The 57,671-nt window shown below is 43.3% G+C and carries 49 protein-coding genes (2 of these 49 cut by a window edge); 18 read left to right on the plus strand and 31 right to left on the minus strand.

Going from position 1 to position 57,671, the window contains the following annotated elements; translation table 11 throughout:
• From BUA59_RS08895 to BUA59_RS08920, 6 genes are all read right to left on the minus strand, one after another.
• A protein-coding gene (locus tag BUA59_RS08895; RefSeq protein ID WP_072839361.1) for a hypothetical protein crosses the window boundary here: on the minus strand, positions 1 to 1,215 show its 5' portion. The gene continues 153 nt to the left of window position 1, outside the view; 1,215 of the gene's 1,368 nt are visible here — the first part of the coding sequence; the start codon lies at positions 1,213 to 1,215; its stop codon lies beyond the left edge, outside the window.
• A gap of 62 nt (positions 1,216 to 1,277) precedes the next feature.
• The gene (locus BUA59_RS08900; protein ID WP_425435119.1) at positions 1,278 to 2,432 is read right to left on the minus strand and encodes an iron-containing alcohol dehydrogenase; all 1,155 of its coding nucleotides are present in this window, start codon (positions 2,430 to 2,432) and stop codon (positions 1,278 to 1,280) included.
• A gap of 52 nt (positions 2,433 to 2,484) precedes the next feature.
• Positions 2,485 to 3,924 (minus strand): NAD-dependent succinate-semialdehyde dehydrogenase, encoded by a 1,440-nt coding sequence (locus tag BUA59_RS08905; RefSeq protein WP_217653729.1) that lies wholly within the window; start codon positions 3,922 to 3,924, stop codon positions 2,485 to 2,487.
• A gap of 366 nt (positions 3,925 to 4,290) precedes the next feature.
• Positions 4,291 to 5,526 (minus strand): ABC transporter substrate-binding protein, encoded by a 1,236-nt coding sequence (locus BUA59_RS08910; RefSeq protein ID WP_072839363.1) that lies wholly within the window; start codon positions 5,524 to 5,526, stop codon positions 4,291 to 4,293.
• Positions 5,527 to 5,557: 31 nt separating this feature from the next.
• Positions 5,558 to 6,904 (minus strand): sigma-54-dependent transcriptional regulator, encoded by a 1,347-nt coding sequence (locus BUA59_RS08915; RefSeq protein ID WP_072839364.1) that lies wholly within the window; start codon positions 6,902 to 6,904, stop codon positions 5,558 to 5,560.
• Entirely contained in the window at positions 6,897 to 8,591 is a 1,695-nt protein-coding gene (locus BUA59_RS08920; protein ID WP_072839365.1) for a sensor histidine kinase, read from the minus strand. Before BUA59_RS08920 ends, BUA59_RS08915 begins: the two co-directional genes overlap by 8 nt.
• A gap of 244 nt (positions 8,592 to 8,835) precedes the next feature.
• Between BUA59_RS08920 and BUA59_RS08925 the strand changes: the two genes are divergently transcribed.
• The 6 genes from BUA59_RS08925 to BUA59_RS08950 all read left to right on the plus strand — a co-directional run bounded on the left by BUA59_RS08925 (position 8,836) and on the right by BUA59_RS08950 (position 16,133).
• Positions 8,836 to 9,804: a PstS family phosphate ABC transporter substrate-binding protein gene (locus BUA59_RS08925; RefSeq protein ID WP_072839366.1), complete on the plus strand. Its 969-nt coding sequence runs from the start codon at positions 8,836 to 8,838 to the stop codon at positions 9,802 to 9,804.
• A gap of 132 nt (positions 9,805 to 9,936) precedes the next feature.
• Complete coding sequence (locus tag BUA59_RS08930; RefSeq protein WP_072839367.1) at positions 9,937 to 12,198, plus strand: ABC transporter permease subunit; 2,262 nt, start codon at positions 9,937 to 9,939, stop codon at positions 12,196 to 12,198.
• An 11-nt stretch (positions 12,199 to 12,209) separates the two neighbouring features.
• Complete coding sequence (gene pstA / locus BUA59_RS08935; RefSeq protein WP_072839368.1) at positions 12,210 to 13,910, plus strand: phosphate ABC transporter permease PstA; 1,701 nt, start codon at positions 12,210 to 12,212, stop codon at positions 13,908 to 13,910.
• Positions 13,911 to 13,930: 20 nt separating this feature from the next.
• Positions 13,931 to 14,761, plus strand: coding sequence for a phosphate ABC transporter ATP-binding protein PstB (gene pstB / locus BUA59_RS08940; protein ID WP_072839369.1), 831 nt, complete (start codon positions 13,931 to 13,933; stop codon positions 14,759 to 14,761).
• 14 nt (positions 14,762 to 14,775) lie between these two features.
• Positions 14,776 to 15,489, plus strand: a complete 714-nt coding sequence (phoU, locus tag BUA59_RS08945) for a phosphate signaling complex protein PhoU (RefSeq protein ID WP_072839370.1) — start codon at positions 14,776 to 14,778, stop codon at positions 15,487 to 15,489.
• Between the two features lie 143 nt (positions 15,490 to 15,632).
• Positions 15,633 to 16,133, plus strand: coding sequence for a GAF domain-containing protein (locus tag BUA59_RS08950; protein WP_072839371.1), 501 nt, complete (start codon positions 15,633 to 15,635; stop codon positions 16,131 to 16,133).
• Between the two features lie 16 nt (positions 16,134 to 16,149).
• Here the strand turns inward: BUA59_RS08950 and BUA59_RS08955 are convergent, their stop codons facing one another.
• The 8 genes from BUA59_RS08955 to BUA59_RS08990 all read right to left on the minus strand — a co-directional run bounded on the left by BUA59_RS08955 (position 16,150) and on the right by BUA59_RS08990 (position 24,667).
• A complete protein-coding gene (locus BUA59_RS08955) occupies positions 16,150 to 16,482 on the minus strand; it encodes an Hpt domain-containing protein (RefSeq protein ID WP_072839372.1) in 333 nt (110 codons plus the stop codon).
• Complete coding sequence (locus BUA59_RS08960; RefSeq protein ID WP_072839373.1) at positions 16,475 to 18,316, minus strand: sensor histidine kinase; 1,842 nt, start codon at positions 18,314 to 18,316, stop codon at positions 16,475 to 16,477. The genes BUA59_RS08955 and BUA59_RS08960 overlap by 8 nt, the downstream gene beginning before the upstream one ends.
• A gap of 2 nt (positions 18,317 to 18,318) precedes the next feature.
• Positions 18,319 to 18,846 (minus strand): putative pterin-binding protein, encoded by a 528-nt coding sequence (locus BUA59_RS08965; RefSeq protein ID WP_072839374.1) that lies wholly within the window; start codon positions 18,844 to 18,846, stop codon positions 18,319 to 18,321.
• Positions 18,847 to 19,049: 203 nt separating this feature from the next.
• The gene (oppF, locus tag BUA59_RS08970; RefSeq protein WP_072839375.1) at positions 19,050 to 20,051 is read right to left on the minus strand and encodes a murein tripeptide/oligopeptide ABC transporter ATP binding protein OppF; all 1,002 of its coding nucleotides are present in this window, start codon (positions 20,049 to 20,051) and stop codon (positions 19,050 to 19,052) included.
• Complete coding sequence (gene oppD, locus BUA59_RS08975; protein WP_072839376.1) at positions 20,051 to 21,040, minus strand: ABC transporter ATP-binding protein; 990 nt, start codon at positions 21,038 to 21,040, stop codon at positions 20,051 to 20,053. The genes oppF and oppD overlap by 1 nt, the downstream gene beginning before the upstream one ends.
• A 9-nt stretch (positions 21,041 to 21,049) precedes the next feature.
• Positions 21,050 to 21,976 (minus strand): oligopeptide ABC transporter permease OppC, encoded by a 927-nt coding sequence (gene oppC, locus BUA59_RS08980; protein ID WP_072839377.1) that lies wholly within the window; start codon positions 21,974 to 21,976, stop codon positions 21,050 to 21,052.
• Positions 21,977 to 21,987: 11 nt separating this feature from the next.
• The gene (oppB, locus tag BUA59_RS08985) at positions 21,988 to 22,908 is read right to left on the minus strand and encodes an oligopeptide ABC transporter permease OppB (protein WP_072839378.1); all 921 of its coding nucleotides are present in this window, start codon (positions 22,906 to 22,908) and stop codon (positions 21,988 to 21,990) included.
• A gap of 148 nt (positions 22,909 to 23,056) precedes the next feature.
• The gene (locus tag BUA59_RS08990) at positions 23,057 to 24,667 is read right to left on the minus strand and encodes a peptide ABC transporter substrate-binding protein (RefSeq protein ID WP_072839379.1); all 1,611 of its coding nucleotides are present in this window, start codon (positions 24,665 to 24,667) and stop codon (positions 23,057 to 23,059) included.
• Between the two features lie 342 nt (positions 24,668 to 25,009).
• On the opposite strand from BUA59_RS08990, the gene cysZ reads away from it, so the two are divergent.
• Together cysZ and BUA59_RS09000 are read left to right on the plus strand one after the other, a co-directional pair.
• Positions 25,010 to 25,789: a sulfate transporter CysZ gene (cysZ, locus tag BUA59_RS08995; protein WP_012072063.1), complete on the plus strand. Its 780-nt coding sequence runs from the start codon at positions 25,010 to 25,012 to the stop codon at positions 25,787 to 25,789.
• Complete coding sequence (locus BUA59_RS09000; RefSeq protein ID WP_012072062.1) at positions 25,789 to 26,631, plus strand: response regulator; 843 nt, start codon at positions 25,789 to 25,791, stop codon at positions 26,629 to 26,631. The genes cysZ and BUA59_RS09000 overlap by 1 nt, the downstream gene beginning before the upstream one ends.
• Before the next feature lie 65 nt (positions 26,632 to 26,696).
• Here the strand turns inward: BUA59_RS09000 and phoR are convergent, their stop codons facing one another.
• The 9 genes from phoR to BUA59_RS09045 form a co-directional block, all read right to left on the minus strand.
• On the minus strand, positions 26,697 to 28,040 hold the full coding sequence (gene phoR, locus BUA59_RS09005) for a phosphate regulon sensor histidine kinase PhoR (protein ID WP_072839380.1): 1,344 nt from the start codon (positions 28,038 to 28,040) through the stop codon (positions 26,697 to 26,699).
• A complete protein-coding gene (gene phoB / locus BUA59_RS09010) occupies positions 28,037 to 28,732 on the minus strand; it encodes a phosphate regulon transcriptional regulator PhoB (RefSeq protein ID WP_048814168.1) in 696 nt (231 codons plus the stop codon). The genes phoR and phoB overlap by 4 nt, the downstream gene beginning before the upstream one ends.
• An 84-nt stretch (positions 28,733 to 28,816) precedes the next feature.
• Positions 28,817 to 29,671 (minus strand): 4-hydroxybenzoate octaprenyltransferase, encoded by an 855-nt coding sequence (ubiA, locus tag BUA59_RS09015; protein ID WP_072839381.1) that lies wholly within the window; start codon positions 29,669 to 29,671, stop codon positions 28,817 to 28,819.
• Positions 29,668 to 30,228 (minus strand): chorismate--pyruvate lyase family protein, encoded by a 561-nt coding sequence (locus tag BUA59_RS09020; protein WP_072839382.1) that lies wholly within the window; start codon positions 30,226 to 30,228, stop codon positions 29,668 to 29,670. Before BUA59_RS09020 ends, ubiA begins: the two co-directional genes overlap by 4 nt.
• Positions 30,229 to 30,234: 6 nt before the next feature.
• Positions 30,235 to 31,503 (minus strand): HDOD domain-containing protein, encoded by a 1,269-nt coding sequence (locus BUA59_RS09025; protein WP_072839383.1) that lies wholly within the window; start codon positions 31,501 to 31,503, stop codon positions 30,235 to 30,237.
• Between the two features lie 95 nt (positions 31,504 to 31,598).
• Entirely contained in the window at positions 31,599 to 32,378 is a 780-nt protein-coding gene (locus BUA59_RS09030) for an amino acid ABC transporter ATP-binding protein (RefSeq protein ID WP_012072056.1), read from the minus strand.
• A 22-nt stretch (positions 32,379 to 32,400) separates the two neighbouring features.
• Positions 32,401 to 33,501: an amino acid ABC transporter permease gene (locus BUA59_RS09035; RefSeq protein WP_072839384.1), complete on the minus strand. Its 1,101-nt coding sequence runs from the start codon at positions 33,499 to 33,501 to the stop codon at positions 32,401 to 32,403.
• A gap of 10 nt (positions 33,502 to 33,511) precedes the next feature.
• On the minus strand, positions 33,512 to 34,687 hold the full coding sequence (locus tag BUA59_RS09040; RefSeq protein ID WP_072839385.1) for an amino acid ABC transporter permease: 1,176 nt from the start codon (positions 34,685 to 34,687) through the stop codon (positions 33,512 to 33,514).
• 108 nt (positions 34,688 to 34,795) lie between these two features.
• Positions 34,796 to 35,821 (minus strand): amino acid ABC transporter substrate-binding protein, encoded by a 1,026-nt coding sequence (locus tag BUA59_RS09045; protein WP_072839386.1) that lies wholly within the window; start codon positions 35,819 to 35,821, stop codon positions 34,796 to 34,798.
• A 553-nt stretch (positions 35,822 to 36,374) separates the two neighbouring features.
• Here BUA59_RS09045 and lrp point away from each other — a divergent pair.
• Positions 36,375 to 36,851, plus strand: coding sequence for a leucine-responsive transcriptional regulator Lrp (gene lrp, locus BUA59_RS09050; RefSeq protein ID WP_012072052.1), 477 nt, complete (start codon positions 36,375 to 36,377; stop codon positions 36,849 to 36,851).
• A 45-nt stretch (positions 36,852 to 36,896) separates the two neighbouring features.
• Here the strand turns inward: lrp and BUA59_RS09055 are convergent, their stop codons facing one another.
• The 3 genes from BUA59_RS09055 to BUA59_RS09065 all read right to left on the minus strand — a co-directional run bounded on the left by BUA59_RS09055 (position 36,897) and on the right by BUA59_RS09065 (position 40,692).
• The gene (locus BUA59_RS09055; RefSeq protein ID WP_072839387.1) at positions 36,897 to 37,586 is read right to left on the minus strand and encodes a ComEA family DNA-binding protein; all 690 of its coding nucleotides are present in this window, start codon (positions 37,584 to 37,586) and stop codon (positions 36,897 to 36,899) included.
• Between the two features lie 110 nt (positions 37,587 to 37,696).
• Positions 37,697 to 39,778: an ATP-dependent DNA helicase RecG gene (gene recG / locus BUA59_RS09060; RefSeq protein WP_072839388.1), complete on the minus strand. Its 2,082-nt coding sequence runs from the start codon at positions 39,776 to 39,778 to the stop codon at positions 37,697 to 37,699.
• An 8-nt stretch (positions 39,779 to 39,786) separates the two neighbouring features.
• On the minus strand, positions 39,787 to 40,692 hold the full coding sequence (locus tag BUA59_RS09065) for a hydrogen peroxide-inducible genes activator (RefSeq protein WP_072839389.1): 906 nt from the start codon (positions 40,690 to 40,692) through the stop codon (positions 39,787 to 39,789).
• 115 nt (positions 40,693 to 40,807) lie between these two features.
• Here BUA59_RS09065 and BUA59_RS09070 point away from each other — a divergent pair, with 115 nt between their 5' ends.
• Positions 40,808 to 41,650: an NAD-dependent epimerase/dehydratase family protein gene (locus BUA59_RS09070; RefSeq protein WP_072839390.1), complete on the plus strand. Its 843-nt coding sequence runs from the start codon at positions 40,808 to 40,810 to the stop codon at positions 41,648 to 41,650.
• A 92-nt stretch (positions 41,651 to 41,742) separates the two neighbouring features.
• Here the strand turns inward: BUA59_RS09070 and BUA59_RS09075 are convergent, their stop codons facing one another.
• The 4 genes from BUA59_RS09075 to gmk form a co-directional block, all read right to left on the minus strand.
• Complete coding sequence (locus BUA59_RS09075; protein WP_072839391.1) at positions 41,743 to 42,129, minus strand: RidA family protein; 387 nt, start codon at positions 42,127 to 42,129, stop codon at positions 41,743 to 41,745.
• A gap of 54 nt (positions 42,130 to 42,183) precedes the next feature.
• Positions 42,184 to 44,301: a RelA/SpoT family protein gene (locus tag BUA59_RS09080; RefSeq protein WP_072839392.1), complete on the minus strand. Its 2,118-nt coding sequence runs from the start codon at positions 44,299 to 44,301 to the stop codon at positions 42,184 to 42,186.
• A gap of 62 nt (positions 44,302 to 44,363) precedes the next feature.
• A complete protein-coding gene (rpoZ, locus tag BUA59_RS09085) occupies positions 44,364 to 44,588 on the minus strand; it encodes a DNA-directed RNA polymerase subunit omega (RefSeq protein ID WP_012072045.1) in 225 nt (74 codons plus the stop codon).
• A 57-nt stretch (positions 44,589 to 44,645) separates the two neighbouring features.
• Positions 44,646 to 45,269 (minus strand): guanylate kinase, encoded by a 624-nt coding sequence (gene gmk, locus BUA59_RS09090; protein ID WP_072839393.1) that lies wholly within the window; start codon positions 45,267 to 45,269, stop codon positions 44,646 to 44,648.
• 292 nt (positions 45,270 to 45,561) lie between these two features.
• Between gmk and BUA59_RS09095 the strand changes: the two genes are divergently transcribed.
• The 4 genes from BUA59_RS09095 (at position 45,562) to BUA59_RS09110 (ending at position 51,178) form a co-directional block, all read left to right on the plus strand.
• Complete coding sequence (locus BUA59_RS09095; RefSeq protein WP_072839394.1) at positions 45,562 to 47,763, plus strand: bifunctional diguanylate cyclase/phosphodiesterase; 2,202 nt, start codon at positions 45,562 to 45,564, stop codon at positions 47,761 to 47,763.
• 4 nt (positions 47,764 to 47,767) lie between these two features.
• The gene (locus BUA59_RS09100) at positions 47,768 to 49,702 is read left to right on the plus strand and encodes a sensor histidine kinase (RefSeq protein ID WP_072839395.1); all 1,935 of its coding nucleotides are present in this window, start codon (positions 47,768 to 47,770) and stop codon (positions 49,700 to 49,702) included.
• A gap of 118 nt (positions 49,703 to 49,820) precedes the next feature.
• Positions 49,821 to 50,651, plus strand: a complete 831-nt coding sequence (locus tag BUA59_RS09105; RefSeq protein ID WP_072839396.1) for an AraC family transcriptional regulator — start codon at positions 49,821 to 49,823, stop codon at positions 50,649 to 50,651.
• 20 nt (positions 50,652 to 50,671) lie between these two features.
• On the plus strand, positions 50,672 to 51,178 hold the full coding sequence (locus tag BUA59_RS09110; RefSeq protein WP_072839397.1) for a DUF6622 family protein: 507 nt from the start codon (positions 50,672 to 50,674) through the stop codon (positions 51,176 to 51,178).
• A gap of 4 nt (positions 51,179 to 51,182) precedes the next feature.
• Here BUA59_RS09110 and BUA59_RS09115 read toward each other — a convergent pair whose 3' ends face one another.
• A complete protein-coding gene (locus BUA59_RS09115) occupies positions 51,183 to 52,385 on the minus strand; it encodes an MFS transporter (protein ID WP_072839398.1) in 1,203 nt (400 codons plus the stop codon).
• A 97-nt stretch (positions 52,386 to 52,482) separates the two neighbouring features.
• Between BUA59_RS09115 and BUA59_RS09120 the strand changes: the two genes are divergently transcribed.
• From BUA59_RS09120 to BUA59_RS09135, 4 genes are all read left to right on the plus strand, one after another.
• Positions 52,483 to 53,292 carry an AraC family transcriptional regulator gene (locus BUA59_RS09120; protein WP_232728843.1) on the plus strand — a complete coding sequence of 270 codons (810 nt, stop codon included), beginning with the start codon at positions 52,483 to 52,485 and terminating at the stop codon, positions 53,290 to 53,292.
• A 93-nt stretch (positions 53,293 to 53,385) separates the two neighbouring features.
• Entirely contained in the window at positions 53,386 to 53,682 is a 297-nt protein-coding gene (locus BUA59_RS09125) for a helix-turn-helix domain-containing protein (protein WP_072839399.1), read from the plus strand.
• Positions 53,672 to 54,961 (plus strand): type II toxin-antitoxin system HipA family toxin, encoded by a 1,290-nt coding sequence (locus BUA59_RS09130; protein WP_072839400.1) that lies wholly within the window; start codon positions 53,672 to 53,674, stop codon positions 54,959 to 54,961. Before BUA59_RS09125 ends, BUA59_RS09130 begins: the two co-directional genes overlap by 11 nt.
• A gap of 312 nt (positions 54,962 to 55,273) precedes the next feature.
• Positions 55,274 to 57,671 carry the 5' portion of a DEAD/DEAH box helicase gene (locus BUA59_RS09135; protein WP_072839401.1) on the plus strand. It continues 746 nt past the right edge of the window, so only the first 2,398 of its 3,144 coding nucleotides appear in the window; it begins with the start codon at positions 55,274 to 55,276; the stop codon falls past the right edge of the window.

A 57,671-nucleotide genomic window follows, 5' to 3' on the forward strand; every position in this document is an offset into this window, starting at 1 on the left:
GTCACGTTGAGATCTAGCTTCCATGATACCTATTTTCACTGATACATAGCCTTGAATCAGCAAAGTAAGTGCTAAAGCTACACCCAGAATAGGTTGAACCAGTGTGACGATAGGCATGAATAGCAAACCAGTATTGGTTCCCCAGCGGAAAGAGCCCGCGCCCCCAAAGATGGAGTTCATGGCTTTTTTACCTTGGCTGAAACGCTCTGTTATTACTACGTGCATAGCAGCCCACAATGGTCCACACATTGTTACATCTGGGCCAAGAATCGACATTGCTGAGTTTCTTGCGCCAAAAATCAAGTGTGCACGGTCTGGACTATAATCAATTTTTTCGTCGGTACGAATTAGATCGGCTTCATCTAAAATCGCTTTACTTTGTAATACGTCGCCAAACAACACAATGTAGGCTGCAAGGACGGTTGGGATTGCGGTAATAAACATCATAATTGGCGGCATACCGAGACCGAATACTGTGTACTCTTTCCAAAGAGTAACAAAGTCTGGAGATGAGAATCCCCACTGAATTGTTGGCCAAGAGGTTTCACCAACCGTTGGTGCAATGAGAATTGCTAAAACTATGATAGGGAAGATGCCCAGCTTACCAATAAGATTAAACAAGGCATTGTTTTGCTTTAGTTCTGCAAAATGACGCGAAAATATCACATAGAACGCCACGCCAACCGCAAGCGTAATGGTCACAGGATAAGTATCAAAACGTCCGTCTACTTTAAATACCGCCATGACAGCAGCAATACCGGCACCTATGATAATGCCAGATTTTATTGCCTGTGGTATGAGAGAAACGACCCTCTGAGCTAATCCCGAGGCACCAATGAAAATCGCAAATACCCCTAAGAGTAACTGGAATGATACGAGAGCATGTATTCGTTCAGGCCCTTCAGGGAAGGTTGAGCAATATGCCATAAGTAGTGGAATCGCTGGCGTGATCCAACCAGGTACGACAGGGTCGCCTAACAAATGGTGTAACAAATAGAACAAGCCATTAAGCATGACTACTGCCAATGCGACTTCAAATGGCATCCCTAGTAGTTCTGTCATTAACGGAATGGCGGCTAAGTCGACCGCACACATTAGTAGGCCCTGAAAGTAATCCGGCCATTCGAAACGATAATGGACAAAAGGTAGCCTGACTTTAAAAGGCCCCATTTTCCAATAGGGTGTTTCTTGGCCATCAATGCGTTCTTCTCTCATGGTTATTTCCTTTTATTTTTTTAGTTATTAGCCCCACCTTCATGGGGCAAGGTTGCTTAGAATCAGAAAGCAGCTTGATACAAAGCCAATGCATCTTCTTCAGTTACTGGAACAGGGTTGTTGCCTAACAGGCGAGTTTGTAGCATGGCGTCTTTGGCAAGTGTTGGTAGGCTTTCTTCGGTGACACCAACATCTTGTAGGCGCTGCGGTGCGCCAGATTCGTTCATCAGTTTTTGCATGAAATCGACGAATTTCGCTGAGCGTATTTCCATATCTTCATCTGAATAACCCAGAACGACATCGGCAAGTTCCGCATACAATGGCGCAGCAACTGCCATGTTGTAGCGTAAGACTGGACCAAGCATGAGAGCGTTCGTTAAGCCATGAGGTAGGTGATAATGACCACCTAACGGATAAGCAAGGGCGTGTACCGCTGCCACTGGGCTATTAGAGAAGGCTTGGCCCGCTAAATTTGCACCTAACAACATAGCTTCACGGGCCGCGCGGTTTTGTCCATCTTGGCACGCAGTAACTAGGTTTTGGCTCAAGAGACGCAAGGCTTCTTTTGCCAATGCATCTGACAACGGATTCTTAAGATGAACCGAAGTGTAGGCTTCAATAGCATGAACCATGGCATCAATGCCTGTTGCTGCAGTTGGTAACGCTGGAAGACCAACAGTTAACTCTGCATCCAACAAGACGCGATCTGCGTACAACTGCTGCGATACCACGCCCATTTTGGTGGTTTCGCCAGTGGTAAGAATTGTGATGTTGGTCACTTCCGAACCTGTGCCTGCCGTGGTAGGAACTTGTACCAATGGCGTTCTGGTGCCAGTGATTTTACCAATGCCGTATAGCTCAGATAGTGGTTGTTCAGATGTAAGCATGACAGCAACTAATTTGGCTATGTCCATAGAAGACCCACCACCCAATCCTAGAACGATATCCGCATGGCTTTTTTTGCCTTGCTCGACACATTCCATTAGCACGTGTTCTGGTGGATCAGCGACAACATCGTCAAATACAGTTACCGTGAAACCGTGTTTTTTTAGCGAGTCTTTGGTTTGTTCCAATAGACCGCTTTCATTCAAAAATTTGTCTGTGACTATTAATAAGTTACGTTCTTTGAACCACTCACTAAGCAGTTCACCAAGACGCTTTGCGCCGCCCCATTCAAGGTGCATAGAGCCGGGCGTATTAAAAGAAAAAGGTTTGATGCCGTCAGTCATAATGATCTCCAATTTATTGTTGTTGGCTACTGTTGTTGGCTTATAGGGCGCTGCATACGTATTTCATTTCGAGATATTCTTCGATGCCATACTTAGAGCCTTCGCGTCCAAGACCAGACTGTTTGACGCCACCGAAAGGCGCGACTTCGTTTGAAATCAATCCAGTGTTGTGACCGACCATTCCGTATTCAAGCGCTTCTGATACGCGGATCATGCGGCCGTGATCGCGAGTATAGAAATACGCGGCGAGTCCAAAAATCGTATCGTTTGCCATGGCGATGGCTTCCTCTTCGGTATCAAACGCAAACAATGGCGCCATCGGACCAAAGGTTTCTTCTTGTGCTACTTTCATGTCAGCAGTGACACCAGTCAAAATCGCTGGCTGTAAGAAAAGTCCACCCAAACGTTCGCCACCAAAGACCAGTTTGGCGCCTTTGCTGACGGCGTCTTGGATATGATCTTCTACTTTAGAGATGGCTTTCTCTTCGATCATTGGGCCAATGTCGGTACCAGTTTCAACACCGCTACCTACTTTTAAAGCTTTGACTTTTTCGGTCAGTTTCGCAGTAAATTCTTCGTAAACACCGCGCTGAACCAAAATACGGTTTGCGCAAACACAGGTTTGTCCCGCGTTACGGTATTTAGAAGCCATAGCGCCTTCGACCGCTTTATCAAGATCTGCATCATCAAAGACGATAAAAGGCGCGTTGCCGCCAAGTTCCAAAGAGACTTTTTTGATGGTTTGTGCGCATTGCGCCATTAATAAACGACCAACTTCCGTTGATCCTGTGAAAGACAGCTTGCTAACGACTTGGCTGTCGGTAAGAACCTTGCCTAGCTTGCTAGCAGACCCTGTGATGACTTGAAAAACGCCAGCAGGAATACCGGCACGTTGTGCTAATTCGCCAATGGCTAACGCAGTAAGCGGCGTTAAGTCCGCAGGACGAACGATCATTGAGCATCCTGCTGCCAGTGCTGGCGCGGCTTTGCGTGTAATCATTGCGGCTGGAAAATTCCATGGCGTAATCGCTGCCGTAACACCGATCGGTTGACGGATAACGGTCAGTCTTTGGTCTGCGCGAGGTGCTGGAATCGTGTCGCCATAAATGCGTTTTGCTTCTTCAGCAAACCATTCAATGAAAGATGCAGCGTAGCCAATTTCGCCTTTTGCTTCGGCTAACGGTTTGCCTTGTTCTGTAGTCATCAATAGGGCTAGGTCGTCGGTATTCTCGATCATCAGCTCAAACCAGCGTCTTAAAATCACTGAACGTTCTTTGGCGGTGAGTGCTGCCCATTTTTTTTGTGCAATACGAGACGCTTCTATAACGGCCGGGATTTCCTCAGGTGAAAGGTGAGGAATTTCTGCGATGACTTCACCAGTCGCAGGATTCGTGACAGGGTGTGTGGTTTTTGCTTTGGCTTCGACCCACTCGCCATTGACTAAGCAGTGAGTTTTTAGAAGTGACATGTCTTTTAACATGAGTATCACCTTTATATTGGTTATTTTAAGACGCTCTGTTTTTGTCGTTGCTAGGATCACAAAGGACCCATAAACAGATGACGAACACGTCATTGCTCAAAAGAAATAATAAATAAGAAGCCACTCAAGTCGCTGGGAGGTCTTATGAGATAGGATGGCATTTGTATTAATGCGCGCTCTTATTATTTTTTTACTAAGAACAATGTTGCTTTTTAGATAAGAGCAAGCAGGATGCCAGTTTTTTAATAACATCTATCTATTTGATTAATATAAAAAAGTGTTTTTTTTAGGTATGTCTATATGAATGTTTTGAGCGGTTACCGATCATGATGATCGCCATTTTATGATCGGTATCCGCTCAAAAGATTAGTGCGATTGACGACGATCAGGGTAGTAAACCGACCAGTTATGCAGCAAACGTGCTGCTGGGGGAAGGGAGGTGTCTTTAGTCGAGGTTCCGATGGAAATAACTTGCTGAAGTTGGTGAGTGTTTGCGTCCATGTAGGACGAAAAACCTGTGGGATCTTCTGGTAGTTTAATCACTAAGTTTTCGAGTACAGTTTGCAACTCTTCGTTAGTTGCATCGACACCCGCAAGGTGAACGGCTTCAGCAATGGCCATTATTCCTGAGTACGCACCTTCGGCAGCATAAGAAGGATAGCGTCCGCTTAACTCATGGAAGCGTGATACAAACCATTGATTGAATGCTGTGTCTGGCCAGTTATTGTGATGACGAGATGCCAAAATGAGTCCTTCGGGCATGTCTTCGCCTAATGCTGCAAGGACTTCAAAGTTGGCGCCAGTGTCGAAATTAGCAAAACGTGCATGTTGGAAAAGCTTAGCGCTATTGGCTTGTTGAATAAAGGTGACAAGATCGCCACCCCACATGGCATTTACGATCAAATCTGTTGGCTTCTCTAGCAGTGCCTGAATAAAGGTAAAGTAGTTTGGTTCATAAAGTTTGGGCCATAAAGTAGTGATGACTTCATAGTTAACTTGTTGCTGTTTAAGAGCATGTTCTAAATCATCCCACATGGTGTAGCCGTACTCGTAGTCTGGGCCAATATAGGAAATTTTAATGGGTGTGCTGGCGGAAGACGGAAAATGCTCACGAATGTATTTGGCCCCTGCCAGCATACTTTGTTGGGTGTTATTACTGACTCGAAAATATAAAGGGCGCTTGCCTGTATCTGTCATGCGAGATGAAGCGTGATCAGTGCCAATAAAAAAGGCGTTTTCTTGCTCTGCAACTTGGGCAACTTGCCACGCAATAGATGAATTCACCACGCCACAAATGAAGCGTGTTTGATGATCTCTTACCAATTCTTTTACTAAACGTGTGGCTCGTGAGGCTTTCGATCTAGAATCCTCAATAATGATTTTTAAACTAGGATAGTGATCAGTTTTGTTTGCCAACTGTTCCAGTGCTAGCTGAATGCCAATTTTACTGTCTTCGCCATATAAACCGCCACGTCCAGTAAGCGGAAAAAGGCAGCCAACATTTATGTCAGCTTTGTCTTGATTGCCTAGCACTATTTCGGCTTGGCTGTTTGTTGCTGTGAAACATCCTAATAGGGTGAGTAACCAAGTTAATTTTTTCATAAGGGCATTCTTATTGTTATTTTTTCTGAGTTTAAAGATCTATATGAAGTCTTTGTATTCTGCGTTTTAAAGCGTGCCTAGATATGCCGAGTTGTTCGGCAGCAAGGCCTTTTCTGCCGCCACATTTGCTTAAAGCACTTAGGATTAGCTCTCGTTCTTTGTTTTCTACTGACGAAGAGTAATTTGAGTCCTCTATTTTAGGCTGCAGTGGGCCTTGTCGATATTCGCTTGGTAAATGTTTTGGCATGGCTGCTTGGCCTGGATACAAAATAGTAATGCGTTCGACTAAGTTTTTGAGTTCCCGAATGTTACCCGGCCACGAGTAGACTTTAAGTTGGAAAATAACGTCATCGCTCCAAATTGGTGGGTTACAGCCTTCTTGTTTTGCAAATTGCTCACTGAAGAAACTTACTAATAAAGCAATGTCTTCCGTTCTCTCACTTAGCGCTGGGGCATTAATTGGTACCACATTGAGTCGGTAGTACAAATCGGCGCGGAAAGTACCGGCATCAACGGCCTCTTTAAGGTCTTTGTTGGTGGCAGCAATGACCACGACATTGGCTTTGCGTTCTTTTCCTCCACCAATGGAGCGATAAACGCGATTCTCTAGAAACGTCAGTAATTTTGCTTGAATGGCTAATGGCATTTCGCCAATTTCATCTAAAAATAATGTGCCATTATCTGCCAATGAAATAAGACCATCTCGCTTTTGTACCGCGCCAGTATAGGCACCGCGTTCTGCACCAAATAGCTCTGCCTCGATAAGCTGTTCAGGTAGGGCTGCACAATTTATTTCGATAAAAGGGGCATCATCAAAACGAACATCGTGCAAGCTGCGTGCAATTAAGGCTTTCCCTGTTCCAGATTGGCCTGAGATCAAAATGGTTTTAGCAGCACTACTACCTACTTGTTCTATCATGTCACGGAGTTGTTGGGTGCTATGGCTATTGCCAATAATACGATGCGTATGGATTTGCTTAGAGCGCAAAAAGCGCAGTTCTTTTGATAGCCTCTGCTGTTCACCACAGCGACGAATTAAAAGTTCTAACTCATCGATATCAAACGGTTTGGTGATGTAGTCGAGCGCGCCTTCTTTTACTGCTTTTACTGCGGTTCTAGTATCACCATGTGCAGAAATCATGATGACTGGCGTGTCAGCAGATAGGCTTTTTAACTGAGTTAATACGTCTAAGCCGGACATATCTGGTAGGCCTAAATCCAATAACACGACGTCTGGAACTAAGGTTGTAAATGTTTTTATACCCTCGGTTCCAGAATACGCCGCGTGGAGATCCATGTTTTGGTCATTAAGGGAGAACTGGATGCTGCGAACCAAGTTGGGTTCATCATCTATTACCAAAACAGTTAGGCTACTCATATTTATCTTCTTCTATCCGGTCGTTTTGAAAACATAGTTGAACTTTAGTGCCTGTATTCTCCTGACTTTCGATGGAAAGTTCAGCATGGTTGGACTTGGCTAATACATGACAGATTGCTAATCCTAATCCTGTGCCCGCAGACTTAGTAGTAAAGAAAGGTTCCGATACTCGTGGCATGAGTGATGCTGGAATGCCTTTACCATTGTCGATTACGGATAAAATAATTTGCCCATCTTTCTTTGAGCCAAGCAAGGTGATTTGCCCACCTTCTGTTGGCATTGCCTGAATCGCATTGAGTATTAAGTTCATTAAAATCTGTCGAATATGAGACAAATCGGCAGTTATCTCAAGTAAAGGGTCACAGTCTAGCGCAATCCCAACATTTTGTTTTCTGGCTGACGCGTTTACCAGTGCTCGAATACCTTCTAGCAGTTCTAGCAAGCTTATTTTCTCTAATTTTGGTTGTGTCGGTCGAGCGAAGTTTAGCAAGTTTTCAATGACTCGATTAACGCGCTCTATTTCTTCTTCAACCATTACCAGCATTTCATTATGTTGCGGGTTGGATTCTCGCTTAATTAAAGTTTGTATCGTCATACGGATAATGGTCAGCGGATTTCGAATGTCATGAGCTAATCCCGCCGCCAGTTGTCCTAATGAGGCTTGCCTCTCCATTTCTACTGATGCTTGAATTACGTGGTGTAGCTGTAAGCGCATGCGATCAATGGCTAAGGTTAACCGTTTTAATTCTGTTCCTGGTTGCAATGGCACTGGTGAGTCTAAATCGCCAGCAGCAATACTTTCGACGCGATCAATGAGTTTATCTAGTTGTCTATTTAAGCGTTTTGAAATATACCAATGCAGCAGTAATAGGCCTGCGGCGGTAAATAGTACCAAGAGAATCAGCCAGTAACGCATTTCTGCACTTGGTGGGCTAGAAAGATCTTTGTTTTGACGCAGCTTTAGTGACCAGTTGGGCAGCAAATCATAACTGGTGTTAATGCTTGTATCTTTGTCTACAGGCTGACCGACGATATCAAATAAACGGTCACCAGGAACATCTAATAATGGTGTATAAATACCATCGACACCGAGTATCTTGGGTATAGAAGCGAGCGAATTAAAGCGCAGAATAATGCCGATGTATGGCGCATTTTCGATGGCAAAACTGCTGGTGTTGATTTGTTTTAATAATAAGACGGAAGAGGGCCGATCAAATGAATAGGTTTCTGGACCATAAATGCCAGCGTCTTCAAATTGTGTAACAGGATAGATCAAGGATTGATCGTAGCGATTTTGCGAGTAGGCGTATTCAGGAAAGCTCCACAAGTATTGTTTGTGCTCATCAAAAAATGCAATGCCATAGACATTTTGTAAGTCTGTTTGAATTCTTAGCAAGGTTTGCAATTCAGACGACAACGACTGAGCTCCATCAAGCGTATAAATTTTTGGGTTGTCTAATTCATCGGCTAGGACATCAAGCTGATAAAGTCGCTCACGAAGATTAGCCTGAAATTCATTCTGAACAGTCGCAACGCGAGTACTTAATTGTTCACTCGATATTTTTATAACTAGCTGATTCAGATAAGTGTCATAGAGTCCGGAAAAAACCAATAATGGCACGAGCGCTACTACTAGGGACAATAATAAGTAACGATTAGATAAGCGTTTATTTTGACGTTTGAGCAACTTAGTGGGCCCTTTCAATGGCGTAGTGTTGGAATATGTTACAGCGATTAAAATCGTATGGACAAAGAAACTTGCTGTTTGCTCGTGACGATTTCCTATTGGTTTTGTAAAGACTCATAATTTATTTTTGAAATATTTCATTGTTTAACATTTCTGTCACATATCTTTCCTATAGTACAAAGCATCGAACGAGCTATGGGCAGTTGCTCATAAATATTTGACTACAACCACTGAGGTTTATGTGATGAAAAAACTAGTTGCAGGTTTAGCGATGACAGCGGCAGTAAGCGTTTCTGTTAACGCTTTTGCAGATGTTGATTCAAATTTGATGTCTTACAGCAAAGCAAGTGGCGTTTCTGGCAATATTTCAAGTGTTGGCTCTGACACCTTAGCAAACTTGATGACAATGTGGGCAGAAGACTTTAAGCGTCTATACCCAAATGTAAACATTCAAATTCAAGCGGCTGGCTCTTCTACTGCGCCACCAGCTTTGACTGAAGGTACTTCAAACTTCGGTCCTATGTCTCGTACAATGAAAGACAAAGAAATCGCAGCGTTTGAGAAAAAATACGGCTACAAGCCAACAGCAATCCCAGTGGCTATCGATGCTCTAGCAGTTTTCGTACATAAAGATAACCCAATCAAAGGTTTGTCTCTTCCAGAAGTGGATGCAATCTTCTCTTCTACTCGTAAGGGTGGCCACAGCGAAGACATCACTACTTGGGGGAAAGCTGGTCTAGATGGTGCTTGGGCAAAACGCGACATTCAATTATTTGGTCGTAACTCAGTGTCTGGTACTTACGGTTACTTCAAAGAGCACGCACTTTTCAAAGGCGACTATAAAAACAGTGTGAACGAACAACCAGGTTCTGCTTCTGTTGTTCAGTCTGTTTCTACTTCTCTTAACGGTATTGGTTACTCTGGTATCGGTTATAAAACGTCTTCAGTACGTGCTGTACCTTTGACTAAGAAAGAAGGCGGCGAGTTTGTTGATGCTACCGTTGAAAACGCAGCAACGGGTAAATACCCACTGTCTCGTTTCCTTTACGTTTATGTTAACAAAGCGCCTAATAAGCCGCTTGAACCACTACAACGTGAGTTCGTAAAAATGGTTCTTTCTAAAATGGGCCAAGAGGTTGTTGTAAAAGACGGTTATGTACCTCTTCCAGCGAAAGTTGCTAACAAATACCTGACAGATCTAGGTATTAACTAAGCAACGCTGTAGCGAGCTACGGATTAGATGCTTAAAGTAGGAGGGCCGAAACGCTCTCCTATTTTTCTCTGTGCAGTAGGCTGTCACACTACTGTCACACAAAAAAACGTCACACAACAAAGATGAATGCGGATGACTAAACCAACTGACCATCAGATGCCTGAACTGGATTTCAATACGCCAGCTTTAAAGCGTCATCGTAAAATTCGCGCCCTGAAAGACCGTATGGCTGGAATGGGTATTGCCGTGGGTGGCAGCAGTGTTATTTTGGCTGTGCTGCTGATTTGCTTCTACTTACTTTATGAAGTGGCGCCATTGTTCTCAAGCGCCAGTATTGATCCAGAGGCGAGCTATGCCTTGCCTGCACAGGATCAAGGTGAAAGTCTCTACTTAACGACCGAAGAACAAGCTGAAGTCGGTATGCGAGTGGCGAGTAATGGTAGTATCGTCTTCTTCTCTGTTGCTGATGGCAGCGTGATCGACACTGTAAAAAATCTTCGTACTGAAAAAGTCACCGCCTTTGCTGTTGAATCAGATACTAGCCATTTAATGGCGTTTGGTTATGAAGATGGCAAAGCGCTAATTGTAAAACACGATTACAAAACCTCTTACCCAGATGGCAAACGTAAAATCTCTCCAGTAGTTGAATACCCTTATGGTAAAAAGCCTGTTGATGTAGCTGATTTCGCTATCAAGAAGCTAGCGCTTCGTGATGGCAGTGACAGCTTAACTATGGCGGCGATTGGTGATTCAAGCAGCGCCATCACTAAAGTAACGAAAGACGTTAACTTTATCACTGATGAAGTGGAATTGAGCGAGCAGAGCGAGCCATTACCTTTCGTTCCTGATGTAGCCAGCATGCTACTGAGTGGTGATCAGCGTTATTTATATGTGGCGACGCGTTCTGGTGCCATGAGTGAGTTTGATCTGCGAGATTTCGATAATATCGAGCTTAAAAATGAAATGTCACTGTTCAAAGACGCTAGTACCAAACTTATTTCGATGACCTACCTATTGGGTAAGTCTTCTATCATGGTAGCGGACTCTTCTGGTCGAGTGAGCCAGTGGTTTAACGTTCGTAACGATGATACCAACGAAGAAAAACTCACTTTTATTCGCGATGTTAAACAACCTGTTGCCTTAGTCGATTTGGCAATGGAGCAACGTCGTAAAGGTTTTGCTACCTTGGATGAGCGTGGCTTGGTTGCTATCTATAATGCAACATCTACTCGCCAAGTTTTGAATGAAAAACTGAGTGATAAAACCGCTCGCCTAATCAGCTTTGCACCACGAGCAAACGGTTTGTTGTTAGAAGACAGCAAAGGTGTGCATTTCTTCCACGTAGACAACGAACACCCAGAAGTATCTTGGTCCTCTTTGTGGGGCAAGGTGTGGTACGAAGGTTACCAAGAGCCGACTTACACTTGGCAGTCTTCTGCGGCGAACAATGACTTCGAACCTAAATACAGCTTGATGCCATTAGCATTTGGTACCTTGAAAGCAGCATTCTATGCGATGTTAATGGCGGTGCCTTTGGCGATTTGTGGTGCTATCTATACAGCTTACTTCATGGCGCCTGCATTACGTCGTAAGATCAAACCTGTGATCGAATTGATGGAAGCCCTACCAACGGTAATTTTGGGCTTCTTAGCGGGTTTGTTCTTCGCGCCCTTCTTAGAAGAAAACCTAGCAGCAACGTTCAGTATTTTCGTCGTTCTGCCGGTTGGTATTCTACTATTTGCTTATATTTGGTCACGTTTACCTCAGCAAATTCGCTGGTTGGTGCCTGATGGCTGGCAGCCATTGTTGCTTATTCCAGTTATCGTATTTTTAGCTTGGTTCTGTTTGGCGATGAGTCCAATCATTGAATTGAACTTCTTTGGTGGCAACATTCGCGGCTGGATTACTCATGATCTTGGTATTACCTTTGACCAACGTAACGCGCTGGTGGTTGGTTTTGCCATGGGCTTTGCGGTTATCCCGACTATTTTCTCTATTACTGAAGATGCCATTTTTAGTGTGCCAAAAGCCTTAACTCAAGGTTCATTAGCATTGGGTGCTACTTACTGGCAAACCATGACTCGCGTGGTGTTACCGACCGCGAGCCCTGGTATTTTCTCTGCCGTTATGATTGGTATGGGTCGTGCCGTGGGTGAAACCATGATTGTACTGATGGCAACGGGTAATACGCCGATTATGGATTTCAACATATTCGAAGGTATGCGGACTCTAGCAGCCAACTTGGCGGTAGAAGTACCAGAGTCTGAGGTGGGAAGTTCTCACTATCGTATCTTGTTCTTAGCGGCGTTTGTGCTCTTTATCTTCACCTTTGTGGTGAACACAATCGCTGAAACCGTGCGTCAGCACCTACGCAAAAAATACGGGTCGCTATAATGAGTACTCCAATGAAAATGAAGAAAAAATCCGTATCCGAATGGGTCAAGTCTGGTGATCCATGGGTGTGGCTAAATGCGGGTGCCGTGGCGATTTCTGTCATCATGGTCGTCGGTTTGTTATTACTTATTGCCGTTCGTGGTCTAGGGCATTTTTGGCCAGCGGATGTGGTAGAAACGCATTACGCTTTACCTGGTGAATCGGAATACAATCTTGTTGCTGAACGAGTTGAAAGCGTAGAAGTACCAGCAGCTCAGTTACGTGAAGCGGGTATTGCTATTCCAGATCAACATCAGTTGATGCAACGTACTTTGATGAAAACCGGTAACCGTGACGTGTACGGTTCAGATTTCCGTTGGGTCATCGATGAATATCTAACAGACACTAAGCGTCCAGAAATGTTATTCACCGCTGAGCGTCGTGAGTGGGGTAACTTATATGGCTACCTTAAAGCAGTGAAAGAAGATGGCAAGATCGTTTCTGAAACCACAGACCTGACGCCAACTGACTCGGCTATGGCGACTTGGAATACGTTTGAGAAGAGCATTGAACGTGCAGCGGTTATTTTCGATGAGATTCATGAAATTGAGAAAAAAGACATTGGTAAGATCAACTACGCACTTGAGCGTATTCGTCTTGAGCAACGTCGTTTAGAACTAGAAAACAAACTAACACCAGCGGCAGCCGCAGATCTTGCGGCAGAACGTGGTCAATACGATGAAGAGTACAAAGGCCTTCAGCAAAGCCTGATCGACCTTTATGCCAAAATCAACCGCGATACATTTGTTGTGCAAGTGATGGACGGCTCTGTGCATGAAATGCCAGTAGCGAAAATTGTTCATGCTTATCGCGCTAATGCGATGGGTGTGCCTCAGAAGATGGGTTTTTACTTCACTAAATTATGGGAATTCTTGTCAGACGAGCCGCGTGAAGCCAATACAGAAGGCGGCGTGTTCCCAGCCATTTTCGGTACGGTCATGATGGTTCTACTGATGACGGTTCTGGTAACACCATTTGGTGTGGTTGCGGCAGTTTATTTGCGTGAATATGCATCTCAAGGTTGGGTAACTCGTATTATTCGTATCGCGGTAAATAACTTGGCGGGTGTACCTTCTATCGTTTACGGTGTATTTGGTTTAGGTTTCTTTATTTACTTCCTCGGTTCCGGCATTGACCAAGCTTTCTTCCCAGAAGCCTTGCCATCACCAACCTTTGGTACCGGTGGTTTGATGTGGGCGTCTATTACTCTGGCGCTATTGACTGTGCCTGTGGTGATTGTGGCAACCGAAGAAGGATTGTCACGTATTCCTCGCAACGTCCGTGAAGGCAGCTTGGCATTGGGTGCAACGAAAGCGGAAACCTTATGGCGAGTGGTCTTGCCAATGGCGAGTCCGGCTATCATGACTGGGGTTATTTTGGCGGTCGCTCGTGCGGCAGGCGAAGTGGCGCCATTGATGTTGGTGGGTGTAGTGAAACTAGCGCCATCATTGCCATTGGATGGTAATTACCCTTACATCCATTTAGATCAAAAATTCATGCACCTAGGTTTCCATATTTATGACGTTGGTTTCCAAAGTCCAAACGTGGAAGCGGCACGACCTCTTGTGTACGCAACAGCCTTATTGCTTGTGGTGGTTATTGCCTTGCTGAATTTGTCAGCAGTAACGATCCGAAATCATTTACGTGAAAAATACAAATCGCTGGAAATGTAAGCGGCGGAGAAGAGATTATTATGAGCGACGTTAAAACACACTCAATTGATATTTCAGCAATGCAGCGTAGCCAACAGGCGTTGCGCATTGAAGATGAAACCGTTTGCCTATCTGTAAACGATTTGCACCTGTATTACGGTGAAAAAGAAGCGCTGAAAGGCGTTAACATGGTTATTCCAGAGAAGAAGGTGACTGCGTTTATCGGGCCTTCTGGTTGTGGTAAATCGACGCTATTGCGTTGTTTTAACCGCATGAATGATTTGGTAGATGGTTGCCGTATTACGGGTGAGCTTAACTTACGTGATGAGAACATTTACGCTAAGGGCACAGACGTTGCTGAGCTACGTCGCCGTGTTGGCATGGTGTTCCAGAAGCCAAACCCGTTCCCAAAAAGTATTTATGAAAATGTCGCCTACGGCCTTCGTATTCAAGGCATCAATAAAAAGCGTTTGCTTGACGAAACCGTTGAATGGGCACTGCGCTCAGCGGCTTTGTGGGACGAAGTAAAAGACCGTCTAAACGAAAGCGCATTGGGAATGTCTGGTGGTCAGCAGCAACGTTTGGTTATCGCTCGTACGGTTGCGGTAAAACCAGAAGTGTTATTGCTGGATGAGCCTGCATCAGCGTTAGATCCTATTTCAACCTTGAAGATAGAAGAACTGATTCATGAGTTGAAAAATGAATTCACGATCGCGATTGTGACACACAACATGCAGCAAGCAGCTCGTGTGTCTGACTACACAGCGTTTATGTACATGGGTGATTTGGTTGAGTTTGGCGACACGAACACCTTGTTCACAAACCCAAGCAAACAACAAACAGAAGACTACATCACGGGCCGCTACGGCTAGGCGGAGGACGCATTATGAAAGAATTAACAACGGATCATATTTCTCAGCAGTTTAACAACGAGCTGGAACTGCTTCGCCAACACTTTTTGACCATGGGTGGTGTTGTTGAAAACCAAGTGCAAGACGCGGTACAGGCTTTATTAGACGCGAACGGCTCTTTGGCAGAAGACGTGAAAAACCAAGATGCTACAGTAAATCAGCTAGATGGCTTAATTGACGAAGAGTGCCGTCGTATCTTGGCTAAGCGCCAACCTGCAGCATCTGATTTGCGTATGGTTTTGTCGATTAGTAAAGCGGTAAGTGAGCTAGAGCGTATTGGCGATGAAGCGAAGAAAATAGCTAATCTGACATTAAACCTGATCAATGAAGGCGAGTCTCCTCGTGGTTACGTAGAGATCAATCGTATCGGTCAAATGGTGTCACGCATGATTCATGATTCTTTAGATGCCTATGCGCGTTTAGACATTGAAGCGGCTATTAAGGTTGCTAAACAAGATCGTACTGTGGATCAAGAATACAATACTGCAATGCGTTCTTTGGTGACCTATATGATGGAAGATCCACGTAGTATTTCTCGTGTGATTAACGTGATTTGGGTATTACGTTCTTTGGAGCGTATTGGCGATCATGCTCGTCATACCTGTCAGCATTTAATCTTTATGGTGAAAGGTGTTGATGTTCGTCATGTGAACGTAAACGATCTTTCTGCTGATATGAGTAAGAAATAAATGTCGTTGATCTCTTGGTTTTATCGGTAAGCCAAGAGATCGACTTTTGCTGATTTTATCTTTTTTATTATTGCCTTTCCTATCTTCTTCTTTTCATCGACTTTGTTATCATCAGGCTTTCGTTTTAACTGGTGTGAAATACGATGTTTACCATAGAAACTCATTCTACTGGCTCTCTTGAAGAGTCCTATCAAGCACTCAATGCTCAGCTAGCGGCGCTGCTAAGTGGAGAACGAGACTTTATCTGTAATGCGTCGCAATTTTCAGCGTTTGTTATGCAAACTGTAACGGATCTGAATTGGTCGGGTTTCTATTTTGCTCGTGGCGAGGAATTAGTACTCGGGCCTTATGTGGGTAAGGTGGCTTGTACTCGTATTCCATTCGGTCGCGGAGTATGCGGTAAGGCAGCACTTACTTTGCAGACTCAACGTATTGAAGATGTTCACGCATTTGACGGCCATATTGCCTGTGATGCAGCATCGGCGAGCGAGGTCGTCATTCCTGTTGTGGTGGGAGGTCAGCTAATGGCTGTGTTTGATATGGATAGCCCAAAAGTAGGTCGATTCTCTGATGTTGACCAAGCCGGTCTAGAGTCTTTTGTAGCGACTTTTATTGAAGCTACAGATTTTAGCTGGTCAATTTAACTGTGTTAATTTTTTGTTATAAAAAGTACGCTTCAAGCTCGTCTAGTGATGCTTGATGAATGGCGGGCAGGCCATCGATGATGGTTTGCATTCCTTGCTCACTATGCTGTGTTGCTGCTGTTTCTATCAACTGGCATTGTTTAGCAAATATCTGCATAGCCATATTTAAACTGGCGGACTTGAGTGAATGACTCACTTGCTTCAATTCTTGATGGTCTCTTTTTTCCCAAGCTTGCATGAGCTGGGCCATTTTCTCATTGCTGTCGTCAACAAACTCCAAGCGTATTGTGTTAATTGTGTCCTTTCCTAGTAGCTGAATAAGAGAATCTAAATGGTCGTGATCAATCATTTTTATGGGCCTTTGACGATGTTTCTTGGGATGCTGTTGTTTGATATGAAAAGAGGCTCGCAATAATTGGCTCTAGTTGGGTCTGAGTAAGTGGAAATTGTAAAGGTATGATTGGGTATTCTGAGTTGTTAACCGCTTGAGGGTGATAGCCAAGAATAGGGCATGACTTTGTTTTCCATTGTTGTAGTGCATCATTGCCATCGCGTTCGAATCTAGGAGTATTACCCAGAATAACCATATCGTAGTTTTTGTATTCTTGCAGACTACCATCTTTTGAAATAACTGCGTCGATATTAAATGCTGCTAGCTGCAAACTAATAATTTTAGCTAGGTGTATGTCTGTTTCAATGATCAATGCTTGCGTTTGATCTGGGCATTGAAAGTTTAGCTGTTTTGTCGACGGGCAATCGTTGGGTACATAAAAAGGTATATCTACCCAAAATTCACAGCCTTTTTGCGGTGCGCAGGAAAAATGCATCTCACCTTGCATTAGATAAACCAATTTGTGGCATAACGCCAGACTCAAGCCGACTTTACTGGGTAGAGGTCCTTCTTTTTGCATAGGTAAATACGGGTTTACTCTTAAATTTTGTTGTAACTCATTTGGCATGCCTAGCCCAGTGTCTCTAAGGGCAATTTGTAGTACTCGGATTTCTTTTGTGTCTGTAGCTAGTGGCATTTGAGGCGCACTTAGTGCTGAGGGTCTAATTTGCAAACTAATGCTACCTGATGGCGTATGTGTGATGGCATTTTGCAGCAGCGCAACAATGATTTCTTTCGTCCTAATAAAATCTAGGCTGATATCTTTGGGCAAAAGAGGGTCAATATAGAGGATGCTTTGTAAGTTTTTCCGCGCCATCTGAGGCTCAAAAATAGCAAGGCAATCTTCAACACTATTTTGGAGATACTCGATCGTTGGATTAAGCGTTAGCTGCTTGGCATCAATTAATGCTAAGTCAGAGAGCATTTCTATGGTTTGAAGTAATTGATGACCTGATTCGTCAATATGCTTTGATAGCACCTTTATGTCATTTTTTGACGTCGTACAATTTAGTGTTTTAGCCGTTCCTAGAATAGCATTTATAGGAGAGCGTATTTCTTGATTCACGAAGGAGAGTAAATTGGCTTTATCTTCGTTAATTGTTTGGATGCCTAGCTTAAGATCTTTGTTACGCCTGATGACATTTTTAAGTTCAGTTAATCCTTTTACTGTAAAAAAGCATAAACACAGTAAACAGGCTAACAGTGCCATTGAGAGCAGTTGAATATCATCTAAGTTTTTCTGCAAGGTTCTATGTTGGTTACTGATGAACTCATTGCTGCCTTTGTTTACTAAAGTGACAAATTCGTTGATTTGATCTTCGATACGCTGAATACGTTCAATTAAGTCGGGTAGATAGGAAGTATCGCCATTTTCTATTTTAGATAAATTGAAACTGAGTAGCTCTAACTCACCGTTAATAATATTCAATAGCCTCGTTGTACGTCCTCCTTCGAAAGTGCGAATTAGAGAGCCAACATCTCCTTGTCTAAGCAAGTCTACTCGACTCATTAGCAAGTCATATTCAAAGAAGGCATTGCCGTTCAGAGGGTAATCGCTATCTTCTAATGCTATTAAGTAATTAAGAAAACGATATGATTGTATTTGTAGTTGTAGAGTGTTCCATAAAGAGCTTTCAAAAACGCGCCGACTGTTGTTTTTTGAGCTATCACTGGTGTAAGTGATAATGCCGAATACAGCAATGGTGATGGCAATAATAAAAGCTATAAAACCATACAGTACCCATAGCTTGAATTTGGATAGCCAAGTATTCCCCTTAAACAAGCGCTCCATTTTTACTCCGTTACCACAATTGCTTTGATGCGATCAATTTGCCAGATGGAGCGACCATAAAATATTTCTGATTTGAGCTCTTCACGCTCATCGAATGGATAGATCACCATAATGGGACCGAGATTTCTAACACTCATCGGCTTTCCGTCTAGATGAGTTGCTAAAATCGCGCCGTTTTCCGTAAAGTCACTAAGGGGGATTTCAGTCATGTACTCATTAAGAGCTGTGACTTGTAAAAATGTAGCTGTACTACTTAACTGTTTTAATAGGTCCGCGGCAGAAAAACCTTGGTAAGTGTGAATGCCTTTTGTCCATGGATTATGGGTAGTAATGAAATGTTGTGGCAAGGTCTCTAACATGGCTAAATCAAAAGCCGATTCTTGTTCTGAATTTGAGGTATTAATCGCCCCAGATACAGTCAGTATTACTCTACCTTTCGGTTTATCTGCTGCGTAGGACGCAATAGAAATAACACCTAAAAACAGTAATACAAGAGGATTTAGATTTGTATAAGAAGAGCATAAACGCATGAATAAGAGCCTAACTTAGTTGCTTGACTGATTTTTACTCTATGATAGACAAAAATAGCGAGCTTGTGTGATGAATACTAGCTTTGAAATGAAAGAATAGCGGGTTTTAGAGACAATTAAGCCGTTTTTGGTACTCTTAATTGAGAAACCTCAAAACGGCTTAATTGGTTTTGCCTGTATCTTCTTCGTATTTAATAGATGTATTAAGTTATGTCAGCAAGACGCGAGCAGGCGGCTTGGTGCTCATTTGATAACACTTGCAAGATAGGTTTTTGTTGCGCGCAACCTTCATTTGCATGGGGGCAACGCGTACGGAAAACACAACCAGACGGCGGACTTATCGGAGAGGGTAAATCCCCCGTCAAGAGCTGAATTTTCTTACCACGCTCTACTTTTGGGTCCGGTACAGGCACAGCAGACATCAAGGCTTTGGTGTATGGGTGCTGAGGGTTTTCATAAAGCGCTCGTTTGCTGGCTAATTCAACTGCATTGCCCAAGTACATCACCAATACACGGTCTGAAATGTGTTTTACCACACTTAAATCGTGAGCGATAAACACCAAAGACAAGCCCATTTCCGCTTGCAACTCTTTTAACAGATTGACCACTTGAGCTTGGATGGAAACGTCCAACGCTGAAACAGGCTCGTCACATACAACTAATTTTGGTTTGAGGATCAAAGCGCGAGCAATACCGATACGCTGGCACTGGCCACCGGAAAACTCATGAGGATAACGGTTAATCACGTTAGGTAATAAACCCACGCGATCCATTATGTTACGAACTTCAGCTTTTACTGCTTCTTTTGATAGTTCTGGACGAAAGGTTCTAAGCGGTTCGGCGATGATATCGCCCACTGTCATACGAGGATCAAGAGACGCCAATGGATCTTGAAAGATCATTTGCAGTTCTTGGCGCTTGCTGCGCATTTGTTTTTTGTCCAGATCCGTTAGGTCTTGACCTAGCCAAACCACATTACCTTCGGTGATTGGCACAAGACGCAGTAAAGCTCGCGCGAGCGTGGATTTACCACAACCAGATTCGCCTACCACACCGAGAGTTTCCCCAGCATAAATAGTTAAATTAACGCCATCTACTGCTTTTAGTGATTGGCCTTTTTCCCATGGCCATGCATTGTCTGACTTTATGTTGAAGTGGACTTTTAAGTTATTCACTTCCATTAATACGTTATTTGAAGTGTTCATTAGGCGATCCATCCATCAACGGATTTATGACAAGCTCGTAGTTGACCCGGTGCAAACTCTTTTAGCTCGGGCATGCTTTCTCCACAGCGCTCTTTAGCAAATTCACAGCGCGTTTGGAACGGACAGCCAGATGGCATATGCAATAAGTTTGGTGGATTGCCTGGAATGGTCGATAGTTTTTCGTCATCGGCATCTAGGCGTGGAATGGCTTTTAATAAACCTTGCGTATACGGATGCGTAGGGCGATAAAACACATCTTCTGCGGTGCCATATTCCATCGTTTGTCCGGCGTACATCACCAACACTTTGTCGCATAAGCCAGCGACCACGCCCAAATCATGAGTGATCATGATGATGGAGGTGTTGAAGTCGTCTTTTAATTCGTTTAGCAAGGTCAGAATCTGAGCTTGTACGGTTACGTCTAGGGCGGTGGTTGGTTCATCAGCGATTAACAGCTTAGGTTGGCATAACAAGGCCATAGCGATCATCACGCGCTGTCTCATGCCGCCAGAAAATTCGTGCGGGTACATGTTCATACGTTTGCGCGCTTCGGGCATTTTCACCGCGTCGAGCATTTTGACCGAGGCTTCAAAGGCTTCGGCTTTGCTCATGCCTTTGTGTAGCATTAAGACTTCCATTAGCTGCTTACCGACTTTCATATAAGGATTCAATGAAGTCATTGGATCTTGGAAAATCATCGCAATTTCTTTGGAGCGGATGCGGTTCATGGCTTTTTCATTCAGGGTAAGAATATTTTGCTCGTTAAAGCGCGCTTCCCCTTCAATGACACCATTGCCGGCTAGCAATCCCATAAGAGCGAAAGCGGTTTGGCTTTTACCAGAACCAGATTCACCCACGATGCCGAGGGTTTCCCCTTGTGCCAGTGTGAAGTTCAGATCATTCACTGCGGTAACAAAACCATCTGGGGTTCTGAAGTTAACTCGTAAATTATTAACTTCTAGCAAATTTTTTGTATTTGATAAGCTCATAAGGTCTCCTTAGCGGTCTTTTGGATCAAGCGCATCGCGTAAGCCATCGCCGAGGAAGTTAAAACAAAACAGAGTAACGACAAGGAAACTAAGCGGCCAAGCCAATTGCCATATAGCTATTTCCATATTCTGAGCACCTTCAGAAATCAATGCGCCCCAGCTTGTCATTGGTTCTTGAACACCGAGTCCTAAGAAGCTGATAAAAGACTCAAGCAAGATCATATTCGGCACTAATAAAGTAGCGTAAACGACCACGATACCGAGTACGTTTGGCACAATGTGGCGCAAGATGATTTTTGGTGTAGACACGCCGCAAGCGTAAGCCGCTTCGATGTATTCTTTGTTTTTTAGGCTCAATGTTTGGCCGCGAACAATCCGCGCCATGTCGAGCCAAGAGATCGCGCCAATGGCGACAAAGATCAAGAAGATATGGCGACCAAACAAGGTCATCAAAATGATCACGAAAAACATGAAAGGGAAAGAGTTAAGAATTTCCAAGAAACGCATCATGACACTGTCAACGCGACCGCCTATGTAACCCGATGCCGCGCCGTAAAGCGTACCTATTACAATAGCTACCGCGCTGCCCATGATGCCGACCAATAGCGAGATTTGTCCGCCTTGCATGGTACGAACAAAAATATCACGGCCTAGAGTGTCGGTACCAAAATAATGACCGTTTTCAATGTTTGGGCGGCCCAAAGTAGAAATATCAGATAGCGCTTCCCAGTCGATATCGTCGTAATTCCATTGGCTGAAAAACGGGCCTAGCAAAGCAATTGCCGTAATAATAGTCAGTACAATTAAGCTGGTTACAGCGGCATGGTTAGAAAAAAAGCGACGACGAGCGTCTTGCCATAAACTGCGACCTTCGACTTCCACCACTTTTTCGGCGAACTGTTCGACGGCCTGAATTTTGTCTTTTGTAGTAATCATAATAGGAGGCCTTAGTAGCGAATTTTCGGATCAATAACAGCGTATAAAATATCGACGATGGCATTGAATAGAATCGTTAATGTACCGACCAAAATGGTGACACCCATGACCATGGAATAGTCGCGATTCAGTGCGCCATTAATAAAGTGCTGACCAATACCGCCGGTGCCAAAATACACATCTACAATCACAGAACCTGTCACGATGCCGACAAACGCAGGCCCAAGATAGGAAACAACAGGCAGCATGGCGGGGCGCAAAGCATGCTGAAAGATTATGCGATACTTCGGTAGGCCTTTTGCTCGTGCGGTACGGATAAAGTTGGAGTGCATGGTTTCTATCATGCTACCGCGAGTAATACGTGCGATCTGCGCAATATAGCTAGTGGACATGGCAATAACAGGCATCACCAAATAAGGCCAAGCCCCTCCATTCCAGCCACCGGGCGGTAACCAATGGTTATAAATAGAGAAGAACAGGATGCACAAAGGAGCCAAAACAAAATTCGGCAGCACGATCCCAAGGTTTGCAAAGCCCATGACACCATAGTCTAACCAAGAGTTCTGGCGCAGTGCTGCGATAATGCCACAGCCCACACCAATGAGCAGAGCGACAAGAAAAGACCAAATGCCGATTTCAGCAGAGACAGGAAAACTCTGTGCAATCAGTTCGTTAATGGTGAAATCTTTATAGCGAAAAGAAGGTCCTAGATCGCCTTGAAGTAAGCCACCAAGGTAATAAAAATATTGATTAATGACCGGCTCATCTAAATGGTATTTGGCGTTAATGTTTGCCAATACTTCTGGCGGCAAAGTACGCTCGCTGGAGAATGGGCTGCCTGGAGCAGAGTGCATTAAGAAAAAAGAAACCGTAATCAAAATTAATAATGTTGGAATGGCTTCTAAAATGCGTTTTGAAATAAATGTCAGCATAAAAATTACCGGACTAGGCGCTATAAATGGCGGCTAATGCTAGGAACCTGTAGGGAATTCAAGAGATGCCCAGCGCTAAAGCACTGGGCATGGTTTAACACAAAGTACTTTTTAATTTTTAAGTACTATTCAATCTATAAACAGCGCCTTAGTGCTTGATGATGTACATATCTCGCACGTAAACGTTATCTTCTGGATTAGGCATGTAACCGCCTAAGTAGCTTTTTACTAAACGTTTTTCGGTATATTGATAAATAGGAGCAACTGCCATGTCTTGTTCAATGGCGATTTCTTCTGCTTTGTTGTAGTTCTCGGTAGGGTGCTGCATGGTACGGGCATCGTGCAAAAGCTTGTCGTATTCTGCGTTGCTGTACTTACCGTCGTTATTACCGTGAGTTGTTGTTAGAAGATCTAACATAGTAGAGGCTTCGTTGTAGTCACCAATCCAACCCGCACGTGCAATATCAAATTGTTGATGCTTTTTCGTTTCTAGGTAAGTTTTCCACTCTTGGTTTTCCAGGGTAACGTTAACGCCCAAGGTTTTTTTCCACATAGAAGCAATCGCAATGGCGATTTTCTTATGGTTTTCGTTGGTGTTGTAAAGCAAGCTGAAAGACAGAGGGTTGCTTTGAGTGTATCCGGCTTCTTCTAATAGAGCCTTGGCTTTATCGTCACGTTCTTTTTGTGACCAAGTTGCGTACTCAGGTGTTGCTGGAGAGAAGTCGTTTACTACTTCTGGTGTGAAAGAATACGCAGGTAATTCACCAGTGCCCGTTACAAACTTTGTGATTACGTTACGATCAATGGCATAGGACAAAGCTTTACGTACTCGAACATCGTTGTATGGTGCTTTTGTTACGTTGAATTGGTAGTAATAGGTGCCTAGTTTTGGCGTAACGACAACTTCATCAGGAATGTCTCGCATGAGCTGTCTGAAGTGGTCATTTGGTATCTCATAGCTAAGATCCATTTGACCCGCTTGGAAGCGTTTTAGCTCAGCATTAGGTGATTCAATTGGTAAATAGGTAACCTTGTTGATGATTGTTTTGGCATCATTCCAATAGTTCGTATTGCGGGTGAAAACCATTTTTTCGTTCACGACCCATTCGTCCATTTTATACGCGCCGTTAGACACCATATGCTCTGGTTTTGTCCAATTATCCCCCCATTTCTCGACCACTTTTTTCGGTACAGGGAACATGGTTTGATGAGAGGTCATTTTTACAAAGTAAGGCACTGGACGTTCAAGTGTGACCTGGAATGTGTGGGCGTCTAATGCTTTTACACCAAGAGTTGAAGGTTTGGCTTCACCAGCGATGATCTTAGTCGCATTAACAATAGATGGAATTTCCATGAACCATGCGTATGGAGAAGCAAGTGCAGGGTCAACAGCACGAGTAAAAGCGTAAACAAAATCCTCTGCTGTGACTGGGTCACCATTAGACCATTTGGCATCTTTACGGAGGTGGAAGGTGTATTGAGTGTTGTCGGCGTTTACGTCATAGCTTTCTGCGACACCTGGTACTTGGTTACCGTCACCATCTTGGTTGTATAAACCTTCAAAAAGATCTTTAGAACGGATAGAAGCTGGTGTGCCTTCCATTTTTTGTGGATCAAGGGTTGCGGGTTCTGCACCACCACCACGAACAAGTTCTTGTTTAGCCGCTAATTCTACGCCTGCTGGTACGTCAGCAGCTTGAGCTTCTAGAGTGAAGATAGATGTAGCCATAATAGCACTGGCGAGTAATGTCATTTTCATTTTTATATTGTCCCTTGTGAGTTAGCTTTTGTGTATGTGCTTTTTATATTCAGACGCGATACCTGCACTGGTTCGTATTCGTCTTACGGTTTCATAGTTCACCAATTCGATAAAGGTCACAATCGAAATTGCGTATCAGGTCATGCGTCTAATAAATGTAAGCTTTATAAAAGAGCGGTGAAAATTGCATGTTTGGTGTCTATAAGGCTTGAAGGCGTTGCTGTTTCAGTTTATGAACCTTCAATTTGAAAGGCTTTGTGGAGCCGCGAAAGTCGTCATGATATTCTGTGGTTCTTAGATAAATTTGATGAAAAGGTTTAAATTCAGGAGTAATACAGCATCGTGATCACACACCCATTTAAAGCCGCTGGGGCTTTTTTAAAAGCGTTTCCCTTGGTTTTTTCGAAAGACTTAAGACTGTTTATATTGGCTCCTTTGTTGGCGAATTTTGTTTTAGTCGGCTTATTATATATGGTCGCTTTTAGCTATTTTCAGACCTTAATGGACTCGGCAATGGGATATCTACCTGAGTGGGTTTCCTTTTTAAATTGGCTGTTTTATTTGATATTTGCCGCTATTATTAGTGTACTTTTGTTCTATAGTTTTTCAGTAGGTGTGAATATTTTGGCGGCGCCTTTTATGGCGTTTCTAGCAGAAAAAGTAGAAGAAAAGGAAACAGGGAAGGTTTTTGATGAAACGCTGACGGCTGGCGTTCTTATCGCGATAGTTGGTCGCAGTTTACAGCGAGAATTCCAGAAAATATTGTATTTTTTACCTCGTTTTATTTTGTTACTGTTATTGTCTTTTATCCCTCTTGTTAATGTTATTGCTCCAGTATTATTACTATTGTTTTCGGCTTGGATGTTATCCCTGCAATATATGGATTATGCTTTTGATAATAATAAGGTTAAATTTCATGATATGAGAATGGCATTACGCTCCAAACCTTTGTTATGTTGGACATTTGGCGGCATAGTAATGGTTGGTTTGACGATTCCTTTCTTTAACCTATTCGTTATGCCGATTGCTGTTGTAGCTGCCACATTATTGTGGATTTCGGTTTTCAGATCACAACATGGGGATTTTTCTGCCTTGTTAGATCGTACTAATGGAACTTTGTGATGTCGTTAAAAATTTTGGTAGTAGATGATGCCTCTTTTACACGTGACTTGATTCGGCGCACATTGCGTAAGCAGTTTCCTGCGGTTGAAATTGAAGAGGCGGTGAATGGACGTAAAGCACAACAAATGTTAAATAAAATTCAGTTTGATATGGTGTTGTGCGATTGGGAAATGCCTGAAATGACAGGCGTTGAGCTGCTTAAGTGGTGCCGAGAACAACCGAAATACAAAAAAGAAGACGTGCCATTTGTGATGATTACTAGCCGTGGTGATAAAAGCCATGTGGTGGAAGCTGTTCAATCAGGTGTGACGGATTATCTAGGCAAACCATTTTCTAGTGAACAGCTCGCTAACAAAGTCATATCGGCTGCGAAAAAGCATGGACTTGAAAAGAAGCTGACGTCTCAAAAAGCCCGTGAATCTGTCTCGCCTGGTGGCGTCAGTTCGGCATCGCTGGATGTATTAATGGGAGCAGGCAAAAGCACTCCTGTGAAGGCTACCAAGTTTACGAATCCAGACGCACCAGTTGTGACAGTTAAAGACGTTAAAATTCCAACTCAAGTACGTTTTGAGGGAAAACAATTTCGCTGCATGATTATTCAGTTTAGTAAAACTGAAGCAACGATGTTTATAAAGAGTGATGATGTTGTGCCACAAGTCTTGGGGCAGGCGGTATTGGATCTGGAACATAAGGGCGCGATGAATCGTTTGAATTATTATGTTCAATCCGTCGCTACCACAGAGAAAAAACACGATTCTACTTTTTTGACGGTTATCTTGAGTTTAATCGATCAGGATAGCGAGAAAGAGGCGTTTATTAGCCAGTTGTTTGATAGCCTATAAGTATTTTCGGGTTTGATTTGAATGATGTAAAAAGGGACGCATGAATGCCATGTGTCCCTTTTTTATTATTGGTCTGTTGGCGGTGTGTCGTCGGTATTAAATGCTATCGCCGGAATTGTATCGTTTCTGGTGCGATTCGCTGGGAAGTGGCAAGAAAACGTGCTGCCGAAACCTGGCTGACTACGGATTTGTAGTTTGGCATCGTGATGCAATAACACGTGCTTTACGATGGCTAAGCCAAGACCTGTACCGCCAGTTTTCGATCCTCTTCCTTTATCGACGCGGAAAAACCGTTCTGTGAGTCGAGGAATGTATCTTGGTTCTATGCCCAGTCCGGAATCTTTCACCGAAAATACACCGTTAAACTCACTGGATTCCCATTTAATAGCGATTTCGCCACCATCTGGTGAGTATTTTATGGCGTTAAAAATTAGATTCGAAAAAGCACTGTATAGCTCTTTATAAGAGCCGTACAGTCGAGCTTCCACAGGGATATCCAAGACAAGAGTATGTTTGTCAGTCAAGATAGGCGTGGTCGCATTGGTAATGGTTTTTACTAGGTCTGAGACCTTATGCCATTGGTTTTCTTCACGCTTGTCATTACTTTCTAATCGAGACAGCAGTAACAGATCCTCGATAAGTTGTTCCATCCGCTCAGACTGCTCTGACATATTCACAATGCCTTTTTGCATGCTTTTGGGCAGGCTGTCCTTAAACATGTCTAGGGTTTCTAAATAGCCTTTAATGACCGTTAGCGGCGTTTTCAGCTCATGTGATGCGTTAGCGACAAAGTCTTTACGCATCTGCTCTAGCAAGTGTAAGCGGGTCACATCACGAACGAAAATCAAGTGATCGTTTTTATCGTACAGCGTGGTTTGAATTTCTAAATACACGCCATCTTTGGCTGGAGACTTGATGACCAAAGGTTCACCGAAGCGTTTTTGGCTGAAGTATCGGAAAAACTCAGGACTACGGACAATATTGGTAATCACTTGGCCGCGATCGACAGGACGCATTAATCCAAGAAAATGTGCTGCCGAGTTATTCCACCATTCCAAGTTGCCTTGGTTATCAGCCATGATAACGCCTTCTTTTAAGGCGGTTGTAGAGCTTTCAATTCTTGTTAGGGCTTGGCGCATGCGACGTTTGGATTTGCGCTGTTTCTTATGCAATCGATAGACTGCATCGAATACTTCACCCCAAATTCCACTGGCTTCTGGCGGTGCTGCACGACCAGAATGACGCAGCCAATTATGGAATTGATATAGCTGATAAAGTTGCCAGTACAAAGAGCCTAAAACGTACAGCAGCAAAACACCCAACAACTGACCAATGACTAGGCCTATGACAATGCAGGCTGCGAGCCCCGCGAGCCAAGTAATAATGGTGTTTCGCCAAACTGTTTTCATACGGACCTTTTTGCTGAGAAGCGGTAGCCTGTTCCTCGTACAGTTTGTATCAAGAAATCATGAGTACTACCAATGGCTTTGCGTAAACGACGTATATGGACGTCAACGGTACGTTCTTCAACGTAGACATTTCCACCCCATACTTGATCCAACAATTGTGCTCTTGAATAGGCACGCTCTTGATGGGTCATGAGAAACTTTAATAGACGGTATTCTGTCGGCCCCATATCTAAAGGACGGCTGCCTATGGTAACTCGTTGACTAATTGGATCAAGGGTTAGGCCTTCGATTTCGATTGGCTCATCAACCCCTTGAGGTGTCGCGCGGCGCAAGACAGCTTTGAGTCGTGCAACTAATTCACGAGGTGAGAAAGGCTTGGTGATGTAATCATCCGCGCCAACTTCTAAACCTTGGATCTTATTGTCTTCTTCACTTTTCGCGGTCAGCATAATGACCGGAATTTCAGCCGTCGTAGTGTCTTTTTTCAATCTGCGAGTAAGCTCAATACCGCTACCGCCGGGCATCATCCAATCTACAAGAATTAGATCTGGACGGTGGTCCACAATGATTTCATGCGCTTGCTGAATGTTTTCTGCTTCCAAATACTCGTAGCCTGCCATTTCAAGAGCGATGGCGATCATTTCGCGTATGGAAGATTCGTCGTCAATAATTAATACTTTTTTACCGGTCACAGGATTTATCCTCATCTCAGGAACGGTTTCATTAAAGCGATCTAATGTGACAATTCGGTTACATTGTCACAACTTTGCCATATATTACATAAAATAGCTTGCGACTAGACCAATGAAGACACAGTAACCAACGCGGTTGTTATCTAAAAAAGATCGGAAGCAAGCTTGGCGGTCGCGTTCTTTTGCTTGTTTAAATTGTTGATAAAAGAGTCCGACACAAACGATTAGTGATACAAAGTATAGCCAATGTAGTCCTGCTAGTAGGCCAATCCACGTCAATAAAGATAAGGTTAGCCCTTGCAGGCAAACAATGACAAATAAATCGTATTGCCCAAATAAGATTGCGGTGGATTTGACGCCTATTTTGAGATCATCTGGACGGTCTGTCATTGCATAATACGTGTCATAAGCAATGGTCCAAAAGCAATTCGCGACAAACAACATCCATAATTCGGGATCTGTTAAGTCCCCACCTTGGGCGCTGTAGGCCATAGGGATCGCCCAAGAAAAGGCCAAACCAAGGAAAAGCTGAGGCAGATGAGTATATCGTTTCATAAATGGATACAGTGCAGCAAGGCCCAAACCTGCAAACGACAGTAAAATAGTCCTCAGATCGGTAAATAGCACTAGGATAAAACTTAAAATCGATAAAGCACAAAACAGCATCAGCGCTTCTTTTTCGGATACTCGACCAGAAGGCAAAGGGCGATTTTTGGTGCGATCAACAAAACCATCGATTTTTCTATCCGCGTAGTCGTTAATGACACAGCCCGCTGAGCGCATGCTGAAAACACCTAAAATAAAGATAATCACCAAATGCCATTGAGGCATACCATCGGCTGCCAGCCATAGCGCCCACAATGTTGGCCACATCAGCAAAAATGAGCCGATAGGGCGGTTGAATCGAGTTAATTCTGCGTAGTCTTTAAGTTTGTTCATAACAATCCAAACGGCGTTTTTAGTTGGTTAATTTCATCAAAGAAAGCTTCATTGACCAATATTCCAGGGCCAAACTGGTGGAACACAGAGCGCCTTGCCCATAACGCACTAGGTTGGTTTGGAAACATACGTTTTGGCAGCTGAGTGACTTCAATACAACTCCTAGATAGCCCTTTATGTTGAAATAAGTAGCCGCCCAATGGCTTGTCTTTTAAATGTTTTACTTGTCGCCAATGGCCTTTTAAAGACCTGGCAGGAATGATCGAGCGAGCATAAATCACGGCTTCGTTGTCGACTTTGAGCAAGACGGTACGAATACGTGCGGCTTCTCTTGGCCGCAACTTTAGGCGTTTTCGTTCTCTCGCAGTTGGGGTTCCCCAAGTATCTTCAAGTACATCAACTGTTAATGTTCCTAGGCTTTTAAGTTTTGCCGTCAAGGAATCTTCAGTAATAAGCCAAGGCCATAGATTTTTAGGTACTTTTACCTTATTAATCTGATCTACAGGTGACCAACGATAGTCAAATTGCTGCGCGGCAGAAGAGTTCATTAACGTCATAATTAACTAGGTATTCATTTTATTAATTAAAGCGACCATTTTATGGAGCTCGGTAGATTTTTGGTAAATATTATCTCTACAGTTTTCGGCTTCTTCTTGAGTCAATCCAATTTCTAACAACACTGATGGCTCAATGGCTGCGTTATTACGCAGCTGAGATGACACATACAGCAGTCTTGCCAAAATGGCGTGCTCACCATAATAATGAGGTTTTTTACTATAGCGAATGGCCGTCCAAATGTTGTCAGGCAAACTCCAATAGCGCAATAGCCAAGAGCCTAATTGCTCCTTGGTAAAGTGCAGTATTTGCATTTCTATTAATTCAGAAGACAAGTGAGCGTTAGCTTCTTGATAACGTGACAGAATCGAAAAATGCGGTGGTAAAATAGTGCTAATCGCCAAGTAACCAAAGTTGTGTAGCAAACCAGCAAGGTAGGCATGGCCTAGCTTTGGACGGTTCGGAACTGGCATAGTTTTTACTAAGGATTCCATCAATACGGCATTTGATACGGAATCGAGCCAAAAGTCTTCATAGTGACGCGGGCCGTCTTGAGGGGCTTGAAACGCATTGCCCATCGACAGCCCAAGGGCCAAATTCATCACCATATCAAAACCTAACACTCGAATGATCGCATCCTCTACCGATTCTATGGTGCCCGGTGCACCATAATAGGCGGATGACGCCCAACTGATAACTTGAGCTGCCAGACTTGGGTCTAGTGCAATGACCTCACACAGTTCATCTGTTCCCGCTGTTTTATCTGCTGACAGGCGAATAATGCGGTGAGATGACGCAGGCAGAGGCGGGATTTCTAATGTCTCTTCGATACGCTGCTTGAGTCGAATGGACTGAAATCGCCCAAGTGCATGGAGAATCTGTTCTTCGTCGTTTTCGTGATTATCGACAGGACGCTTTATGAGCTGTGTATTGATGGAAATAGCTTCAAAACGGTTCAATGGGCCAGAGAACATCTCGGCTAACTCTACAGAGCTAATATCATGATATTGGCCATCTACTTTAGTTCGTATCGAAAACATAGCATCCTTTAGCATGCTAGCTTCTAGAATGGTCGTTATACTGTTTGGCTTGATCAGCGGGTCGCCTGAGCTTTGAAAATTGCTGACGGGTTCAAAACGACGCTTAGTAATACGGGAAACCGCAGAAATATCCAGCATGTTGCTGTCAGGAAAAATAACCTGAAGACGGCCTGTATGATCAGCTAAATGTACCACCCGTAATCTTTGGTTTGGCTGAAGGTCTACGGAAGATTCCATACATTTTCCTGCTAAAATGGCTGACATAAAAAAGCCCCGATAAGGGGCTTTGTCAATATAACAGATTTTAAGTACTAGTTCTGAATAGTAAGTGATTAGTGATTCAAAATCTGACTTAAGAACATTTGCGTACGGTCATGTTGAGGATTGTCGAAGAATTCGTGAGGCTCGTTAGCTTCTACGATTTCGCCGGCATCCATGAAAACAACACGGTCAGCAACGGTTTTAGCAAAGCCCATTTCGTGTGTTACACACACCATGGTCATGCCTTCTTCTGCTAACTGAACCATTACGTCCAATACTTCTTTGATCATTTCAGGATCAAGTGCTGATGTTGGCTCATCAAAAAGCATGATACGAGGCTGCATACATAAACCACGCGCAATCGCTACACGTTGTTGCTGACCACCAGATAACTGACCTGGATATTTCAGCGCTTGGTTAGCGATTTTTACTCGCTCCAAGTAATGCATAGCCATTTCTTCTGCTTGTTTCTTAGGCGTTTTACGCACCCAGATTGGCGCCAAAGTCAGGTTTTCTAAAATGGTTAAGTGAGGGAACAAGTTAAAGTGTTGAAACACCATGCCCACGTCTTTACGGATCGCTTCGATGTTCTTTAGGTTGTTGTTCATCTCAACGCCATCAACCAGAATCGTTCCTTTCTGGTGTTCTTCTAGACGATTGATGCAACGCGTCATGGTTGACTTACCAGAACCGGAAGGGCCACACACAACGATGCGCTCGCCTTTCTTGATACTGAAGTTTATATTTTTTAGTACGTGAAAATCACCGTACCACTTGTTTACATCGTTAAATTCGATGATTGCTTCTTCGCCCTGCGCAAGTTGGGCACGAGCCATATTTGTATTTGTCATGATAAAGACCTCAAATTCCTAACTAATTTCGCTTGTGCCCAGTTTCTAACTTACGCTCTAGTGCCATACTATAACGTGACATACCAAAGCAGATAACCCAATAAATCAAGGCTGCGAAGGCATAACCTTCAATGGTAGTTCCTAACCAGTTTGAATCATGGTTAGCGGCCTGAATTCGACCCAAGAAGTCAAACATACCAACGATATACACCAAGGTTGTGTCTTTAAACAAAGCTATAAAGGAGTTCACTATGCCTGGAATAACTAGTTTTAGTGCCTGTGGCAAAATAACCAGAATCATTGACTGCCAGTAGGTTAAACCCATTGCGTCAGCAGCTTCATATTGGCCTTTAGGAATTGCCTGTAGACCACCACGAACCACTTCGGCCATATAGGCTGCAGAGAATAAAGTAATACCAATCAGAACACGTAATAACTTGTTGAAGTTCAAACCTTCCGGCAAGAACAATGGAATCATTACAGATGCCATGAACAAGATAGTGATTAGTGGTACAGCCCGAATGGTTTCGATAAAGACCACACAAACAGACTTCGCAATTGGCATCTCTGAGCGTCTACCAAGAGCCAGCACTATCCCTAATGGGAAAGATGCCACAATACCGATAACACCAAGTAATACAGTAAGGAAAAGGCCACCCCATAAAGAGGTTTCTACTACTTCTAGACCAAATACACCACCAGCAAACAAGAAGTAAGCCACAATGGGGTAAGCAACGATAATAGCGATAGAAAGATACAGTTTGTTAATCGTCTTAATGGCAAAAGCACCAACCATAACCACTAATAGAATCACGGCTAAATTAATACGCCATGTTTCTGCTTCTGGATACAAACCGTACATGAACTGATCAAAATACACACCGATGAAAGCCCAACAAGCACCGCCAGCAGTACAGGCCGCTTTAGATGAACCTTCCCAAGTAGCATTAATTAAAGCCCACTCAACAACGGGTGGAAGTAGTAAATACAATATGTAGATACTAAAGAACGTTAGAAAAATATTAAGCGGGGACGAAAATAAATTCTGACGTACCCATGCCACGGCACCAACCGATGTAACCGGTGGTGGGAGGCTTGGTGATGGTTTAAAGATAATAGCCATGATCTGCCTCCTAGCGCTCAATTAATGACATTTTGTTGTTGTACCAGTTCATGAATACCGAAATCGATAGACTCAATGAACCGTAAACCAACATACAAAGACCAATGGTTTCAATCGCTTGACCTGTTTGGTTCAGCGTTGTACCCATCACGACAGCTACCAATTCAGGGTATGCAATAGCAGCCCCTAAAGAAGAGTTTTTCGCTAAGTTAAGGTATTGGCTTGTTAGTGGCGGAATAATAACGCGCAACGCTTGAGGCAAGACAATTAGACGCTGTGTCATGCTATCACGTAAGCCTAAAGAGCGAGCTGCCTCGGTTTGTCCCCAGTTTACGGACAAAATACCAGCGCGAACGATCTCGGCAATAAAAGCGCCAGTGTAAGTTGATAGGGCAACTAATACCGCAACAAATTCAGGCGGTAGCACCATGCCACCAGTCACGTTAAAGCGACTTTTTGTTGGTAAATCAAACTCTATTGGAAACCCTGCCATGGCAAGAAAGATAAAGGTAATACCAACAATGACACCCAATGAAGCCCAATAAGCAGGAAACCATAATCCTGTTCTAGTTTGGCGTTTTTTGGCCCAAACGATGACTCCGATAGATGCGACAATCGATAGGATGAAACCGACGATTACCAATCCAAAGCCATCTTGGGTTATTGGGTTTGGTGAGTAGATGCCGCGTTTGTTAAGTAAAAAATCGGCAAACTCATAACTTTGAGCAGGTGCTGGTAGCGCAGCAAGTACCGCAAAATACCAAAAGAACATCTGCAACAATAATGGAATGTTACGCAATGTTTCAATATAGACAGTTGCTAAACGTGCCACTAACCAGTTTTTTGATAAACGGGCTAGGCCCATTATTACACCAATAATAGTGGCTAATATTATACCTAATAGAGAGATTACGAAGGTGTTGATTAAAGCAACAACAAACGCTCGTCCGTAAGTATTAGCTTCGGTGTATTCAATAAGGTGAATAAGAATTGGAAAACCAGCAGGCTCATTAAAAAATGAGAAACCAGTGGAAATCCCTCGGTTATCGAGGTTGGCTTGAAGATTACTAAATAAGTAATAACCCGCAAAGACCACCATCGCTAGCAGCAAAATTTGAAAAATTAAGGCACGATTACCCGCGTCGTTCAAAAAGCTGTTATTGCTCGGAGTTGTTTTATCGCTCATCTTGGTTCAGGCAATGAAATGCTCGTCAGATGTGTAAGAAAGGGGGGAGAAACCCAGCGACTCTCTAGTCGCTGGGTAAATACCCAAGCAGTTTTTTTGCTTTAGGTATTAACGAACTGGTGGCGCGTACATGATGCCGCCAGCTTCAGTCCATAGAGCATTAAGACCACGTGGTAGATCAACAGGAGTAGATGGACCAACGTTACGCTCAAACACTTCACCGTAGTTACCTACGTTAGCGATGATGTTGTAAGCCCAATCAGCAGGAAGCTCTAGTTGAGCACCCATATCACCTTCAACACCTAGTAGACGTTTGATGCCTGGATCATTGGTTTCACTTTTGATCTTAGCAACGTTTTTAGATGAAATATCCATTTCTTCCGCGTTAACTTGAACATACATAGACCAAGTTACGATATCTTTCCATTGGTTGTCGCCATGGCGAACAACTGGACCTAGTGGTTCTTTAGAAATCGTTTCTGGAAGAATAACGTGAGCAGATGGATCAGCTAGTTTAGTACGGTGAGCCGCTAGACCTGATTTATCCGTAGTGTATACGTCACAACGGCCTGAGTCGTAAGCTGCTAACGCTTCGTCTGCTTTTTGTACTACAACTGGAACGTAAGACAGTTTGTTTTTACGGAAGAAATCCGCCATGTTCAATTCTGTCGTTGTGCCTTGCTCAGTACAAACCGTTGCACCATCAAGATCCATCGCAGATTTTACGCCTAGGTCTTTACGAACCATGAAGCCTTGACCGTCGTAAAAGTTAACTGCAGTGAAGTCTAGACCCAAAGACGCGTCACGGGTGTAAGTCCAAGTTGTGTTACGAGCAAGGATATCGATTTCACCAGATTGTAGAGCAGTGAAACGTTCTTTCGCAGATAGGGGAGTGAATTTAACTTTTTGAGCATCGCCAAAAATAGCGGAAGCAACAGCGCGACAAGCATCAACGTCTATGCCAGTCCAGTTGCCTTTATCATCAGCATTGGAGAAACCTGGAACACCAGTACTGACACCACATTGAACGAAGCCTTTTGCTTTAACATCTTCAAGTGTTGACGCAGCAGCGCCAGCGCTGATAGTTGCGGCGATTGCAGCGGTCGAAAGTAATTTACAAACATTCGATTTCATTATATTGAGCCTCCCAGGCGTTTTTATATATGTTGTTATCTTGCTTGATTCTATATTTCAGATTTTAAAATCCGTGTTTTGAAACTAGCAAAGTTAGTGCCAACATTTAATTATTCTTGTTGTTAGGTATATGTAGACGATTCCTCTAAAAGATCATCACATACCCCTATAGAATTACTCTTTTGAGGAGTAGTCAAGGATAAAATGTCAGGAAAGATGTGTGGAATGCTAGTTTTTTGCACTTTTTGAGTTTGAAACGAGATACTTTCTAATCAGCTTAGTTGAATATCCTCTTTTATTAAAGCTAGAGAAAACAAGGCTCTGTGAGATAATAGGGTCTATTTTTTTGCACAAATATAGGGCATAACACAAAGGTGATGGATCTATTTTGTGCTAGATGAAATTTTTGCATCATTTTGGTGCTTTCATGTGCTTTGTTGTGCTTAATTTGAATACCCATACGCAATATATTGAATAAAGCGCTTTCCATAATTTGTAATCTGCATGGTAGACTTAAGCATCAATTGAAGCCATGTAAGGAGATCCACATCAGATGGATAACTCAGCAAAACCGCTTGATCGCTTAGACAAAAAAATTCTTCGAGAACTGCAGATTAATGGCCGTTTATCGAATGTAGAGTTGGCTAGTCGAGTAGGGCTAAGTGCTACTCCTTGTTTGGAGCGAGTGCGCCGCTTGGAACGTAATGGTTACATTACGGGCTATTGTGCTTTGGTTAATCCAAAGAAAGTGGACGCAGGATTGCTTGTTTTTGTCGAGATTCGTCTAAAGACAACGTCTCCAGAAGGTTTTAATGAATTCAAAACAGCGGTTACTGAAATCCCTGAAATTTTGGAGTGTCACTTGATAGCTGGTGATTTTGAGTACCTGCTAAAAGCACGCGTATCCAACATGGACTCTTACCGCCTTTTGCTTGGAGAAACCCTACTGACGCTGCCACATGTTCGAGAATCTCGTACTTATGTAGCTATGGAAGAGGTGAAGAATACTACTGTGGTTAATATCCCTTAAAGAATAAGGTTAGTGAATGGCCTGCTTACGCAGGCTTAATGCTACTTATTTTGTTAATTCAGCAAGTATTTTTTCCATCATAACCGGCCCCATCCCTTTGATATTAAGAACGGCTTTTTCTGATTGAAAAGGACGCTCTGCTATCAACTTTTCTAGTACTTTTTTCGGTACGCCTTTCACCTTTAGAAGCTTGTCCACTTTTGATTTATTAATGGCGAGATAGCCATCGGCGTAACCAGTGGCGTTTTTTTTTACTTCTTTCGGCTTTTTTACGGTGGGGTGCTCTGTTGCTATTTTCGGCGTAGATGCTGCTTTTTCGTTCTCTAGTTCGTCAACTTGCATCGCTGGGACAGAGGGATTGGATGGTGCTTCAACTTGATAAGCCGTGTCGAAATAAGCCGAGTTACACAAGGTGTAATCTACTCCGTTCCATTCGCTAAGTTGCAATGCTAATTGCCAAGAGCCAACCTGTGGTGGTTGAAAAAACAAATCGTAGTAGCAATCGGAAAGAAAATGCTGCCCTTTCATTTCACCAATAATAGTTGACGCGAGGACTATTTTTTCTGAATCCCCAATACCTTGATGAAATGCACACAACTGTAGTTGCAACGTGCCACTTAGATTTCCTTCGTCTCTATCATTAGCAATGCGCTGAATGGAAATGATGACTCTGTCATTTTCGATTCGGTAGCCGCAGCCTTGGATCGTTAGATGTGCTTGATTGGAAGCATTCATGTCAGTTCCTTCTTGCGAATCGATTAAGTAGGGCGTTTTAGCTTATGGAATTTTTGATTAAATTTTGCACATGTGCAAGCAAATACCGTTTATTTAGATGAAAAGAGTATTTAGACGTTTAAATATTGATCGTGATTAGGCAGCCATCGAGATAAAAGAGGCGAGACACGATCAGGATAACGACTGTGCAGCAGAGAAGCGGCTTTTTGAACATCATCCAGCAAGTTTTTATCGCGCTGTAAATCTGCTACTTTGAATTCCCAAAGGCCGGTTTGTCTGGTGCCGAGTAGCTCACCAGGACCCCGTAATTCGAGATCTTTCTCAGCAATTTTAAAACCATCGCTGGTTTCTCGCATGGTAGAAAGTCGTTCTTTGCCTTGTTGTCCTAATGGTGCTTTATAAAGCAGCACACAATGACTGGCGGTTTGGCCTCGCCCGACACGACCACGTAACTGGTGAAGCTGAGCAAGACCAAGACGCTCTGGGTTTTCTATCACCATTAAACTGGAGTTTGGCACATCTACACCGACTTCGATGACGGTTGTGGCCACCAAGAGCTGAATCTCACCGGCTTTAAATCTGGCCATAATGTCGGCTTTTTCTTGAGCTTTAAGTCGACCATGCACTAAACCAATGGATAAATTACCCAATTGCTCTTGTAGTAATATTGCCGTGTCTTCTGCGGCTTGGCACTGTAAAGCCTCAGACTCTTCAATCAAGGTACAGACCCAGTAGGCTTGTTTGCCTTCTTCACAGGCGCTTTTCACTCGATCAATCACTTCTTGTCGGCGCTGATCCGATACCACAATAGTATTAACTGGCGTTCGACCTGGTGGTAACTCGTCAATGACGGAGCAATCCAAATCTGCATAGGCAGACATGGCTAAGGTTCGGGGAATTGGTGTAGCAGTCATAATGAGCTGATGGGGCTGGAAACCGTGCTTCATGCCTTTTTCACGCAACGCCATACGCTGATGCACACCAAAGCGATGTTGCTCGTCGATAATGGCGAGCGCTAAACGATCAAACTCAACAGTGTCCTGAAATAATGCATGGGTGCCGACGACAATATTCGCGGCGCCAGAAGCTATATCAGCAAGCTCTTTCTCGCGGGTTTTACCTTTAAGTTTGCCGATCATCCATGCGACTTTTAAGCCAAGCGGCTCAAACCATTGGGTGAAGTTAATATAATGCTGCTCGGCGAGGATTTCGGTCGGTGCCATGATGGCAACTTGATAGCCAGCCTGTACGACAGACGCCGCAGCTAACGCCGCAACCAAGGTTTTTCCTGATCCTACGTCACCTTGCACTAAACGTAGCATAGGGTGACCTGTGCCGAGATCGTTAAGGATTTCCTGAAACACTCGACTTTGCGCATTGGTTGGTGAAAATGGCAATTGTTGTAAGAGTCGTTGGCTTAATTCGCCGGCGGCTTGAACTTTGATCGCGGCATCCTGCTTGGCCTTCATGCGTTTACCAATTAGCGAAAGCTGATGCGCCATAAGCTCTTCAAAAGATAAACGATATTGCGCCGGGTGAGTACCTGATCTTAGTAATTCGAGATTGGCCTCTCGCGATGGGTGATGCAGAAAATGAATGGCATCGCTCAGCGGTGGCAAACTGAATTGGGTGCGGATTTCATCCGGTAGCCACTCTTGCAGATTGTAGGGTGTTAAACGCTCTAATGCTTGTTCGCACAGTTGTCGAATCTTGGTTTGCGTTAATCCATCAGTCAGCGGATAAATGGGCGTAAGTTGCGCTGTTTCTTCTTGTGTTTCGTCTTCACCAATAACTTTGTATTCTGGGTGATATATTTCAAACCCAGTACTGCCACGACGGATTTCACCAAAACAGCGAACGCGCTTACCTGATTCCAGCTGCTTCTTTTGCGCAGCTGAAAAATGAAAGAAGCGTAAACACAAGGTGCCGGTGTGATCTTTGATACGACACAGTAAACTACGACGTTTGCCCATTTTGATTTCAGCACCCGTGACTTGGCCTTCGATAACGGCTTCGTCACCAAAGCGCAGCATTCCGATTGGAACAACGCGCGTTCTGTCCTGATAGCGAATCGGCAAATGAAACAGCAAATCTTGTACTGTATTTAAATGGAGCTTGGCCAGCTTTTCGGCCATCGCATCACCAACACCTTTTAGCTCACGAACATCCTGAGTGTCTAATCCGTCGATCATACTGTTCTCTATAAATTCAGATGCTTGCAAGCATCACGGATAGATTGGCTCACGGCTTCAATGGCTTTTGGGCGCGGGAAGCTTGCTCGCCATGCTAAAGCCACTGTGCGTTTGGGTGCAGGTTCGGTGAAAGGGCGCACTTCCAACATATCGTGATTAATATTGGTCACGGCGGATTTCGGTAATACTGTCACACCTAAACCAGATGCCACCATATAACGGATGGTTTCTAACGAACTGCCATTGACTATAGTACGACCATCACCAAATTCGCCTTCTGTTACCAGAGGGCAGGCTTCTAATACTTGCTCACTGAAGCAATGGCCTTTGCCAAGTAACAACAGATTATCAGTAGAAAGCTGGTCGGTTTCTATGTGCGTTAGCTTCGTCCATGGATGATTCTTTGGCATAAGAACCACAAATTCTTCTTCGTAAATCGGCTGTGTCACCACATCTGGTTCACGGAACGGAAGCGCTACAATGATGGCGTCTAGCTCGCCGTTACGCAGTTTAGGGCGTAAGTTTTCAGTTAGATCTTCTTCAATGATCAATGGCATGCCAGATGTTGCACTATGCAAGGCAGGAATCATAAAAGGGAACAAATACGGGGCGATGGTATAGATCGCACCGACCTTTAGAGGGCCTTTTAATTGATTTTTACCAGAGGTCGCCAGCTCTTTAATCATGTTGGCTTGATCCAGCACCCGCTTGGCCTGAGTGATGATTTGCTCGCCTAGTGGTGTGATATAAACAGAGCTTTTGCTGCGCTCAAAAATGGCCGTGCCAAGCTCTTCTTCTAGCTTCTTCACAGCGACACTGAGCGTTGGTTGCGATACATAGCAGCGATCTGCTGCTCGGCCAAAATGTTTCTCTTCGGCTAGCATTACAATGTATTTCAATTCCGTTAATGTCATAGCACACCTTTTACTTAGGCTGATTCATTGTTAATAACTATGATAATACATAATTTGATAAAGTATACTCGTTCTTTAGTTACTGAGAATGTCTTAGGTTATTTGGGGAGGATAAATGGCAAAGATTCTAATCGCTGGTTGTGGTGACTTGGGTTCTGGTTTGGCAACCGAGTTAGTCGCGCAAGGCCATATGGTCACGGGTATTCGTCGCACAAAAAATGATTTCCCGAATGGCGTAATGGGCATAACAGGTGATCTTGTTGAAATTAGCGACGACACCTTGCCTGATGCAGATGTGGTGTTTTTAATCATGACGCCGAATGGCCGCAATGAAGAAGCGTATCGCACGGCATACTTTGATACGGCGCAGGTGTTAATTCGTCGATACAAAGACATAGCTAAGCAGCCAAAAGTATTTTTTGTATCAAGCACCAGTGTTTATGGTCAAAGCCAAGGCGAGTGGATTGATGAAAACACACCAGCACAACCGACCTCAGCCACCGCCAATATTTTACTGGAAACAGAACAATCATTAGCGGCTGCATTTTCCAGTGTGGCAGTGCGTTGCTCGGGTATCTATGGCTCTGGGCGTTATAGATTATTGGAAACGGTTTTAAGTGGCAAAGATTGGGAAGCTAATAGCTGGACTAATCGCATTCATCGAGACGACGTTGTTTCTGCTTTGGTATTACTGGCAAACTGCGCTTTAAGTAAGAAAGCCATACCAGCACATGTGATCGTGACGGATCAAACGCCTGTTTCCATGTGGGAAGTAAAGCTTTGGCTGGCAACTTGCCTTGAAGCCAAAGTCGCTGTGAGTGGCGGTGAAGGCTTTGTTCCCACTTCTGGGAAACGCATTCAAGGACAATACTTGTTGTCACAAGGTTGGCGTTTGCAGTATCCAAGTTATGTGCCGGGTTATCATGAGCTGTTGCGTGAGTTTAAGGCTTTGCGATAAATCAGCTGAGCGATAAACGCTAAATAAAAAATAGACATGAAAAAAGAGGCCGCAGCCTCTTTTTTCATGGGGTATAGATGACAGTGAAGAGATTAGTCTTCTAGTACCATGATACCTTCGATTTCTACTTGAACGCCTTTTGGCAATGCTCGAACGCCCATTGCTGCACGAGCTGGGTAAGGCTGTTTAACGAATTGCATCATCACTTCGTTGACTGTGGCAAAGTTGCCCAAGTCAGTCATGAAGATGTTGAATTTAACGACGTTCTCTAGAGAACCGCCAGCCGCTTCGCAAACTGCTTGTAGGTTTTTGAATACTTGTGTTGTTTGTTCAACGATGTCTTCGCTGATAACTTCCATGGTTTCAGGAACCAAAGGAATTTGACCAGACAAATACACAGTGTTGCCGGCGCGTACTGCTTGTGAGTATGGACCAATCGCTGCTGGTGCGTTTTCAGTGTGAATCACTTGCTTTGACATAATAAGTATCCTTTATCTTGGAAGTAGTAAGTTAAATAGGTAAGTGAAAATTGATTAGCGCCCAACAATGGTTTCGCGTGAGACTTTTTCCACACAACGAACCGCTTTAATGCGGCGCATAACATCAGCCAACCCTATACGACTAGAAATAGTAATGCTTAACCGTAAACGACTGACTCGGCCTCGCTCAATGATATCGAGGTTCGACACTTGGAAATCGGTATCACTGATAGAACTGGCAATTTTCGCCACAGCGCCACGCTCGTTGATGTAGGTGACGATAAGGCTAATATTTAGCTCTTCTTCGATCTCTTTGCCCCATGCCATATGGATAAAGCGTTCAGGGTTAGATAAATGATCTTGAACGTTAGGGCAGTTGAGGTGGTGAATGATGATTCCTTTATCAACCTGAACATAACCAACAATTGGGTCGCCAGGAATTGGAGCACAACATTTAGCATAAGAAATAAGCATACCTTCTGAGCCATTCACCTTAAAGGATTTTGGCGTAACCAAGGTATCTTCATCAATGTTCGGGAAAAGCTCGCGAGCAACCAGATAACCAACATGACGGCCTTTGCCGATAGATTCTAATAAATCATCCATGGATTCTAGCTGGTGGTTTGCTAATACTTGTGCGATTTGCTCTGCAGTCAGCTCTTCGACGTTGGTTTTAAATGCATTTAATGAACGAGTTAACAGACGATGGCCGATAGATATCGCATTTTCGCGTTGTTTGTCTTTCAAATAATGGCGAATGTTGGTACGTGCTTTACCTGTAATCGCAAAACTTAACCAAGCAACATTTGGTTGTGCATTTTTCGCAGTAATGATTTCAACCGTTTGTCCGCTTTCTAGCTGTGTGCTTAGTGGTGCAAGACGACGGTTAATTCGACAAGAGATACAGGTGTTGCCGATTTCTGTGTGGACACCATAAGCAAAATCGACTGGCGTCGCACCAGAAGGCAATTCAATGATTTGGCCATTTGGCGTAAAGACATACACCTCATCAGGGAACAAATCACTTTTCACGTTATCAACAAATTCCACGGGGTTGCGTGCTTTTTGTTGAATTTCTAATAAGCTTTTTACCCATTTTGTCGCGCGGTCATGGTTGCTTGGCATATTAGAAGTGCCGCTGACCTTGTAAGCCCAATGAGCCGCAATACCATTGTTGGCAACCAAATCCATTTCTTCAGTGCGTATTTGGACTTCCATTGGAATGCCGTTGGTGCCTAATACCGTTGTATGAAGAGATTGGTAGCCATTGGATTTAGGAACCGCGATGTAATCTTTGAAACGACCTTCGATTGGTTTAAACAGAGCGTGAATAACGCCAAGAATACGATAACAGCTGTCATGGCGGTCCGTAACAATACGTACGCCCATTACGTCCATGATTTCATCTAAAGAACGGCGCTTTTTGTCCATCTTTTGATAAATGCTGTAAATGTGTTTTTCTCGAACGCTGATGCTGGCTTCAATGTAATCGGCAGCCAGTTCCGATCGAATCGTATCTTCAAGCTTTTGAGTGTCTTTAATGCGCTGCTGGCCATATTTTTTATGGATGGCTCGTTGCAGCATACGCGCGCGCATTGGGTAATAAGCTTGAAAAGCGAGGGATTCTAAATCTACCCGAACCTTGTACATACCTAGACGGTTTGCGATAGGTGCATAAATGTCTAATGTTTCACGGGCAATACGGCGTTTCTTGTGGGCAGGCATGGCATCTAATGTGCGCATGTTATGCAATCTGTCCGCTAACTTAACCAAGATGACACGAATATCATCGGCCATGGCCATGGCCATTTTTTGGAAGTTATGGGCTTGTTTTTCTATTTGGCTATTGAATTCAAGGTGCGTTAATTTACTCACACCATCCACAAGTCCCGCAACGCCTTCACCAAATTGTTCGGTAAGCGCTTCACGGCTAATGCCTGTGTCTTCAATAACGTCGTGCAGAAGTGCCGCTGTCAATCCATCACAATCCATTCGAAGTTCCGACAGAATTTCGGCGACAGCGAGAGGATGGGTGACATAGGGCTCGCCACTTTTACGTCGCTGCCCATCGTGGGCTTGCTCGGCGTAATAGTAAGCGCGTTTTACCTTAGCAATTTGCTCATAAGGTAAATACTGACTCAAGGTCAGGGCTAAATCTTCAATGGTATACATCGCTCACCTCACTAAGGCAAAAAGGAAGCGCGACAGCTGTGCTATGAGCGACACCATAAAGATTAAAACTCGTGCAATGGGCGTTTTTGCTGATCAACATTTTTTGCGTTGATCAAATTTTCCGCGATTTCACGTAGTGCAACTACAGTAACTTTGTCGCCTTCTAAAGGCACTTTTGCGTCTTCACCACCAGTAGCAAGTTGACGGGCGCGTTTTGAAGCGACCATAACTAATTCAAAGCGGTTATCAACGTTTTCTAAACAATCTTCTACGGTAACTCGAGCCATTTTGACCTCTGTATTCGGTTATCTATTTTTCCAAGGGTAATTCTACTTAACGGCTTCTCACAATGACAAGAGATCATTTATAAGATTGCCATATTTTTCCTGCATAACAGGTGTTTTGGAGCGCATTGCGGTAAAAACCGACGAGATTTGTGAAAGTGCTTCATCAAAATCGTCATTTACAATAACAAAATCATATTCGTGATAATGCGACATCTCATTAACCGCCTTTGCCATACGACGCTGAATGACTTCATCTGAGTCTGTGGCGCGTTTTCTTAAACGTTCTTCTAGCGCTTGTAATGACGGCGGTAAAATGAATATTCCGATGGCTTCAGGGTAGAGCTGACGTATTTGGCGAGCGCCTTGCCAGTCTATTTCTAAAATCACATCTAAGCCTTGTTCTAGCATACCAAAAATGGACTCTTTTGATGTGCCGTAATAATTATCAAAAACTTGAGCGTGCTCGAAAAAAGCGTCTTCAGCAATCATGTCTAAGAAGGATTCATCATCGATAAAATAGTATTCTCGGCCATGTTCTTCGCCAGTTCGTGGCGTACGTGTGGTATGAGAAATAGAAATCCGCACGTTATTGTCTTGGCTAAGAAGTGCCTTATATAAGGTTGATTTACCAGCACCAGAAGGGGCTGATAAGATGAATAAATTGCCTTTATGTTTGTCCATGGGGTTCTTTTAATCCGCCTTTTTTGACTTTGTTGCGTTTTACTATATCACAAACAAAATGCCTGTTAATTAGTTGGATATTATTGTCGATATTAGTGTTTTTTGACAGGTATGTTATTGAATGTTCAAGCCGAGTTTTGAATTTAACTGACAATATTCTATTGATTTGATGAATAGTAATAATTCGTTACAAAGTTTTTCTTTGTTCTAGATGCATTTTTTTTAAACAAGACTAAGCTTTAATTATAAGCATTCAACAGATAAATGATGGAAGACAAGGAAGGGAAATGCAATGGATTTACCCTACGAAAAGAAATCACTGAAAGCAATCTCCAAAAAAAGAAACTACTGCAAAGTCTTATCCGTTGAAGATGACCCTGATTACCAAGAAGCGCTAATGAACGGCCTTAGTGCGCTCAATTATGATGGTAAACAGGTGGAGTTTCTGACTGCATCATCCGCTAGTGAAGCGGCGACAGTTATCGCCGCCAATCCTGATATATCGGTTATTTTTCTTGATGTTGTCATGGAAACCGATGTTGCAGGGCTGCGCTTAATTCGTACTATTCGTGACGTTATTGGTAATGATTTGGTGCGTATTGTCTTGTTAACTGGTCAACCGGGTATGGCACCAGTGGATGACCTTATTGGCCAATACGATATCGATGACTATTGGTGTAAATCTGATCTTACTCAGGCACACCTACAAACCATAGTTCTAAGTAACTTGCGTACTTGGGAGCATCTTTCTGATATGAAAGAAGCCCGTCATGGTATGCAACTGTTGTTGGCTTCCAGTCAACGAATCGCCTCAAAGAGCGACATTACTGACTATACACACTCTATTTTAGAAGAAATTGGGTTGCTGCTAAAAATGAGCAGTGGCGGAATTGTGTGCTTTTTTCACCCAGAAGAAGAACATCTAGAAAAAGCTTTAATTGTGGCAGCTTGTGGCGAGTTCTCGTCTCATATCCATCAATATTTTTTATCGGCAATTCAAGACGGTATTTTAAGAGAAGCTGTGGAGTTGGCTAATACGCAGAAAAGTCATGTGTTCCAGGATGGCTTTTCGGTGTTGTATTTTTCGAATAAAGAGTTGGAAGATCGAGAATACATGGTAGTGGTAAAGCTTGATCGAAACCTTGCCAGTAATGAAATTAATTTACTTCAGGTATTTTGTGAAAATATTAGTGCCGGTTTCCGCAATGTCGCTTTGCATAATAAGCTAACCGAACTGGCTTATGTTGAGCCTACTTTAGGGATACATAATAAAAACTGGCTGGTTCGTGAAATACGCAATATGTTTTCGTGGGAGCGTGAAAAAGCTACCTTGCTGATGCTTTACGTGGAAGATTTAGCTTATACAGAGTCTGTTTTAGGGTCTAAATATTGCGATCAACTAACGCTTTCTCTGTACGATTATTTGAACCACTTCTTTGACAAAACGGTCGATATAGCCTTGCTTGAGAGAGATACTCTGGTGTTGATTGTGTATGACGATCAGGATTACAACGAAGCGTCGCTCGAGAACATTATTCATACCAGCATTGAAGTGGAAAACTCCTTACATTCTCTTGATTTGACTGTAAGTTTGGTGAAATTTTCAGACTTTCCTAATTATGAACCAGAGCAATTAGTCAGTGTCGGAAAAAGTACCTTAGAAAGAGCAAAATACGAAAGTGTTTCATACTTGGCCTTTTCTGAAACCCTTGCGTCGGAGATGTTTGGGCGTTATGAGTTATTAAAAGATCTACGAGAAGCCATTTTAGATAATCAGATCCTCGCTTATTTCCAGCCTAAATTTAGCTTAAAAGATAACACGCTGATTGGATTTGAAGCCTTGGCGCGATGGGTGCATAAAAATGGGCAGTTTATTCCGCCTGATCAATTTATTGCACTAGCTGAGAGCAGTGGTCTGATTGATAAATTGGATCAGCAAATGTTGCGGCAGTCTTGTAAAGCGATTAATACACTTAAAAATTTAGGTATTAACGTGCCTATTTCTGTGAACGTTGCAGGTAATGAAATTATTCGTCCTAACTACTTCGAAAACTTTAAACGACTGCTCGCGGAAGAAGGAATTTCGAATGAAATGATTGAGTTAGAAATTACTGAGTCCCAAATCATTGAAGAAAAAACTAATATTAACAAGCATTTATCGAATCTCAAAACATTAGGTATACGAGTCAATATTGATGATTTTGGGACGGGCTATTCTTCCTTAGCGTATTTATCTACTTTATCGGTTTCAACCATTAAAATTGATCACAGCTTTGTGTGGCGCATGGAAGAATCCGAGAAAGATTGGGAAATATTGAAGATGATCATCGAACTAGGAAATTTCTTGGGGTTAAGTGTTATTGCTGAAGGTATTGAGACTGAGCAACAAAAAACGCATTTGCTAGCTCTGGGGTGTGAGGATGGTCAAGGTTATTTATTCGCCAAACCTATGTCATTAGACGATACGATCAGCTGGGTTAAAGCAGGTTTGTAATAATATGGCTGTTGGTAAACGGATGTCACAAAAATCATTATTTTGCATTTATTTGTCGGGTATTTTGATTTTTATAGCTTTGCTTAGTTGGGGCAGTTATCGATTCTTTTTAGACAATAAAATTAGTCAGTTAGCATGGAATGAATCAGAAGTATTGTCTCGTAGTGCCAGCGTTTTTAGTCGTGAGATGGGGCATATTAAGCGAGTTACTTTGCTGCTACGCAACAGCATTAATGCTCGCCTATCTTCTCAGAATGCCGCTTCTCAAAACTCAGCCCTGGTTCAAGGCTTGCCATTACCACAGAACGAAAAATCAATTCCCGCTGATTGGGAGGCTCAGGTGGTGGATGAATTTAATCAATTTGCTCGAACATCTAGCCTTATTTCCCAAGTTCGCTGGATTATGCCAGATGGCCAAGAGCACATTCGAATCAACTCTCAGGCTGGTGTCATTACTCGTGTACCAGAGGAACAACTGCAAAACAAATCGGATAGGCATTATGTACAAAATGCACCTACTAACAGCAATGATGTATACATCTCCTCTTTAGATTTGAACATAGAAAATAAAGAAATTGTCCGTCCTTTTCAGCCAACAGTGCGTGGTGTCGTCAGAGTTGATGGTGAGATGCCTGGGTTTTTGGTGGTGAATTACGATTTGAGCAAGTTGTTTGAACTAGTGCGTACTTTTAGTAGTGACGGCGTATATTTAGAAATATTAGATACTAATGGGAGTTGGTTGTTGGCTGCGGATAGAAGTCTTGAATGGGGCGGGATTCTACATTCTGATGACTTGAATTTTAATATCAAAACGCATTTCCCTGCTATTTGGCGACAAATGGATGCGGCGGATGGATTAGAACGAGTCTTTGATGGCCGTCGTTTATGGAGCCTCTTGAATCTGTATATAGATGAAGAAACGGATATCCAGAATTCACAAACACCATCTCTGTATTTTGTTGCGCGCTCAAATTCTGATGCTTTTATGGCATGGCGGACCAATTTGATCTTGTCCATTGCTAGTATCGCTGTTATTAGTTTTTTTGTGATTGCGTGGCTAGTTTGGCGGCAAATTACAGCTCAATTTGAGACCTATCGATTACTGCAACTGGTTCAGCAAGAAAAAGCACAAGCAGAGCAGGTTAACCGTAAACTGAATCTAACGAATAAGCGATTAGTGGATCTTCAGGATGAGTTAGTAGAAACCAGTAAATTATCTTCACTAGGACTTATGGTGGCTGGTTTAGCTCATGAAATGCATACGCCGCTTGGTGGCGTCAGAATGGCTTTATCTTCATGTAAGGTTTTGTTAGATAAAGAAGCCAAGCAACAGCCTTCCGAAGGGCTTGAAAAAATGCAGAACTCCTTGTTAATAGCGGAAAAAAATTTGGTTCGTGCTTTAGATGTAGTTTCTAGTTTTAAGCGTATTGTGTCTGATAGGACCGCTCAGGAGGTTCAGGCCTTTTTCTTTCATAATGTCGTCAATGACATCTTATTTACCTATAAACCTATATTAAAAAAACGTCCTAGTATTTGTATTGACGTTGAATGCCCAGAAGACATTGATATGCTGGGCTACCCTGGAGCCATGTCTCAGATCATTCAGAACCTTATCGATAATGCACTAGATCATGCTTTCCAGCGATTGGATAAAGGCGTTATTACCCTTACGGCTAAAAAAGAACAAGAGAACCTCATACTTGTTATTAGTGACAATGGCAGAGGTCTCTCTCCAGAAATTAAAGCGCATATTTTTGAACCCTTTTTTACTACAGGTAGAACTAAGCAACATACGGGATTAGGGTTACACCTAGTTAGTCAGTGGATTAATAAATTAATTAATGGACGGATAGATGTTGTGTCCGAGCTAGGCGTTGGAACGACATTTACCCTAACGATTCCCCTAAAACAACATGAAGATGATGAGTCAGCGAGCTGACGAATTTTAGCAACTTCTGTCATGCATCGTTTGTTGTAAACAGGTTATTCTGTCGATACTTAATGAATTGACGGAACGAGCAAAGAGCGTGGCATCGATAAAGTACTACGAAAAACGCATGCTAGCAGTATGTGATTACATTTATAAGCATTTGGATGAAGACTTAACAGTCGAAGCTTTATGTGATGTTGCCTGTTTTTCTAAATACCATTTTCATCGGCAGTTCACACATTTCATGGGTGTTGGCGTATTTAAATTTGTGCAGATCTTACGCTTGAAACGGGCTTCTTATGAATTGGTGTTTACTAAAGAAAAACGCATCATTGATATTGCAATGAGCGCGAAATTCGATCACCCAGAATCTTTCTCAAGGGCTTTCAAAAAAGCCTATTCACAATCTCCAAGTGACTTTCGTCGCCATCCAGACTTAGAAAAATTAGGTTTGCACTTTCATAAGCTAGATAGGCAGCTAGAGTCTGACATGACAGTTGATGTCGTGCATTTCGATACGACAAAGATCGCACTGCTAAAGCACCGAGGGGCACCGAGCCGAATCATGGAATCGGTCGCAATATTTAGAAAATGGCGCAAAGCATCTGGTTTATTGCCTATATCGAGAAGTCGAACTTTCAACATTGTTTATGAAGATCCCGCCGTGGTGGCCCCAGAAGATTTTCGCTGTGACATTGCAGCAGAAGTGATGATCGACGTGGACGACAATGAATATGGTGTCATCAACAGTACCCTAGAAGGCGGCCGCTATGCCGTGGTTCGTCATTTTGGTCCTTATGACAGTATTAGCCGTTGCTTGTATTTTCTTTATGGAGAATGGTTACCAGACAGTGGCGAAGAACCGAGAGATGCGCCATGCTTTTTTCAATATCACAACCATTTTCCCGAAGTGGCAGAGCATGAACTCATTACGGATGTTTACTTACCTCTAAAATGAACTTTTCATAGGAGTCAAAGATGTTAGACATTGTTACGCATACCCCAATATGGGTTTGGTTGCTGTTAAGCTTTCTGCTCTATTTGGGCGTAAAACAAAGTCGTGATCGCAAAGTTCCGAAAAACAAAGCCTTTATTCTACCTATCGTGATGATCGTATTTTCATTGCATGGAGTGATATCAAGCTTTGGTGGCGCTTTTGATTCGTTACTGTTTTGGAGTGTCAGCTTTATTGCGACGTTATTGGTTGGCGTATTAATTTTTCCATCGCAACAGACACGTTTTGATGAGTCGATACAATGTTATTTTATAAAAGGTAGCTGGCGACCACTGTTTCTTATTTTGGGAATTTTTACTATTAAATACACCGTTGGCGTGATGGAAGGAATGCAAAGCTCTTTTCTTACTATGTCATCCGTTGTTGATGGATTGTCATTACTTTATGGCGTATTCAGCGGAGTGTTTGCTGCTCGTAGTGTTAGGCTATGGCGCTTGAGCCGTCCGACTCAAGCTTACTCTTCACCTTAAGCCGTTAACGGTCTGGCTTTGGGCTCGCCATCCAGCCCAATGCCATCCAGATTAAACCAATGCTTAACATGACATAGAGCGATGCCGTCCATGATTGCTGCCAATCGTAAAGGGCACCAATCAACACAGGACCAATAGCTGCGAGCGTATAACCGATCAACTGTGCCATACCGGATAGCGCGGCCGCTTGTTTTGGGTTATTGGTTCGCAAGCTGACAAAAGACAAGCCCAAGATAAAGCCCATACTGACACCAAAACCAAACGACACCGACCAAACCCCAGACCAGCTTGGAATGAACAAAAAGCCAGCTAAACTCAAGGAAGTTAGTCCGGTAGCAAACAAACATAATCGTCTGTGGCTTCCTAAACGGTTGATAAATGGCGCTAAAATCAATGAAGGCATCGCACCAGCTAATTGCAAATATCCTTGGTATAAACCAGCTGTTGAATCGGTATAGCCATTGCTCATTAAAATGGCCGGCACCCAAGCAACCACAATGTAATTAATCAATGAGTTGACTGCTAGAAATCCTGCTACTTGCCATGCAGTGATGGAACGCCAAACGGATGTAGATATCTCGACATTGCCGGCTTGCGGCGGTTGATGTTGAGTTATTTTGCAGCTAAACCAGACCACTAAAGGCAACAAAATCAACACACTTTGGCAAGCCAGAGCAAACGACCAACCACTCATCGGCAAGTTAAAAGAGGGCTGTTCCGCATACAGGCTTAATGGCACCGCAAGGCTCGACATTAAAAAGCCGCCGATGCTCATCATCAGCACATAAATCGCAGTGAGTTGAACAACGTAATTAGGAAACTCGCGTTTCAGCAAACTGGGTAACAACACGTTACCGATGGCAATCCCAGCGCCAATAAAAATAGCGCCAATATACAAGGTACTGATCGAGCCAAAAGCACGAATCATCATACCAATGGCGATCAAGCCTACGCCCGAAGCCAAAATACGCTCAATGCGAAAATGACGAGTCAGCCAAGACGCCACAGGTGCAAAAAAACCAAATGCTAACAAGGGCAAGCTGGTGAGCAAACCGGATTGTGAGCTGCTTAAATTCAGATCGGTACTGATTCGATCCAATAATGGCGGCAAGCCCGTGACTGGACCGCGTAAGCTCAATGCCACCAAAAAAATAAACAGAAGTAAAAATGCTGCGTCGTGTTGCGCTAGTTTATGTAATCGTTTCATGGTGTCCATTCAGAAAAAGAGTGATGTCGGGAGAGATTGTCGATTCGCTATTATATGAGTTACTCTGCTTGCTGAATTTAGAGACTTGGACAATAAATTGCGAAATACAGACAAAACCATTTTTGAATCCCTGACCGACCTTTGCTTTGCTGATCACTATCCGCATCGAGTTTTGGTATTGCGTTCCCAATCGGTACCGCACAGTGAAGAAACGCCTTGGCATCATCATCAAAAAGGCCAGCTTGTCTTGCCTTTAACTGGCGTAGTGACCAGTTTTATCGATGACAAAATGTGGCTCGTGCCGCCGCGTTGCGCAGTTTGGATTCCCAGCAATGTCATGCATCGTAACCAGATCTCGCCTCATGCCGATGTCTGTATGCTCTTTGTCGACAGCACCGATTTAGCGTTGCCAGAGATCGCTTGTACCTTGACGATCACACCCTTTGTACGCGAGCTAATACTCCACCTGCATACGCAACAAGATTACGAAAAAACCGATCCGGCAACCGATCGACTGGTCGATGTCTTGCTCGATCAACTTATTCAGCTAGAACGCGAAGAGTTTGATTTTCCCATTCCCGATGAACCCACCCTCAATCGCTTGGCGTTGGAACTCATCGCCAGGCCCAATGAAAAACGTACCTTAGGTGAATGGGCCAGCGACTTCGCCATGAGCGAACGCACTTTAGCCCGTATGATCAAACGCCACGTACAACTTACCTTTGGTCAATGGCGCAGTCAGCTGCACATAGTCTTGGCCTTGCAAAAGCTCGCCATCAACCTGCCCATCCAAACCATCTCCGAAGAACTCGGCTACGACTCCGTCAGCGCCTTCATCACCTTCTTCAAAAAAGCACTGGGCAAATCCCCAAGACAATATCGGATAGAGAGATGGGGGAAGGAGTGAAGTTTTAAAAATAGACATAATAATATCCAAAAATTCCTATTTTAGTCTAAATTAGATACTATTATATCTGTATTTGTGCGAAGAGGTGTTTCTATGAGTCATTTCCTATTGCTTGATGATAGCGATGTACAGCAAGCCTTTGCCGCTCATCTACGTCGCTTGCGAGAACAAGAGAAATTGTCTCGCGATGCATTAGCCGCTCGTAGTGGCGTCCCCGCTCCAACCATCAAAAAGTTCGAACTGACAGGGCAGATTTCCTTTCGTCAGCTATTACTGCTCTGGCAAAGTCTCGATGATCTATCTCGGCTCTTTGCGTTGACTCAAAATACAGCAAATAATCAGTCTAGTATGCCAACGTCTATTGAAGAGGTGTTGAAAAATGGCTTTTAAACCGATCCAAAAATTGCTTGTTCAACGCACACTTTCAACTGGAGAAAGTATGGATGTTGGTATGTTAGCGCAAAATCAACAAGGCGTTTTTTTTCAGTACAACACTGATTATCTTCAGCAATTTGGTAACTTATCTCCGATTACTCTTAAGCCTAATACAGACTTACAACGGGCACCAAAAGCGCCTCATCACGGAATTCATGGAGTATTTGGCGATAGCTTACCTGATGGTTGGGGGTTGCTGTTACAAGATAGAATATTTCGTCAGAATGATATTTTACCTGCGCAAATTACCGCAATGGATCGGCTAGCGTTTGTCGGCGATTCTGCGGTGGGCGCGCTCTCTTTTAGCCCTGAATCGAATTTCAAACAGTATGACGACGTTGATATAGATATTCATACGCTAGGCTTGGAAGCACAGAGTGTGTTTGATGGACAAGCAGAAGATGTGTTGATGGCTTTAGTCGCTGCTGGTAGCTCAGGTGGCGCAAGACCAAAAGCCCAAGTGTATCTTGATTCAAATAACCCAGCTCATTGGCGGACTCAAGCTCAAAAAAATGATGAAGCTTGGCTCGTTAAGTTCACCTCAAAAAACCTAGCACTGGGTCATGAAGAAGGCTTATGTGAAGCCGTTTATCTTTCTTTGGCGGAAAAAATAGGGCTGCAACCACAGGAATGGAAACTGATAGAAGCACCTGTGAAATCCGGAGCAAGCCATTGGCTAGCTTTAAAACGCTTCGACAGAGTGCTAAACAAACAAGGGACTTTGGGGCGTTTACATATGCACAGTGCTTGTGGCTTATTAGACGCTGACTTTCGAGTACCAAGTTTAGACTACGAAGACTTAATCAAACTGAGCCGACATCTTTGTAAGTCGCCTATGATCGGCCAAATGCAATTTCGTCGAGCCATGTTTAACCTGTTTGCCTGTAACCAAGACGACCACAGTAAAAACTGGGCCTTCTTACAAGATGACGCTGGCAATTGGCAGCCGGCACCTTTCTATGACGTTACCTTCAGCCCACATCCGTTTGGTGAACAAGCCACGTCATTTATGGGTTATGGAAAGAAACCACCGTTAAAAGCCATTCAAAAACTCGCCACCACCGCCAGCTTCGCGAACTGGCACCAAGCCCAACAAGCAATAGAAGAAATCGTAGAGTCTCTTTCGGGTTTTCGTGATACCGCTTTATCACTAGGTGTGAAAGCCGATACTGTGCGTCTGATAGAGAAACAACTGGATTCCTGCTGGCAAGACAATAGAGGTTTATTGGGCTGATTTTAGGTTATATATAAAAAGCATGAAAAATAGACATGTCATAAGAATTTGGTTCTTTCATGTCGAAAAAGTTGAATAATTTCGACATGAAAGCTTGTTACGTCGATGGCATCGGCATATGTCTTATAAAAGTTTATACATATCGGACGTTTAATATAAAGCTGCTTTTGCTTAACTATGGCGAATAATGGTGATTAACACCGCGGCTTTTAATACGGATGATCATTTAAGGATGCATGGTTTCCTTTTGTAAGTCTGCCTGGTCTAATAGTTTAGATATACTCACCTCATTCAAAGGATTATGAATCACTCATGCAGCAAGTTGGCATCTACGAGCAGTTGATTACTCAACTGATTTCTTCGCGATTAGATAAACAATCTTTTTATATTGGTGAGCGCCAGCTTGAGGCAAGTGAAGCCGGTGTTTGGCTTTCCCGATTCTTGAGTCGTATTTTAGAGTTTGCCGTGAACTCTATTCCGTCTGGAGATGATCAGCTACAAGAGCAAATCCACTTTGCGAACCAGCTAATGCTATGGCTCAAAGAGCGACTGCAAGATGATGATTTTATTGATGAAAACCTACTGGATTGCCAAGGTAGAATACTTACTGCGTTGTATGAGTTAGAAAATCCTGTTGCTGCGAACTTAAAGCAATATGTAAAAGATATTTTTCCTCTGACTGGATTAACTCAAAGTGAGCTTTTTTGTGGCAGCAATGCGGGTTTATCGCTTGAGTCTGAGCTGAAAAGAGAAATTCTTTCCGCCGATAAAATTTACTGGTTGGTGTCCTTTATAAAATGGGCTGGTATTCGAATCTTTCGACGAGAGCTTGAAGAATTTACTCGAAGTGGTCGAGAGTTAAAAATTATTACGACCTCATACATGGGCGCCACAGATGCTAAAGCGGTAGAGTATTTAGCTAGTCTCCCTAATACCGAAGTAAAGTTAAGCTATAACACCGAGCGAGAACGGCTTCATGCTAAGAGTTATCTGTTCTTGCGTGATACAGGCTTTCATACAGGTTATATCGGCTCATCCAATCTGTCTCATTCTGCACTTACCAATGGCCTTGAATGGAATTTAAAAATCACGTCGCAAGAAATCCCACACATTATCAATAAATCACTGAGTACGTTTGAAACCTATTGGGCATCGAATGAGTTTGAAGAGTTTAATGGTGATGCTACCAGTTCTGAGAAATTGAAACGGGCTTTGAGGCAACAGCGAGGTGATAGTGATACTAGTCAGTCGCATTTTTTCGACATCACCCCTTTTCCACATCAACTCGAAATTTTAGAGCAGTTAGCCGTTGAGCGTAGTGTTCATCAACGTTTTAGAAATCTTGTTGTAGCCGCTACGGGAACAGGAAAAACGCTTATTTCTGCGTTTGATTTTGCCCAGTTTTTAAAGACTAAACCTAACGCTAACTTTCTATTTATTGCCCATCGTGAGGAAATATTAAAACAAGCGCGTTCGGCTTATAGAGGTGTGTTGCGAAATGGATCGTTTGGTGAACTATGGGTCGGCAGCCACACGCCGGAACATTACCGCCAACTGTTTGTCTCTATTCAGACTCTTAACAGTCAGTTAGAGCAGTCAAACTTAACCGCAGATTTTTATGACTACATTGTGATTGATGAAGTCCATCACATTGCGGCAAGCAGTTATCGTAAAGTATTAAACTATTTTCAGTCGGATATTCTATTAGGTCTGACAGCGACGCCGGAACGTCATGACGGCGGTGATATTCTTGCTGATTTTGGTGGTGTCATTGCCGCTGAGCTGCGCTTACCAGAAGCGATTAATCAACGTCACCTTTCTCCTTTTCAATACTTTGGGATAGATGACGAGACTGATCTGCGTAATATCTCGTGGAGCCGTGGTCGTTATGATATTGCTCAGCTGACAAACCTATACACACATAACCAAGCACGTTTTGATAAAATATTGCTGAGTTTGCAGGAGATCGTAACGGATCTTAACCAAATGAAGGCATTGGCCTTTTGTGTGAGCCGTGATCATGCGAATTACATGGTGCGACAATTGCTGTTAAAAGGCGTTAAGGCTGACGTACTTACCAGTGATAACAGTAATGAGCGTCAGCAGAAGCAACAGGCAATTCGGTCCGGTGAAATTAATGTGTTGTGTGTCGTCGATATTTTCAATGAAGGGGTCGATATTCCAGAAGTCGATACCTTGTTGTTTTTACGACCGACGGAAAGTCTAACCATTTTTTTACAGCAGTTAGGCCGTGGTTTACGCTTGGCTAATGGTAAAGAATGTTGCACCGTTTTGGATTTTGTCGGTAACTCTCGTCCAGAATACGATTTTGCCAGTAAGTTCAGAGCGTTAGTCGGCAAAAGTAATCGAGCGATTAGTGATGAAGTTAAACAGGGCTTCCCTCAAGCACCACTTGGTTGTCGTATTGAATTGACAAGGCGCACGCAAGACATGGTACTGCAGAATATTCGTCAAGCCAGTGTAACTCGTACTCGATTGTTAGGACTGATTCGTCGATTCGATCAGCATTCTACATTAGATTTATCGCTGTCTAATTTTCTTAAAATTTATCCGCAGGTGAGTTTAGAGGATATTTATAAAGCGGATAGTTGGAGTGCTCTAGTCAATGCTACCAATACGAATGAAGTTCGAGAGATCGATAATGTTGAGTTACAAAACATTTATAAACGGGCAATTGATACTCGATTTC

The organism is Marinomonas polaris DSM 16579 (genome assembly GCF_900129155.1).
GTDB classification, from domain to species: Bacteria; Pseudomonadota; Gammaproteobacteria; order Pseudomonadales; family Marinomonadaceae; genus Marinomonas; species Marinomonas polaris.

Coding starts and splice junctions, on each gene's coding strand:
- BUA59_RS08905 (WP_217653729.1), bottom strand. CDS start 3,924: ATGTTAAAAGACATGTCACTTCTAAAAACTCACTGCTTAGTCAATGGC.
- BUA59_RS08910 (WP_072839363.1), bottom strand. CDS start 5,526: ATGAAAAAATTAACTTGGTTACTCACCCTATTAGGATGTTTCACAGCA.
- BUA59_RS08915 (WP_072839364.1), bottom strand. CDS start 6,904: ATGAGTAGCCTAACTGTTTTGGTAATAGATGATGAACCCAACTTGGTT.
- BUA59_RS08925 (WP_072839366.1), top strand. CDS start 8,836: ATGAAAAAACTAGTTGCAGGTTTAGCGATGACAGCGGCAGTAAGCGTT.
- BUA59_RS08930 (WP_072839367.1), top strand. CDS start 9,937: ATGACTAAACCAACTGACCATCAGATGCCTGAACTGGATTTCAATACG.
- pstA (WP_072839368.1), top strand. CDS start 12,210: ATGAAAATGAAGAAAAAATCCGTATCCGAATGGGTCAAGTCTGGTGAT.
- pstB (WP_072839369.1), top strand. CDS start 13,931: ATGAGCGACGTTAAAACACACTCAATTGATATTTCAGCAATGCAGCGT.
- phoU (WP_072839370.1), top strand. CDS start 14,776: ATGAAAGAATTAACAACGGATCATATTTCTCAGCAGTTTAACAACGAG.
- BUA59_RS08950 (WP_072839371.1), top strand. CDS start 15,633: ATGTTTACCATAGAAACTCATTCTACTGGCTCTCTTGAAGAGTCCTAT.
- BUA59_RS08955 (WP_072839372.1), bottom strand. CDS start 16,482: ATGATTGATCACGACCATTTAGATTCTCTTATTCAGCTACTAGGAAAG.
- BUA59_RS08960 (WP_072839373.1), bottom strand. CDS start 18,316: ATGGAGCGCTTGTTTAAGGGGAATACTTGGCTATCCAAATTCAAGCTA.
- BUA59_RS08965 (WP_072839374.1), bottom strand. CDS start 18,846: ATGCGTTTATGCTCTTCTTATACAAATCTAAATCCTCTTGTATTACTG.
- oppF (WP_072839375.1), bottom strand. CDS start 20,051: ATGAACACTTCAAATAACGTATTAATGGAAGTGAATAACTTAAAAGTC.
- oppD (WP_072839376.1), bottom strand. CDS start 21,040: ATGAGCTTATCAAATACAAAAAATTTGCTAGAAGTTAATAATTTACGA.
- oppC (WP_072839377.1), bottom strand. CDS start 21,976: ATGATTACTACAAAAGACAAAATTCAGGCCGTCGAACAGTTCGCCGAA.
- oppB (WP_072839378.1), bottom strand. CDS start 22,908: ATGCTGACATTTATTTCAAAACGCATTTTAGAAGCCATTCCAACATTA.
- BUA59_RS08990 (WP_072839379.1), bottom strand. CDS start 24,667: ATGAAAATGACATTACTCGCCAGTGCTATTATGGCTACATCTATCTTC.
- BUA59_RS09000 (WP_012072062.1), top strand. CDS start 25,789: ATGTCGTTAAAAATTTTGGTAGTAGATGATGCCTCTTTTACACGTGAC.
- phoR (WP_072839380.1), bottom strand. CDS start 28,040: ATGAAAACAGTTTGGCGAAACACCATTATTACTTGGCTCGCGGGGCTC.
- ubiA (WP_072839381.1), bottom strand. CDS start 29,671: ATGAACAAACTTAAAGACTACGCAGAATTAACTCGATTCAACCGCCCT.
- BUA59_RS09020 (WP_072839382.1), bottom strand. CDS start 30,228: ATGACGTTAATGAACTCTTCTGCCGCGCAGCAATTTGACTATCGTTGG.
- BUA59_RS09025 (WP_072839383.1), bottom strand. CDS start 31,503: ATGGAATCTTCCGTAGACCTTCAGCCAAACCAAAGATTACGGGTGGTA.
- BUA59_RS09030 (WP_012072056.1), bottom strand. CDS start 32,378: ATGACAAATACAAATATGGCTCGTGCCCAACTTGCGCAGGGCGAAGAA.
- BUA59_RS09035 (WP_072839384.1), bottom strand. CDS start 33,501: ATGGCTATTATCTTTAAACCATCACCAAGCCTCCCACCACCGGTTACA.
- BUA59_RS09040 (WP_072839385.1), bottom strand. CDS start 34,687: ATGAGCGATAAAACAACTCCGAGCAATAACAGCTTTTTGAACGACGCG.
- BUA59_RS09045 (WP_072839386.1), bottom strand. CDS start 35,821: ATGAAATCGAATGTTTGTAAATTACTTTCGACCGCTGCAATCGCCGCA.
- lrp (WP_012072052.1), top strand. CDS start 36,375: ATGGATAACTCAGCAAAACCGCTTGATCGCTTAGACAAAAAAATTCTT.
- BUA59_RS09055 (WP_072839387.1), bottom strand. CDS start 37,586: ATGAATGCTTCCAATCAAGCACATCTAACGATCCAAGGCTGCGGCTAC.
- recG (WP_072839388.1), bottom strand. CDS start 39,778: ATGATCGACGGATTAGACACTCAGGATGTTCGTGAGCTAAAAGGTGTT.
- BUA59_RS09065 (WP_072839389.1), bottom strand. CDS start 40,692: ATGACATTAACGGAATTGAAATACATTGTAATGCTAGCCGAAGAGAAA.
- BUA59_RS09070 (WP_072839390.1), top strand. CDS start 40,808: ATGGCAAAGATTCTAATCGCTGGTTGTGGTGACTTGGGTTCTGGTTTG.
- BUA59_RS09075 (WP_072839391.1), bottom strand. CDS start 42,129: ATGTCAAAGCAAGTGATTCACACTGAAAACGCACCAGCAGCGATTGGT.
- BUA59_RS09080 (WP_072839392.1), bottom strand. CDS start 44,301: ATGTATACCATTGAAGATTTAGCCCTGACCTTGAGTCAGTATTTACCT.
- rpoZ (WP_012072045.1), bottom strand. CDS start 44,588: ATGGCTCGAGTTACCGTAGAAGATTGTTTAGAAAACGTTGATAACCGC.
- gmk (WP_072839393.1), bottom strand. CDS start 45,269: ATGGACAAACATAAAGGCAATTTATTCATCTTATCAGCCCCTTCTGGT.
- BUA59_RS09095 (WP_072839394.1), top strand. CDS start 45,562: ATGGATTTACCCTACGAAAAGAAATCACTGAAAGCAATCTCCAAAAAA.
- BUA59_RS09100 (WP_072839395.1), top strand. CDS start 47,768: ATGGCTGTTGGTAAACGGATGTCACAAAAATCATTATTTTGCATTTAT.
- BUA59_RS09105 (WP_072839396.1), top strand. CDS start 49,821: ATGCTAGCAGTATGTGATTACATTTATAAGCATTTGGATGAAGACTTA.
- BUA59_RS09110 (WP_072839397.1), top strand. CDS start 50,672: ATGTTAGACATTGTTACGCATACCCCAATATGGGTTTGGTTGCTGTTA.
- BUA59_RS09115 (WP_072839398.1), bottom strand. CDS start 52,385: ATGAAACGATTACATAAACTAGCGCAACACGACGCAGCATTTTTACTT.
- BUA59_RS09125 (WP_072839399.1), top strand. CDS start 53,386: ATGAGTCATTTCCTATTGCTTGATGATAGCGATGTACAGCAAGCCTTT.
- BUA59_RS09130 (WP_072839400.1), top strand. CDS start 53,672: ATGGCTTTTAAACCGATCCAAAAATTGCTTGTTCAACGCACACTTTCA.